This window comes from Arenimonas terrae (assembly GCF_006265115.1).
GTDB lineage: Bacteria > Pseudomonadota > Gammaproteobacteria > Xanthomonadales > Xanthomonadaceae > Arenimonas > Arenimonas terrae.
Genome location: NZ_SMDR01000001.1, coordinates 1,733,217 through 1,790,519, shown reverse-complemented (window position 1 = coordinate 1,790,519; position 57,303 = coordinate 1,733,217). Strand labels below are relative to the sequence as shown.

44 protein-coding genes (2 of these 44 running past the window's edge) are annotated in these 57,303 nt (G+C 70.1%); 20 read left to right on the top strand and 24 right to left on the bottom strand.

Annotation, left to right across the window (positions count from 1 at the left end):
* The 3 genes from dnaG to rpsU all read right to left on the bottom strand — a co-directional run.
* A protein-coding gene (dnaG, locus tag E1B00_RS08460) for a DNA primase (protein WP_139447537.1) crosses the window boundary here: on the bottom strand, positions 1-1,526 show its 5' portion. It extends 208 nt beyond the left edge of the window; only the first 1,526 of its 1,734 coding nucleotides appear in the window; its start codon is at positions 1,524-1,526; the stop codon falls past the left edge of the window.
* Between the two features lie 584 nt (positions 1,527-2,110).
* Positions 2,111-2,557, bottom strand: a complete 447-nt coding sequence (locus E1B00_RS08455) for a GatB/YqeY domain-containing protein (RefSeq protein WP_139447534.1) — start codon at positions 2,555-2,557, stop codon at positions 2,111-2,113.
* A gap of 106 nt (positions 2,558-2,663) precedes the next feature.
* Positions 2,664-2,879 carry a 30S ribosomal protein S21 gene (rpsU, locus tag E1B00_RS08450; protein WP_002808376.1) on the bottom strand — a complete coding sequence of 72 codons (216 nt, stop codon included), beginning with the start codon at positions 2,877-2,879 and terminating at the stop codon, positions 2,664-2,666.
* 136 nt (positions 2,880-3,015) lie between these two features.
* Between rpsU and tsaD the strand changes: the two genes are divergently transcribed.
* The 3 genes from tsaD to folK are packed head-to-tail and all read left to right on the top strand — an operon-like array spanning position 3,016 to position 4,880.
* Positions 3,016-4,029: a tRNA (adenosine(37)-N6)-threonylcarbamoyltransferase complex transferase subunit TsaD gene (gene tsaD / locus E1B00_RS08445; protein WP_139447532.1), complete on the top strand. Its 1,014-nt coding sequence runs from the start codon at positions 3,016-3,018 to the stop codon at positions 4,027-4,029.
* A 12-nt stretch (positions 4,030-4,041) separates the two neighbouring features.
* Positions 4,042-4,398 carry a dihydroneopterin aldolase gene (folB, locus tag E1B00_RS08440; RefSeq protein WP_139447530.1) on the top strand — a complete coding sequence of 119 codons (357 nt, stop codon included), beginning with the start codon at positions 4,042-4,044 and terminating at the stop codon, positions 4,396-4,398.
* Positions 4,395-4,880 (top strand): 2-amino-4-hydroxy-6-hydroxymethyldihydropteridine diphosphokinase, encoded by a 486-nt coding sequence (folK, locus tag E1B00_RS08435; protein WP_139447528.1) that lies wholly within the window; start codon positions 4,395-4,397, stop codon positions 4,878-4,880. The genes folB and folK overlap by 4 nt, the downstream gene beginning before the upstream one ends.
* Here the strand turns inward: folK and E1B00_RS08430 are convergent.
* The gene (locus E1B00_RS08430) at positions 4,851-6,554 is read right to left on the bottom strand and encodes a hypothetical protein (protein ID WP_139447526.1); all 1,704 of its coding nucleotides are present in this window, start codon (positions 6,552-6,554) and stop codon (positions 4,851-4,853) included. The two genes, folK and E1B00_RS08430, sit on opposite strands and share 30 nt — an antisense overlap.
* 116 nt (positions 6,555-6,670) lie before the next feature.
* Between E1B00_RS08430 and E1B00_RS08425 the strand changes: the two genes are divergently transcribed.
* Positions 6,671-7,504 (top strand): DUF6159 family protein, encoded by an 834-nt coding sequence (locus tag E1B00_RS08425; RefSeq protein ID WP_139447524.1) that lies wholly within the window; start codon positions 6,671-6,673, stop codon positions 7,502-7,504.
* Positions 7,505-7,548: 44 nt separating this feature from the next.
* Here the strand turns inward: E1B00_RS08425 and E1B00_RS08420 are convergent, their stop codons facing one another.
* The gene (locus tag E1B00_RS08420) at positions 7,549-8,337 is read right to left on the bottom strand and encodes a L,D-transpeptidase family protein (protein WP_176693169.1); all 789 of its coding nucleotides are present in this window, start codon (positions 8,335-8,337) and stop codon (positions 7,549-7,551) included.
* The gene (locus tag E1B00_RS08415; RefSeq protein WP_139447523.1) at positions 8,334-9,068 is read right to left on the bottom strand and encodes a pteridine reductase; all 735 of its coding nucleotides are present in this window, start codon (positions 9,066-9,068) and stop codon (positions 8,334-8,336) included. The genes E1B00_RS08420 and E1B00_RS08415 overlap by 4 nt, the downstream gene beginning before the upstream one ends.
* A 55-nt stretch (positions 9,069-9,123) precedes the next feature.
* Between E1B00_RS08415 and E1B00_RS08410 the strand changes: the two genes are divergently transcribed.
* The 3 genes from E1B00_RS08410 (at position 9,124) to E1B00_RS08400 (ending at position 18,841) form a co-directional block, all read left to right on the top strand.
* A complete protein-coding gene (locus E1B00_RS08410; RefSeq protein WP_139447521.1) occupies positions 9,124-10,308 on the top strand; it encodes a class I SAM-dependent methyltransferase in 1,185 nt (394 codons plus the stop codon).
* Complete coding sequence (locus E1B00_RS08405; protein WP_139447519.1) at positions 10,308-10,691, top strand: VanZ family protein; 384 nt, start codon at positions 10,308-10,310, stop codon at positions 10,689-10,691. The genes E1B00_RS08410 and E1B00_RS08405 overlap by 1 nt, the downstream gene beginning before the upstream one ends.
* 302 nt (positions 10,692-10,993) lie before the next feature.
* Positions 10,994-18,841, top strand: coding sequence for an RHS repeat-associated core domain-containing protein (locus E1B00_RS08400; RefSeq protein ID WP_176693168.1), 7,848 nt, complete (start codon positions 10,994-10,996; stop codon positions 18,839-18,841).
* A gap of 87 nt (positions 18,842-18,928) precedes the next feature.
* Here E1B00_RS08400 and E1B00_RS08395 read toward each other — a convergent pair whose 3' ends face one another.
* The 3 genes from E1B00_RS08395 to E1B00_RS08385 are packed head-to-tail and all read right to left on the bottom strand — an operon-like array spanning position 18,929 to position 23,073.
* Positions 18,929-20,152 carry a multifunctional CCA addition/repair protein gene (locus E1B00_RS08395; RefSeq protein WP_139447514.1) on the bottom strand — a complete coding sequence of 408 codons (1,224 nt, stop codon included), beginning with the start codon at positions 20,150-20,152 and terminating at the stop codon, positions 18,929-18,931.
* Between the two features lie 3 nt (positions 20,153-20,155).
* Positions 20,156-21,100, bottom strand: a complete 945-nt coding sequence (locus E1B00_RS08390; protein ID WP_139447512.1) for a complex I NDUFA9 subunit family protein — start codon at positions 21,098-21,100, stop codon at positions 20,156-20,158.
* Positions 21,097-23,073 carry a transglycosylase SLT domain-containing protein gene (locus E1B00_RS08385; RefSeq protein ID WP_139447510.1) on the bottom strand — a complete coding sequence of 659 codons (1,977 nt, stop codon included), beginning with the start codon at positions 23,071-23,073 and terminating at the stop codon, positions 21,097-21,099. The genes E1B00_RS08390 and E1B00_RS08385 overlap by 4 nt, the downstream gene beginning before the upstream one ends.
* A gap of 54 nt (positions 23,074-23,127) precedes the next feature.
* Between E1B00_RS08385 and E1B00_RS08380 the strand changes: the two genes are divergently transcribed.
* Positions 23,128-23,931, top strand: a complete 804-nt coding sequence (locus tag E1B00_RS08380) for a sulfite exporter TauE/SafE family protein (RefSeq protein ID WP_139447508.1) — start codon at positions 23,128-23,130, stop codon at positions 23,929-23,931.
* A gap of 132 nt (positions 23,932-24,063) precedes the next feature.
* On the top strand, positions 24,064-26,937 hold the full coding sequence (locus E1B00_RS08375; protein WP_139447506.1) for a TonB-dependent receptor domain-containing protein: 2,874 nt from the start codon (positions 24,064-24,066) through the stop codon (positions 26,935-26,937).
* Positions 26,938-27,577: 640 nt separating this feature from the next.
* Here E1B00_RS08375 and E1B00_RS08370 read toward each other — a convergent pair.
* The 3 genes from E1B00_RS08370 to E1B00_RS08360 all read right to left on the bottom strand — a co-directional run bounded on the left by E1B00_RS08370 (position 27,578) and on the right by E1B00_RS08360 (position 30,209).
* Positions 27,578-28,294 (bottom strand): endonuclease/exonuclease/phosphatase family protein, encoded by a 717-nt coding sequence (locus E1B00_RS08370; RefSeq protein ID WP_246048617.1) that lies wholly within the window; start codon positions 28,292-28,294, stop codon positions 27,578-27,580.
* Between the two features lie 120 nt (positions 28,295-28,414).
* The gene (locus E1B00_RS08365; protein ID WP_139447502.1) at positions 28,415-29,254 is read right to left on the bottom strand and encodes a thiol:disulfide interchange protein DsbA/DsbL; all 840 of its coding nucleotides are present in this window, start codon (positions 29,252-29,254) and stop codon (positions 28,415-28,417) included.
* Between the two features lie 97 nt (positions 29,255-29,351).
* The gene (locus tag E1B00_RS08360) at positions 29,352-30,209 is read right to left on the bottom strand and encodes a c-type cytochrome (protein WP_139447500.1); all 858 of its coding nucleotides are present in this window, start codon (positions 30,207-30,209) and stop codon (positions 29,352-29,354) included.
* Positions 30,210-30,392: 183 nt separating this feature from the next.
* On the opposite strand from E1B00_RS08360, the gene yihA reads away from it, so the two are divergent.
* Positions 30,393-30,980 (top strand): ribosome biogenesis GTP-binding protein YihA/YsxC, encoded by a 588-nt coding sequence (gene yihA / locus E1B00_RS08355; protein ID WP_139447498.1) that lies wholly within the window; start codon positions 30,393-30,395, stop codon positions 30,978-30,980.
* A 108-nt stretch (positions 30,981-31,088) separates the two neighbouring features.
* On the opposite strand, the gene E1B00_RS08350 is transcribed toward yihA, so the two are convergent.
* Positions 31,089-32,006 (bottom strand): ABC transporter permease, encoded by a 918-nt coding sequence (locus E1B00_RS08350; RefSeq protein WP_139447496.1) that lies wholly within the window; start codon positions 32,004-32,006, stop codon positions 31,089-31,091.
* Positions 32,003-33,565 (bottom strand): peptide ABC transporter substrate-binding protein, encoded by a 1,563-nt coding sequence (locus E1B00_RS08345; RefSeq protein ID WP_139447494.1) that lies wholly within the window; start codon positions 33,563-33,565, stop codon positions 32,003-32,005. Before E1B00_RS08345 ends, E1B00_RS08350 begins: the two co-directional genes overlap by 4 nt.
* An 81-nt stretch (positions 33,566-33,646) precedes the next feature.
* Between E1B00_RS08345 and E1B00_RS08340 the strand changes: the two genes are divergently transcribed.
* The 3 genes from E1B00_RS08340 (at position 33,647) to ppc (ending at position 39,112) form a co-directional block, all read left to right on the top strand.
* Entirely contained in the window at positions 33,647-35,011 is a 1,365-nt protein-coding gene (locus tag E1B00_RS08340; protein ID WP_139447490.1) for a glutamate--cysteine ligase, read from the top strand.
* A 1-nt stretch (position 35,012) separates the two neighbouring features.
* A complete protein-coding gene (locus tag E1B00_RS08335) occupies positions 35,013-35,735 on the top strand; it encodes a UPF0149 family protein (protein ID WP_139447805.1) in 723 nt (240 codons plus the stop codon).
* A 644-nt stretch (positions 35,736-36,379) separates the two neighbouring features.
* Positions 36,380-39,112, top strand: a complete 2,733-nt coding sequence (gene ppc / locus E1B00_RS08330; RefSeq protein ID WP_139447487.1) for a phosphoenolpyruvate carboxylase — start codon at positions 36,380-36,382, stop codon at positions 39,110-39,112.
* A gap of 15 nt (positions 39,113-39,127) precedes the next feature.
* Here ppc and E1B00_RS08325 read toward each other — a convergent pair whose 3' ends face one another.
* The 3 genes from E1B00_RS08325 to E1B00_RS08315 form a co-directional block, all read right to left on the bottom strand.
* Entirely contained in the window at positions 39,128-39,871 is a 744-nt protein-coding gene (locus E1B00_RS08325) for a tetratricopeptide repeat protein (protein WP_139447485.1), read from the bottom strand.
* A 60-nt stretch (positions 39,872-39,931) separates the two neighbouring features.
* Entirely contained in the window at positions 39,932-40,282 is a 351-nt protein-coding gene (locus E1B00_RS08320; RefSeq protein ID WP_425456462.1) for a hypothetical protein, read from the bottom strand.
* A gap of 140 nt (positions 40,283-40,422) precedes the next feature.
* Positions 40,423-43,656, bottom strand: coding sequence for an amidohydrolase family protein (locus E1B00_RS08315; protein WP_246048532.1), 3,234 nt, complete (start codon positions 43,654-43,656; stop codon positions 40,423-40,425).
* A 163-nt stretch (positions 43,657-43,819) separates the two neighbouring features.
* On the opposite strand from E1B00_RS08315, the gene E1B00_RS08310 reads away from it, so the two are divergent.
* Both E1B00_RS08310 and E1B00_RS08305 read left to right on the top strand, forming a co-directional pair.
* The gene (locus tag E1B00_RS08310; RefSeq protein WP_139447478.1) at positions 43,820-44,734 is read left to right on the top strand and encodes a GGDEF domain-containing protein; all 915 of its coding nucleotides are present in this window, start codon (positions 43,820-43,822) and stop codon (positions 44,732-44,734) included.
* Between the two features lie 22 nt (positions 44,735-44,756).
* On the top strand, positions 44,757-45,230 hold the full coding sequence (locus tag E1B00_RS08305) for a DUF421 domain-containing protein (RefSeq protein WP_139447476.1): 474 nt from the start codon (positions 44,757-44,759) through the stop codon (positions 45,228-45,230).
* A gap of 10 nt (positions 45,231-45,240) precedes the next feature.
* On the opposite strand, the gene E1B00_RS08300 is transcribed toward E1B00_RS08305, so the two are convergent.
* From E1B00_RS08300 to E1B00_RS08290, 3 genes are all read right to left on the bottom strand, one after another.
* Complete coding sequence (locus tag E1B00_RS08300; RefSeq protein ID WP_139447474.1) at positions 45,241-45,870, bottom strand: 2-hydroxychromene-2-carboxylate isomerase; 630 nt, start codon at positions 45,868-45,870, stop codon at positions 45,241-45,243.
* A gap of 107 nt (positions 45,871-45,977) precedes the next feature.
* Entirely contained in the window at positions 45,978-47,246 is a 1,269-nt protein-coding gene (locus E1B00_RS08295; RefSeq protein ID WP_139447473.1) for an amidohydrolase family protein, read from the bottom strand.
* Positions 47,243-48,610: an amidohydrolase gene (locus tag E1B00_RS08290; RefSeq protein ID WP_139447471.1), complete on the bottom strand. Its 1,368-nt coding sequence runs from the start codon at positions 48,608-48,610 to the stop codon at positions 47,243-47,245. The genes E1B00_RS08295 and E1B00_RS08290 overlap by 4 nt, the downstream gene beginning before the upstream one ends.
* 138 nt (positions 48,611-48,748) lie before the next feature.
* Here E1B00_RS08290 and E1B00_RS08285 point away from each other — a divergent pair, with 138 nt between their 5' ends.
* The 5 genes from E1B00_RS08285 to E1B00_RS08265 all read left to right on the top strand — a co-directional run bounded on the left by E1B00_RS08285 (position 48,749) and on the right by E1B00_RS08265 (position 53,696).
* Positions 48,749-49,525, top strand: a complete 777-nt coding sequence (locus E1B00_RS08285; RefSeq protein ID WP_139447469.1) for an AMP nucleosidase — start codon at positions 48,749-48,751, stop codon at positions 49,523-49,525.
* 83 nt (positions 49,526-49,608) lie between these two features.
* The gene (locus E1B00_RS08280) at positions 49,609-50,190 is read left to right on the top strand and encodes a hypothetical protein (RefSeq protein ID WP_139447467.1); all 582 of its coding nucleotides are present in this window, start codon (positions 49,609-49,611) and stop codon (positions 50,188-50,190) included.
* A gap of 13 nt (positions 50,191-50,203) precedes the next feature.
* Positions 50,204-50,887, top strand: coding sequence for a response regulator transcription factor (locus E1B00_RS08275; RefSeq protein ID WP_139447465.1), 684 nt, complete (start codon positions 50,204-50,206; stop codon positions 50,885-50,887).
* Positions 50,884-52,095, top strand: coding sequence for a histidine kinase dimerization/phospho-acceptor domain-containing protein (locus E1B00_RS08270; protein WP_139447464.1), 1,212 nt, complete (start codon positions 50,884-50,886; stop codon positions 52,093-52,095). The genes E1B00_RS08275 and E1B00_RS08270 overlap by 4 nt, the downstream gene beginning before the upstream one ends.
* A gap of 86 nt (positions 52,096-52,181) precedes the next feature.
* Positions 52,182-53,696 carry an ArnT family glycosyltransferase gene (locus E1B00_RS08265; protein ID WP_139447462.1) on the top strand — a complete coding sequence of 505 codons (1,515 nt, stop codon included), beginning with the start codon at positions 52,182-52,184 and terminating at the stop codon, positions 53,694-53,696.
* 17 nt (positions 53,697-53,713) lie between these two features.
* Here the strand turns inward: E1B00_RS08265 and E1B00_RS08260 are convergent, their stop codons facing one another.
* The 4 genes from E1B00_RS08260 to E1B00_RS08245 all read right to left on the bottom strand — a co-directional run.
* The gene (locus E1B00_RS08260) at positions 53,714-54,694 is read right to left on the bottom strand and encodes a cation diffusion facilitator family transporter (protein WP_139447460.1); all 981 of its coding nucleotides are present in this window, start codon (positions 54,692-54,694) and stop codon (positions 53,714-53,716) included.
* Positions 54,695-54,822: 128 nt separating this feature from the next.
* The gene (locus E1B00_RS08255) at positions 54,823-55,149 is read right to left on the bottom strand and encodes a hypothetical protein (RefSeq protein WP_139447458.1); all 327 of its coding nucleotides are present in this window, start codon (positions 55,147-55,149) and stop codon (positions 54,823-54,825) included.
* Positions 55,150-55,282: 133 nt separating this feature from the next.
* Positions 55,283-56,212: a Grx4 family monothiol glutaredoxin gene (gene grxD / locus E1B00_RS08250; protein WP_139447456.1), complete on the bottom strand. Its 930-nt coding sequence runs from the start codon at positions 56,210-56,212 to the stop codon at positions 55,283-55,285.
* Positions 56,213-56,770: 558 nt separating this feature from the next.
* On the bottom strand, positions 56,771-57,303 hold the 3' portion of the coding sequence (locus tag E1B00_RS08245) for an SGNH/GDSL hydrolase family protein (RefSeq protein WP_139447454.1). 76 nt of this gene lie beyond the right edge of the window; only the last 533 of its 609 coding nucleotides appear in the window; its start codon lies off the right edge, out of view — the gene reads right to left on this strand; it ends in the stop codon at positions 56,771-56,773.

The window sequence follows — 57,303 nt, the reverse complement described above, 5'->3', positions numbered from 1 at the left end:
CCTTCCTCGCGTTCGGCGAAATGTTCCAGCACCGCGCCGGTGGTGATGCCCGGCCGCGCGCGCGCCAGTTCGATCAGCTCCATCAGCAGCGCAATGCCCGGCTGGCGCAGCACGCCGAACTGATAGGGCGGCTCGATGGCATCGGCCAGCGCCGGCTGCTGCAGCAGCAGCGCGATCGCCGTGCGCACCAGGCTGCGCTTGGGCGCGGGCGCGCCGCTGCGGCCGCCGCGCATCGACGGCGTCGCTGCCGCCGCGGGCGCAGCTTCGGCGCGCTGTCCGACACCGGTCAGTTCGGTCAGACGCTGCTGCATCAGGTCGCGGAAGGCGCCGTCGGGAATGTTCGCCAGCAGCGGCTTCGCGCGCTCCGCCAGCCGCGCCTTGCCCTCCATGCCGGCCAGGTTCACATCCTTGGACAGCTCGTTGTAGAAGAATTCCGACAGCGGCGTGGCCTGTGCCAGGCGCGCGTCGAAGCCGCCGGCGCCTTCCTTGCGCACGATGGTGTCCGGGTCCTCGCCTTCGGGCAGGAACAGGAAAAACGCCTGGCGCCCGTCGCGCATGCGCGGCAGCACCGATTCGAGCGCCTTCCACGCGGCGCCGCGGCCTGCGCGGTCGCCGTCGAAGCAGAAGTACACGTCGGCAGCATTGCGGAACAGCAGCTCGGCATGGTCGGGCGTGGTCGCCGTGCCCAGCGTCGCGACGGCGGTGTTCACGCCGAACTGGAACAGCGCCACCACGTCCATGTAGCCCTCGACGACCACCAGCCGCGGGATCTTCGAATGCGCCTGCCGCACCTGCCACAGGCCGTAGAGCTCGCGGCCCTTGTGGAACAGCACGGTCTCGGGCGAGTTGAGGTACTTCGGCCCGTCGTCCTTCTCGAGCACGCGCCCGCCGAAAGCGATGACGCGGCCGCGGCGGTCGTGGATCGGGAACATCACCCGGTCGCGGAACTTGTCGTAGACGCGCCCGCTGTCGCTCTTGGACAGCATGCCGGTCTTGTCCAGCAGCGACAGCCGGCGCTCGTCGGTGCCCAGCGCATCCTTGAGCCCATTGAAGCCGTCCGGTGCGTAGCCGATGCCGAAACGCGCCTGGTTCTCGGCATCCACGCCGCGGCGCTCGAGGTAGGCGCGCGCCTTCTGGCTGCCCGTGAGCTGCTGCTGGAAAAACCGCGCCGCCGCCTCCAGCGCCGAATACAGTTCGCGCGATTCGCCGCTCTGGTTGCGCTGCTGGGTGTCGCGCGGCACTTCCAGGCCGCAGCGTTTGGCCAGCTCCTCGACCGCGTCGAGGAACTCGAGGCGGTCGTAGTTCATCAGGAAGCTGATGGCGGTGCCGTGCGCGCCGCAGCCGAAGCAGTGGTAGAACTGCTTGGTCGGCGACACGGTGAAGCTCGGCGAGCGTTCGTCGTGGAACGGACAGCGCGCCGAATACTCCCGTCCCTGCCGCTTGAGCGGCACGCGCGACCCCACCACCTCGACGATGTCCGTCCGGGCGAGCAGGTCGTCGATGAAGGCGTCGGGGATGCGGGCCATGGGTGTGCCTAGGATGCCATGCGGAAAGGCGCGGGCGCCTGATCGGTTCAGGCGAGCGGGTCGCCGCACGAGAGGTCGCTTTCCGGGGACGCCGTGAACCCATCCATGGGGGCTCTTCGAAAACGTCCATGTTTTCGAAGCCCCGGAAAGCGACCTCTCGCACGACGCCCCTGCCGGGAGTTCCGGAGGGGCGCCCGAAGGGCAGGGCGATCCGGAGTGTTGGTGATTTCAGCGAGAAGCGGCTTGGACAGCTGCCGAGGCTCGGGAGTGTCCCGAATGCCAGGACGCCCCACGAACGCTCAGGTCACGAGCTTTTCGCCTTTTCCTTGTCGATCACCGGCCCATAAACGTCACAGGCCGTCGCGCGAGGGGACTTTTCCGGGGTTTCGAAAACATGGACGTTTTCGAAAAGCCTACATGGACGTATTCACGGCGTCCCCGGGAAAGTCCCCTCGTGCGGCGGCCTATCGCGGCGAACGATCCTGGCACCAGACCGCGTGCGGCGGCCTATCGCCGCGAACGATCCCGGCACCAGACCGCATCCAGCGGCCTATCGCCGCAAACGATCCCGGCAAAAGAAACCCTCAGCCCGCGAGCTTCTTCTTGACGAGCTGCGACACCAGACCCATGTCGGCCTGCCCGGCGAGCCTCGGCTTGAGCACGGCCATCAGCTTGCCCATGTCCGACGGACCGGAAGCACCGGTCTCCGCCACGGCCGCATCGATGGCCGCCTGCACCGAGGCCTCGTCCATCTTGGCCGGCAGGTAGGTGTCGAGGATGCCCAGCTCGTAGCGCTCGATCGAGGCCAGGTCGTCGCGGCCCGCGGCGTCGTACTGCGTGATCGACTCCTTGCGCTGCTTGACCATCTTCTCGATCACCGCCAGCACCAGCGCATCGGTCATCTCGACCCGCTCGTCCACTTCCTTCTGCTTGATCGCCGCGTTGATCAGACGGATGACGCCCAGGCGATCCTTCTCGCCGGCCTTCATCGCGGTCTTCATGTCTTCGGTCAGCTGGGCTTTGAGGGTCATGGAATCACTCCTGGAAGGGGAACACCGGGACCGGGATCACCGGGCCCCAGAAACACGAAAAGCCGGCGACGCGCGAGCGTGCCGGCTTTCCGGAAAGCGAAGCAGCTCAGTACAGGCGCTGGCGCTTGGTTACGTCGCGCGAGCTGCGGCGCAGCTGGCGCTTCACCGCGGCGGCGGCCTTGCGCTTGCGCTCCTGGGTCGGCTTCTCGTAGAACTCGCGCTTGCGGGTCTCGGCGAGGACGCCGGCCTTTTCGCAGGTGCGCTTGAAGCGACGCAGCGCAAACTCAAACGGCTCGTTTTCGCGGACTTTGACAGACGGCATGTGGAATTCCTGGATACGTGGATTTCGTCCGGCACGGCCGGCGAGCCGCGTATGATACGCGGGCTCCCCCGGCACAGGCAAGCCTGAGCCCGGATTTTCCCTTGAATCAGGCCCTTTGGCCCCAAGAAACAAGCACATGCGCGTCCTGGGCATCGAAACCAGTTGCGATGAAACCGGCGTGGCGGTGTACGACACCGACCGCGGCCTGCTGGCGCACGCCCTCTACAGCCAGATTGCCCTGCACGCCGAATACGGCGGCGTGGTGCCCGAACTGGCCAGCCGCGACCACGTCCGCAAGCTCCTGCCCCTGGCCCGCCAGACCCTGGCCGAGGCCGGCCTGGGCGTGGCCGACCTCGACGGCGTGGCCTACACCGCCGGCCCGGGCCTGGTCGGGGCCCTGATGGTGGGCGCGGCCGCGGGCCGGGCCCTGGCCTGGGCCCTGGACGTGCCGGCGATCGGCGTGCACCACATGGAAGGCCACCTGCTGGCGCCCTTGCTCGAGGATCCGGGCCTGAAGCCGCCCTTCGTGGCCCTGCTGGTCTCCGGCGGCCATACCCAGCTGGTCGAGGTGGCCGCCATCGGCGACTACCGCCTGCTGGGCGAAACCCTGGACGACGCGGCCGGCGAGGCCTTCGACAAGACCGCCAAGCTGATGGGCCTGCCGTACCCCGGCGGCCCCGAGCTGGCCAGCCTGGCCGAGTCCGGCCGCCCCGGGCTGTTCAAGTTCTCCCGGCCCATGACCGACCGGCCCGGCCTGGACTTCAGCTTTTCGGGCCTCAAGACCCAGGTGCTGCTGGCCTGGCAGGCCTCGGACCAGACGCCGGAGACCCGGGCCGACATCGCCCGCGGTTTCGAGGACGCGGTGGTCGAGACCCTGGCGATCAAGTGCGACCGCGCCCTGCAGCAGACCGGCGCCCGCACCCTGGTCGTGGCCGGCGGCGTCGGTGCCAATACCCGCCTGCGCGCGCGGCTGCAGCAGCTGGCCGGCAAGCGCGGCGCCCGGGTCTGCTTCCCGCGCCCGGCCTTCTGCACCGACAACGGCGCCATGATCGCCTTCGCCGGCGCGCTGCGGCTGATGGCCGGCCAGCACGCCGACGCCACCGTCACCGTGGCGCCACGCTGGGACATGGCAAGCTTGCCGGCGGTCTGACACGGAGTTCGCATGGACAAGGTTTTCATCGAGGCGCTCGAGATCGAGTGCGTGATCGGCATCTACGACTGGGAGCGCAAGATCAGGCAGCCGGTCGTGCTCGACATCGAGATGGCGTTCGACAACCGCAAGCCCGCCGCCACCGACAACATCGAAGACACGCTGGACTACAAGGCGGTGAGCAAGCGCCTGATCCAGTTCGTGTCCGAATCGAGCTTCGGCCTGGTCGAGACCCTGGCCGAACGCTGCGCCGAAATCATCACCGGCGAGTTCGGCGTGCAGCATGTGCGCATCAGGCTGAGCAAACCCGGCGCGGTGCGCGGCTCCAGGGCCGTGGGCGTGATCATCGAGCGCACGCGCCCGGCATGAGCACGGCCTGGCTGAGTCTGGGCAGCAACGTCGAACCGGAGCGGCACCTGCGCGCCGCCGCCACCGCGCTGCGCGATCGTTTCGGCGCCGTGCGCTTTTCGCCGGTCTACCGCACGCCGGCGGTCGGGTTCGACGGTCCGGACTTCCTCAACGCCGCCGCCGCGCTCGAGACCGACCTGGACCCGTTCGCGCTCAACGACTGGCTGCACGCGCTGGAAGACGCGCAGGGCCGCGACCGCAGCGGTCCGCGTTTTTCCAGCCGCACGCTCGACCTGGACATCGTGCTGTTCGACGACCTTGTGCTCGACGGGCCCGGCCACCTGCAGCTCCCGCGCCGGGAACTGCAGCACGCCTTCGTGCTCAAGCCGCTGTACGACCTGGCCCCCGGTTTGCGGCTGCCGACCACTGGCGAGTCGCTGGCCGAACTCTGGGTCGCCCACGCCGGCGAGGGCCTACGGCTGGACGGGTTGGTCCTGGGATGAGGTGGAGCAGCGCGCCGGTGCCGGCGTGCTGCGGAAATCGTGGTTCATGCGCCGCACGGGATCCAGCAGCGGGCCGGGCCTGCCGTCGAGGTCGTAGAGGCCGCCGTACTGCACGTGGTCGAACAGCTGCACACTGCGCAGCGAGAGTTCGCCGCGCTGCAGCTGCAGCGAGAATGCGAGTCCCTGGGCGTCGGGCGCGGGCGTGATGTCGGCGCAGCGGTTCTGGCGTCCCGCGCCTTCGAAGTCCAGCGTCACGGTCGCGCCGCCCGCGCGCGCGGCCAGGCGTCCGGGCGCACGCACGTCGGCCTCGACGCAGACCCGGTCCGGCAGGGCATCGCCAGCCACCGGCAGGCGGCCGTGGCGCGGCGGCACCTGCTGGGACAGGCGGTCGCCGGGGGCGAGGCGCAGTTGGAAGTCGCCGCTGGCGAGGATCTCCAGCGCGTCTTCCGGCCGGCCGGCGGCGCGCTCCAGCGTCCAGGCGTCCAGACCGTAGCCGAAGGCGGGGTTGTGCAGCGGATTTTCGGCATAGTCGCGCGCGGTCCACAGGCCGTAGCCGGCAACGCCGCCGGCCTGCATCACGCATACCGCGCGATGCAGGAAGGCCGCGGTTTCGTGGGGGCGAAGCACGGCGTTGTGGCCGTGGCCTGGCGTGTTGTCGACGAAATTGAACTGATCGATGAAGAGGCGGCGGCCGCCGCTCTTGGCCTGTGCTTCCGCCAGCATCACGGCCAGAAGCGACAGGCTCTTCTCCGCCGGCAGCTGCTCGCCCTGGTTGAGCGCACCCCAGAACGGGGCCCAGTACACCGTCACGGGGTGGCCTTCCGGCAGGCGGAACATCCCGTCGTGCGCCAGCCACTCGGCCACGACCGGTTTGCCGTCGGGGCCGGTTTCGTAGCGCGGCTCGCGGTCGACGCGCACTTCGTAGGAAAGGTTGGGGAACTGGCCGCGCGCCGGCGCGTACAGCTTCTCGATCACCAGCCAGTCCCAGAAGCCGTGGAAACGCGCGGCATCGGACATCGGGTCGGGCAGGGCGCCGGCGGCCGGCGCCGGCGGCGCCAGCGTCGCCAGGTACTCGGCGTAGTCGGCACGCACGCTTTCGTCGAGACGGCGCAGCCACTGGTCTTCCCAGCTCATGAAGGCCATGACCACGCCCGGATGCCCGGCGATCTCGTCCGACACTCGCGTCAGGAACTGCCGGTAGGCGTCGCGATGCCCGGGGTCGTTCATCAGCAGCTGCTGGCGTTCGCCGGAGTCGCCGGCCTCCGGGTGGAAGCTCCAGGCGTAACCCAGGCGCAGCATCACCTTCAGGCCGTTGGCCTGCGCTCGGTCGAGCAGGAAACGCAGCCGCTCGAAGGCGCGCTCGTCGTAGCGGCAGCAGGGCGTGGGCACCGGCTGGAAATCGCCCCAGGACACCAGCAGCACCACGGTGTCGAAACCGTCGTCGGCAAGTCGGCGGAAATCCTCGTCCACGTGCTCGCGACGAAAGCCGGACAGGAAGTTCTTCGGCCACTGGCGGCCGAACCAGTGCGCGGCGACGCGGCCTTCCACCGCGCTGGCCGGCGGTGACGGCACTGCCGCTGCTGGCGCGGTGCTCTCCGGGGCAGGTGGCGGACGGCAACCCGCGACCACGAACAGGGCCAGCAGCACGGCGAGGGTGCGGGACGAAGGCGGCATCCGGGTTCCAGGCGGAAGTGTGGCGGCATTATAGGCGGCGCTCCCGGGGTGACGACCGGCGCTTGCGTGCCCGCGGCGCTGGCCCATAATCGCGGCAACTTCAGGGGGGCACGACCATGTTCGACCGGATTTCCCGCAGCTGGACCCTGGTGAAAGCCAGCGCCGCGGTGCTTCGCTCCGACAAGGAGCTGCTGCTGTTCCCGGTGATCTCGGCCTTCGCCACCCTGCTGGTGGCGGCGACCTTCATGGTGCCGGTGTTCGGCCTGCGCCTGTTCGAAGGCGGCGAGATCGGGCCGCTGGGTGCCGTGGTCGGTTTCCTGTTCTACCTGTGCCAGTACTTCGTCATCTTCTTCTTCAACACCGCCCTGGTCGGCGCGGCCATGATCCGGCTCGAGGGCGGCGACCCGACGGTCAGCGACGGCCTGCGCATCGCCCGCTCCAAGATCGGCGTGATCCTGGGCTACGCGGCGATCGCCGCCACCGTCGGCCTGATCCTCAAGGCGCTGGAAGAGCGCGCCGGCGCCATCGGCAAGATCGTCGTCGGCCTGGTCGGTGTCGCCTGGACCCTGGCCACCTTCCTGGTGGTGCCGGTGCTGGTGGCGCGCGACGTCGGTCCGATGGAAGCGGTGAAAGAAAGCGTCGAGCTGCTCAAGCGCACCTGGGGCGAGAACGTCGCCGGCAACGTCGGCATCGGCCTGGCCTTCGGCCTGCTGACGGCGCTGGTGGTGCTGGCGGTCGTTGCGCTGGTGGTCGGTGCCGCTTTCGTCGGCGGCGCCAAGCTGGCCATCCTGGTCGGTGTCGTCGGCGCCCTGGCCATCGCCTTCGTGGCGGTGCTGCAGGCGGCGCTGTCGGGCATCTACTCGGCGGCGCTGTACCGCTACGCGGTGGACGGCCAGGCCCCGGCGGGCTTCGGCACCGGCCAGCTGGAAAACGCCTTCCGCCCGAAATAATCGGCCGGCGCCGGTCGCCGCCCGTTCGCTCCGACCCCGACGCCTCAGCCTGCCGGCTGGGGCGTCGGCGTTTGTGTGACCACGTAACGTCGGCCGGCCACGCCGATGCGCGGCGGCCGGCCGGTGCGCTCGAAGGCATCGTGGCCTTCGCGCAGGTTCGACCAGAAGTCGCGCCAGGGGCTGGCGCGCCAGTCCGCCTCGGCGCGCTGACCGAAGCGGAACGGGAACACGTGCACCGGCACCGCGGACTGGCCCTTGGCCAGCGCCGCCGCGAGCAGGCTGTAGATCTGCTCGATGTTCGCGTCGCCCATCGCGTAGCAGCCGATCGACACGCAGCTGCCGTGCACCATCAGGTAGTCGCCGGTGCGGCCGTGGGCGCGGTCGTAGGCGTTCGGGTAACCGAGGTTGAAGGACAGGTGGTACTGGCTGTGCGGATTGAGCTGGCCGCGCGCTACCCGGTAGAAGCCTTCCGGCGCCTGGCCGTCGCCCTGGCGCTGTTTCGGGCCCAGGTCGCCGGACCAGGTGCAGATAGGCCAGGTGCGGAACAGGCGGAAACGCCGGCCGTCGTCCACCCACAGCTCCAGTTCGCTTTCGTCCTTGAAGATGCGGATGAAGACCGGCGCGCCCCAGCGCAGGCCGGCCGCGGCCAGGTCGCGCTCCAGCGCCGGGCGCACGCGCGCCGCCGCGGCCGCGGCGCGGTCGCCGCGCGGCACCACGCCGGCGGATTCGGCGCGGGCGGCCAGGGTGCGGCCGGTCACCGGCAACGCGAACAGCGCGCCGCCCAGCAGCAGGATCGGCAGGGCGGCCAGCCCCAGGCGCAGTCGCGGGCTCATTGGTTCAGGCTGCGGCCGCCGTCGACGCGGATCACCTGGCCGGTGGTGTAGCGCGCGTCCTGCAGCAGCCAGCGCACCGCCTCGGCCACGTCGTCGGGATCGCCGGCGCGCGCCAGCGCGGTCGCGGCCAGCATCGCCGCCTTCTCGTGTTCGGCCTTGCCTTCCTCGGGCCACATCACCGCTCCCGGCGCGACCGCGTTGACGCGCACCTCGGGCCCCAGCTCGCGCGCCAGCGACTGCGTCATCATGATCAGCGCGGCCTTGGCCATGCAGTAGACGGTGTGGTTCTTCAGCGGCCGCTCGCCGTAGATGTCGGCCAGGTTGACGATGCCGCCGCCGGCTGCGCGCAGCGCCGGCGCCGCGGCCTGTGCCAGGAAAAACGGCGCCCGCGCGTTGCTGGCGAACAGCGCGTCCCAGTCGGCGGGCGTCGCCCGGCCGACCGGCGTGGGGCGGAAGGCGCTGGCGTTGTTGACCAGGGCGTCGAGGCGGCCGAAACGCGCCAGGGTCGCGGAGACCAACTGCCCGGGCGCGGCATCGTCGGCCAGCTCGGCCCGCAGCACCAGGGTGCTGCCGGGGCGGACGTCCTCGAGTCCGGCCACCAGCCGGGCCATCTCGTCGGCGGAGTGGCGGTGGTGCAGGGCCAGGTCGTAACCCGCGCCGTGCAGGCGGCGGGCGATGCGCGCGCCGACACGTTTGGCGGCGCCGGTGATCAGGGCGACAGGGGCGGGCATTCGGGGCTCCGGGGATTTGCCGGTATCCTGCGCGTACGCACCTGAAGATTCCATCATGAGCCTGCAAGCCCCCGCTCCGGACGCCGACGCGCTGGCCCACAGCCAGCGCCTGCTGGCCCTGATCCGCGCCCAGATCGCCGCCGGCGGCGGCGCCATCCCGTTCTCGCGCTACATGGAGCTGGCGCTGTACGCGCCGGGCCTGGGCTACTACAGCGCGGGCGCGCTGAAGTTCGGCGCCGAGGGCGATTTTGTCACCTCGCCCGAGCTCGGCCCGACCTTCGCCGAATGCGTGGCGCACTGCGCGGTGCAGGTGATCGCCCAGCTCGGTGGCGACGCCGACTTCTTCGAGATCGGCGGCGGCAGCGGCGCCTTTGCCGAAGCCGCGCTGCGGCAGATGCAGGCCTACGGCGCCGTGCCCGCGCGCTACCGCATCCTCGAACCCAGCGCCGACCTGCGCGAGCGCCAGCGCGCGCGCCTGTCCGCCGCGCTGCCTGCCGATCTTTTCGCGCGCGTCGAGTGGCTGAACGGCCCGCCGGAAACGCCGTGGCGCGGAATGCTATTCGCCAACGAAGTGCTGGACGCCCTGCCGACGCCGCGTTTCGTGCTGCACGACGGCGAGGTGTACGAGGAGTACGTGGCACTGGCGGCCGACGGCGCCCTGATCCGCGTGGACCAGCCGGCCGACGCGCTGCTGCGCGCGGCCGTGCGCCACATCGAACACGACGTCGGCGCGCCTTTCGCCGAAGGCTATCGTTCGGAGGTGCTGCCGCAGCTGCCCTACTGGATCCAGGCGGTCGGCGGCCTGCTGCAGGACGGCGCGATGCTGTTCGTGGACTACGGCTATCCGCGCCGCGAGTTCTACCTGCCCGAGCGCAGCGACGGCACCCTGGTCTGCCACCACCGCCATACCGCGCACGGCGACCCGTTCCACCTGCCGGGCCTGCAGGACATCACCGCCTTCGTGGATTTCACCGCGGTGGCCGAAGCCGGCATCAACGCCGGCTTCGACCTGGCCGGCTACTGCGCCCAGGCCAGTTTCCTGGTCAACAACGGCCTGCCCGAACGCCTGGCCGCGATCGAGGAAATCGGCGACGGGGTCGAGCGCCACCGACGCCACAACGAGGTCAAGCGACTGACCCTGCCGGGCGAGATGGGCGAACGGTTCCAGGCGATCGGCTTCCAGCGCGGCGTGGACATCCGCCCCGCCTTCGCCCGCGGCGACCTGAGCCGCCGCCTGTGATGCGCGACTTCCACCGGCCATGGCTGTGGCTGGCGGTGTGGATCTTCGGTCTCGCGCTGTGCATCGTCCTGTCGCTGCTGCCGCCGATCGAGCTGGGTGCGCCGCACGATTCCGACAAGCTCGGGCATCTGCTGGCGTATTTCACGCTCACGGCTTGGGCGGTTTCGATCTTCCGGTCCCGGCGTGGGCAGTTCCTTGCGGCGCTCGGGCTGTTCGTCCTCGGCCTTTCCCTGGAGTTCGCGCAGGCGCAGCTGACCACCACGCGTCTGGGCGACCCGCGCGACGCGGTCGCCAACACGCTGGGCATCCTCGCCGGCCTGGCGCTGGCGTTCACGCCGGCGGCCTTGTTCCTGCAGCGCCTCGACCGCCGCCTCTCCCGCTGACTGGCCACGCGCCGACGAGGGTCGGCTGGCGCCCTGCGGACCGACGCTGAGCCCTCTCCGCGCGACCTGCCCGCGCCCGGGCCCGGCAAAAACGAAGACACGAACCGGCTGCCGGACGGCCCGTCAGGGGTTGTGGCGGGGTTCGCTGTCGAACCGCATATCCCTACCCAGAGCAAACGACATCGGACGTTCGGCCCGCACAGGCGGCCGGACCCTCCGGCTCCGTCGTGTGTTCGTCGGTGGTCGCGGGTCCGCGATGCCGGCTCAAATTCCTGAAGGAAAAGGGTGGGTGAAGGGTGAACATGATCGAATTTTTCGGGCGCGCGTTTGCCGCAGATGCCGGCAAGACTGCGTCGCGCAGCCCAGTTCTTGATGGTCCGAAGGCGCTCGGCCTCTGGACATTGCTGTTCGTGCTGTCGGCAGGGCAGGCCGCCGCCGCGTTGCCTGCGCCCACCTTGACCGCACCGGCCAACTCGACCGGGTCGTACACCGTCAGCTGGACCGGACAGTCCGGCTCCGTCGAGGACTCCTACACCCTGCAGGAAAGTTCGGACGTGTCGCCCTGGACCACGGTGGTGAACGACGATCCCGTGACGTCCAAGGCGTTCACGAAGACCACCAGCGGTGCCCGCTACTACCGGGTGAAACACTGCTTCACTTCCGATGCCGGTGAAGTGGGTGGCGGTGGCTCGACCGTCTGCTCTCCGTACAGTGCCGTCAAGACGGTGCAGGTCTACATCCAGCCCACCGGTACACCGGCGATCGGCTGCACGGGCTGCGCATCGCCGGATACCAATGGCGACCTGACCATAACCTGGACCAGGCCCTCCGGCACCGTCACGCACTACCGCGTGTTCAGCCGCCGCAATGGCGGTGCCTTCCAGCGCACCGACGTCGCCGGTGCCAACACGCTGAGCCTGGCCTTCAACGACCTGGCGGACGGAGACTGGGACTTCCAGGTCGATGCCTGCAACGCGCTGCTCGATACCGGCTGCAGTGCCGACGACTCGGCGTTCAAGTCGGTCGAGGTGCTGAAGACGCCGTCGCAACCGACCAACCTTCAGGCGCCCGCTTCCAGCACGACCGGAAGCTTCACCCTTTCCTGGAGCGCCTCGACCGGCTCGGTGGCGCATTATTCGCTTTACCGTGCCAACCGGGTCAGCGCGTCCTGCCCGAGCTCGGGCTACATCCACCTCGGCAACCAGACCGCCACCTCCAAGGTCTTCGGCGGTCACGCCGACGGCGATTTCTGTTTCAAGGTCAAGGCCTGCAACAGCGGCAGCTGCAGCACCGCCAGCACGGGCAGGGCTGTCTCGGTGCTCAAAGTGCCGACCTTGCCGGCCAACGTCACGCTGCCGGCCACCAACGAGAGCGGCGATTTCACTCTGAGCTGGGGCCCCTCCCAGGAGACCGTGGCCTACTACCAGGTCGACCGCGCCAAGGTCGGTGAGAACTGCCCGGGCACCGACTACCAGTTCTGCCAGGTCGGGCAGGTGACGAGCCCCTCGATGTCCTTCCAGGACCAGGACGACGGCACCTATTCGTTCAAGGTCAAGGCCTGCAACGCCAGTGGCTGCAGCGCCCGCACCGCCTCCGTCGCCATCGTGGTGGAGCGTTCGGCGCTGGGGCTCCCGGATGCGGAGGTGGTCGAGCTGTCGCGTCCCACCGCCCAGACGGTCGGTTCGCTTCCCGAAACCGCCGGCGTCGATGGCGGTCGCGTCAACTACCGCATCAACGTCCCGGTGCCGCCGGGCCGGCAGGGCATGGCACCGTCGGTGAGCCTGGAATACAGCAGCGGTGCGGGCGACGGCGTGGCCGGATTGGGCTGGTCCCTGTCCGCCGGGCAGGGCAGCATCTACCGGTGTTCGAGCATCGTGGCCATCGACGGCGAGACCAAGCCCTATAACGGGTCGAGCAGCGACCGGCTGTGCCTGAATGGCGAACAGCTCAAGGTGGTCCATCTCAGCTACGGCCAGGTGGGCTCGAAGTACCAGACCGAGGTCCAGTCCTTCGTGACGGTTGAGCTGCTCGGAGCGGGATCCGCGTATCCGGGAAGCCGCTTCAAGGTCACCGATCGGGCCGGAGTGGTTTCGTACTATGACGAGGCGCTGCTGCCGGCCCGCGCGGACGGCACGGTCAGCAGCTATCCGACCCGCTGGCTGCTGACGCGCGTCGTCGACCTGAGCGGAAACCGGATCGACTACGTCTACACCGGCTCGGCTTCGGAGCGCCTGCTCCACCAGATCATCTACACCGGCATGGGCGCCAGCCAGGGCAACCGCAGCGTCAGCTTCCTCTACGAGGAACGACCCGACCGCGCTGTCTCCTACAATCACCAGGGCATGATGTCGGTACAGAGCCAGCGTCTGCGGCGCATCTCCACCTGGACCAACGCGACCTGGGAGAATGGCGACCTGGCGACCACGACGTCGCTGCGTTACGACACCAGCGACGTCAGCGGCCGCAGCCTGCTGGTCGGCGCACAGGTCTGCAAGGACATTGCGGGAACGACTTGTTACCCGGAGTCCCGCTACAGCTACAACGACCAGCCGCTGACCTTTTCCGGGCAGATCGCCCGTGTGGTGGGCGAGCAGTTTACGTTGCAGCCACTCGGCGACATCGACGGCGACGGCGCCGAAGACGAAATGCTGCTGGAAGAGGTGGTGAGCACCAGCGGTGCCCGCACCATGCAATTGGTCGAACTGAGGCTTTCCAGCCGCGACCAGCCGTACGGCGGCCCATTCCTTTCTCCGCAACTGCAGACTTCACTCGGCTATTCGGCAAGCTTCGGCCGGAGCCGGGCGAAACCGCGCAGCACCGATTTCGACGCCGACGGCCAGAACGACCTGGTCAGCGTGGGCGCGGACGGCCGTCTGCTCGTGGAAACCTGGAGCCGGCAACAGAGCCGCTTCGTTTCCATCCCCGTGAACCTTCAGCTCTCGAGCACCTACGCCGCCGTAGCCGGAATCCTGGACGTCGACCGTGATGGCGACCCTGACCTGGTGGCCACCGAACGGGTGGGGGACGGCTACGTCAACAGGATCCATCTCAACTGCTCCGTCCAGCAGTCCGGGCAGCTCAGCTTCTGCGGCTCCGTCGACGTGCCGCAGGCTCCGTCGGCCGGCAGCCAGCAGCTGGGCCTGGGCAGCGTCGGCGACGTCGACGGCGACCAGATCGCCGACGCGACGTTCTCGGGCAGCTATGCGGACGGAACGCCGGTCCAGCCTTACGTCCAGCTCGGAAAATGGGTTGGTGGCCGGTTCCAGTTCCAGGCGTCCGCCGTGCCCCTGAGCAGCCTCGGCGTACCCGACCCGATGTCCGGCAGCGGCGTCCAGTACACCGTGGACGTCAACGGCGACGGCCAGGGCGACATCTTCCGCCGTTACGACAACGGCAGCACCCAGCTGTGGCTGCATACCGGCCGGCATGACGGCCCGATGTACGTGGCGGTGAGCGTTACGGGCAACATCGACATCGACCGGAACCTGGCGGGCGGCATGTTCGTCATGGACTACAACCACGATGGCCGGACCGACCTCATGGTGCCGACGGTCGTCACGCAGAACTACTGCTACCTGTGGCGCCCCAACCCCTCGGGCGAGGCCCAGGACATCTGCAGTGAGGCGACGCTTGCCCCGTACCGCTTCGAGAACAGCGACATTCCGCATCTGAACCGCGGCGTCTACCGGTACGACGTCGTCCGCTTCGTGCAACAGGGCAACGGGTCCTACCAGATCCAGCGAACCGCCACGCCGGTCGAAGGCACTCTCTTCGCCACCGGTGAGTGCGATCCCAACGGCGACGGCCTGTCGGATGTCTGCTACTCGATGCACAACCAGCGGGCAGCCGTGCACAGCGGTCCCGGCGGAGACAACGTGGTGGTTGGACGGTACCTGGGCAACCAGGTCCAGCTTGGCATGTTCGCCCGGTACGGCCAGCGCGACGAGAATACGTTCGGCATCGATGCGCTGCGCGAGACCATCAATGGCATGGGTGTCGTCAACCGGTGGAAGTACGGCGCACTGTCCGGTGCCGGCAACAGCAGCTGCCTCTATGGCCAGGACCGGCCGTTCTACCGGGTCGACCCCGAGCTCGCGTTCCCCGGCCATTACCACTTCAACTCGTCCATGCAGGTGGTGACGCGGCACGAATCCTCGAACGGCGTCGGTGGCATGAACGCCCAGTGCTTCCGTTTCGAGAATGCCATGTTCTCCACCGGCGGCCGCGGTTTCCAGGGCTTCAAGGCAATCGTCGTCGACGAGGACATCGACGACGGCCATGACACCAGCACCCGCACGGAGTACTACGACTACTTCCCGCTGACCGGCCAGACGATGCAGGTCCAGAAGCGGCTGCGGTCGGATTCGCCGTCGTCCGTTCCGCTCAGCGAGTCCATGCAGGAATGGTCGCACGTCACCCACGGCAACGGTGTGCGCGTGACCTACCTTTCCAGCAGGACCGACGTCACCTACAACTTTGACAGCCCCGGTCGGGAGCCGCTGAGTACGACCACCGTGGTCAACTCGCACTCGGCCGAGGACATTCGGTACGGGAACGTCGGCACCCAGACTGTCACCGTTGAGACGTTTGATGAGGGCGGCGAAACGGTCGTCTACAACTCGAGCCGAACTGACTTCGAGATCGACTACGACGTCGCGGAGTCGGGCTGGATGGACAAGCTCGACCGAAAAACGGTCACTACTTCGGCCACAGGCTACGCGGGCCTGGACGGCCCCGTCCCGGATGCGGAGGCCAACGCCGAGAAGGTCGTTACCGAGGACTATTCCTACTACGCCGACGGCAAGCGCCGGATCAGGACGAAGACGCTCCAGGCTGGCGTCCCGTACGAACAGTACGTGGAAGAATACGAATACGACGAATACGGGAACCTCGTCGCCGTGCTCGCCGAGGGCGCCGACAATCCGCAGCAGCACGTGCGCGAGACGCGCACCAGTTTCAGCGCGACAAACGGCTACTTCCCGCATCTGATCACCGACGCCGCCGGGTTCCGCACCGTGGTATCGCATTCGGAAGCGCATGGACAGTTGACGGAGGCGATGCGTGACGACGGCAAGATGCTGACGCAGGACTACGACTTCGCCGGCCGGATGATCCGCAGCCACGCGACGCCAGGAACCCAGAAGGACATCATCGAGCAGTACTGCGCCAGCGGCTGCGGCGATACCGCGGTGTACCGCACCACCGTGATGGACGGTGCACCCACGACGGTTGAGCACCTCGACCGGCTGGGGCGGACCATCAAGGTCCGCACCAGCGGATTCAACGGCGCTGCCGACACGGTGGTTACCCATACCTACGACGCACGCGGCCGTGTGCTGGCCGCGAGCGAGCCTGGCCACCAGGAAGGGACCCATCTCACCCGGTACGAGAACTACGACGCTCTGGGCCGAGCGGGCCGCAAGGTGGTCGATCGGTCGGGCCATGCGGTGCCCTCGCAGGTCTGGCAGTACCGGTACGAGGGCCTGGAGACGACCGTCATGCTGCCCGGCGGGGAGCTGTCGGCTTCGCGTCGCTACGATGCCGGTGGCCGCCTGTTGTCCACCACGGATGCAGAGGGGTCGACCACCCACCACCGTTACGACGGCCTGGGCAACCTGGTGCTCACCCAGAATTCGGTAGGCACCCAGGTGCGCCACTATTTCGACAACCTCGGCCGTGAGGTCCGTACGCACGACCCGGACGCGGGCACGCCGGTTGCCGCTGCGCAGACGCTGACCTATGACGGTTTCGGCAATCTGACCCGTACCGAGAACGCCAACGGCGACGCCATCGTCAACTACTACGACGCCATGGGCAGGATGCGCGTGCGCCGCGTCAACGGCGAGCTGGTCGGACTGTGGATCTACGGCGAAGGCGCGCAGGCGCACCAGCTGCAGACGGTCCTCGGTGGCGACGCCAACGACGACGGAAACGACGACTACCGCAAGAGCTACCACTACGACGGTTTCGGTAGGTTGGTGCGGACCGAGCTGGCGATCGAGGGCAACCCGCGCGTCCTGGTGGGCAAGCTCGCGTACGACGGCTACTACAACCGTCTGAAGGGCCGCACGTACCCCAGCGGAGAAACCGTCGGTTACAGCTACGACCGGTTCGGCACGCTGTTCGCCGCGCGTTCGGCCTGGACGGGCCCCGCCAACTCCGATGTCGACCTGTACGTGATCGAGGGCATGAATGCCCGCGGCCAGACCACCGGCATGATTTTCGGCAACGGCGTACGGGGCGATTACGACTACGCGGACTCGACCGGCGACGTCCGAGGGATAGCGTATGGTTTCGAGGGTTCGGAGCCCCTGGCCGAGCTGCTCTACCGGTACGACGACGCCTTCGGGAACCTGACGGCCCGCGAAAGCGTGACGCATGGCGTGCTCGAGTCGTTCACCTACGACGACCTGCAGCGCCTGGACACCAGCGAGAAGGTCTGGTCCGTCGGCGCGACCGCCCCGCAATCAATCGACTACGACTACGACGAGATCGGAAACCTGGTCCGCAAGTCCGATTTCGGATCGGTCTACCTCTACGGCAACGTCGACCGAAGCCTGGGCGGAAACGCCGGGCCCCACGCCGTGCGCCAGGTGCAGCTGGTCGGTGGCGGCGTGGTTGATTTCAACTACGACGCCGCCGGCAACATGATCTCCGGCCGTGGCCGCGACGTGGCCTTCGACGTGTTCAACAAGCCGGTTCGGATCCAGCAGGGCGCGGACCTCACGCTGCTGCGCTACGACCCGGACCTGGGCGTTTCGGTCCGCATCGAGAACGGCGTCACCAAGTATTTCGACGACGGTTACGAGCTCGTCGTATCCGGTGGCGCCATGGCCGAGGAGCGCACCTATGCCGCGCCGCAGGCGGTGATCGAGACCAATGCCCAGGGCCGCAAGCTGCGCTTCCAGCACCACGACCGCATGGGCTCGCTGGTGATGGTGACCGACGAGGCCGGCGCGGTGACCGAACAGCACGGGTTCGATGCCTTCGGTCTGCCGCTGGCGGGTGACTGGAAGAGCAGCGACGGTCTGCTGCATGGTGCGACCACCGGTCCGGAACGTCTTGCCGAGCAGGGCTTCACCGGTCACGAGCATCTCGACCGTCACAGGCTGGTGCACATGGGTGGCCGGATCTACGACCCGCAGCTGGGACGGTTCATGAGCGTGGACCCGCTGATCCAGAGCCGGACCAGCACGCAGAGCATGAACGCGTACTCGTACGTGATGAACAATCCGCTCAGCGGCATCGACCCGTCGGGCTACGCCTGCGTGATCGCCGGCACGTCAGGTACTGACGGCGGCTCGGCGGGCACGGCCACGCGCGCGGCGCGGGCCTGCGAGTCGGATGGTGATATCACCGGGCGCAGTCCCGAGGACCACGCGGCGATGGCCTACATCGAGGCCCAGGAGGCCAACGGGCGTGTCTTCCAGGATGCGACCGTGGTCGAGGCAGACGTCGACGAGAACGGAGCGGTGACCAACGTGACCGAGCGCGACGTCACCGGCGTCGAGCAGGCTGCGAAGCGGCTCATGTCCCTCAAGGAGCGCTACAACCTGGCCAACGCCAGCCAGGGCTTGAACGGCAGCATCAGCCACTTCACCCGCGTGAAGAATGACCCGTACTTCTTCGCCAGTGGAGACGAGATAAACGATTACCAGCGGGACTATTCGAACTCCCTCATTGCCGAGAGGGACGCGTGCTTCGAGCGCCGTGACATCGCCTGCATGGGTCGCATCGATGACGAAGTGAACATGGGACCCGGCGGCAACCTGCGTGGGGACGACAACCAGCGCTATGAGGACCCCGGTTCCGCGACTCACTTCAGCCGTAGCCGCCACCTCACGCCGCGCGAACGGGAGGGCAAGATGGCCCGGGAGGCGCTCGGCAGCGGTGCGCTGCGCGGCACCACCTTCCAGGCGGGCGCGTATTCGGTGGCGATCGCACTCGGTGGCTCGCACGAGCAGGCCATGGCCGCCGCAGGCATGACTGGCGGACTGACCGGCGTCGCGACGCGTTTGCCGGGCGTCATGCGCAACACCATGGGTAGCGCCGAGTCGGTGTCGCAGTCCGGCAAGCCGATGCACCAATCGGTCCAGGAACAGCGGCAGCTGGTCGGATCGGATAGGGCGCCGGTGGCGCCCCCCCGCTGAGGTGCGGACTGACGTTCTGGAACCCGCAAGTGGAGAGCCCGCCGCAAGGCGGGCTCTTCGCCTCCGACCTGGCTCAGAGCTTCGAGTCTAGGAGCCGCGGGCGTCGCGGATGGCGGCGATGCGGGCCTTGCGCAGCCACTCGCCTATGGCGGGGCCTTCCAGGCCGGCGGCGACCGCGTGGCCGGCGGAGACCGCGGCGGCGGCGGCGTGCAGCTTGAGCAGCAGCGGCGCGGAGGGATACTCGGTTTCCGTCAGCCCCAGCCGCCCGCGCTTGTCGGCCTCGCAGGCAAGCGCCAGCTGCGCGATGCGCTCGGGCTTGCGGAACCCGTCGCAGCGCGCGATCAGGTCGTGTACGGTTTCGGGCCGCAGTTCGGCCAGGCGGTGCACGTTGAGGTGTTCGCGGCAGACGATCTCGGCGACGGCGGCGAATTCCGCCGGCACCTTCCAGCGCCCGCAGACCGCGCGCAGCGGCCGCACGCCGCTGTGCTCGTGGCCGACGTGCTTGGGCAACTCGGCCTTCGGCGTCAGCGCTTTGCCCAGGTCGTGGGTGAGCGCGCAGAAACCGACCAGCGCGTCGCCGGGCGCCAGCCGCGCGGCCATGTCCAGCACCATCTGGGTGTGGATTCCGGTGTCGACTTCCGGGTGGTATTCGGGCCGCTGCGGCACGCCGTAGAGCGCATCCACTTCCGGCAGCAGCCTCGCAAGCGCGCCGCAGTCGCGCAGCAGCGCGATCGCGGCGGAGGGCTGCGGCATTTCCAGCGCCTTCTTCAGCTCCTGCCAGACGCGTTCGGCGACCAGGTGGTCGACCTCGCCGGCGGCGACCATGCCGCGCATTAGCGCCAGCGTCTCCGGCGCGATCGTGAAGCCCAGCGGCGCGAACCGCGCCAGGAAGCGCGCGGCGCGCAGGATACGCACCGGATCCTCGGCGAAGGCCGGCGAGACGTGGCGCAGCACCCGCGCCTCGAGGTCTCGTGCGCCGCCGAAGGGATCCACCAGCGAGCCGTCGGCGCGCTGGGCGATGGCGTTGATGGTGAAGTCGCGGCGTTCGAGGTCCTGCTCCAGCGTCACCGTCGGTTCGGCGTGGAAGACGAAACCGGTGTAACCGGGCGCGGTCTTGCGCTCGGTGCGCGCCAGCGCGTGCTCCTCGCGGGTTTGAGGATGCAGGAAGACCGGGAAGTCCTTGCCCACCGGCCGGAAGCCGGCGTGGATCATCTGCGCGGGCGTGGCGCCGACCACGACCCAGTCGCGGTCGCCCGCCGGCCGCCCCAGCAGCCGGTCGCGCACCGCGCCGCCGACCAGATAGGTTTCCATCGCTCAGCGCGCCGAGCGGTAGCGCGCGTAGCGCGTCTGGCGGTCGTCCAGGTGGCCCAGGATCTCCGGCAGGATCGCCGACACGCGGGTCGGCGTGATGCCCAGCCGGTGCAGGCCGTCGATGCCGCCGACCGAATCGGTGAGCAGCGACCGGTAGTTGTCCGACGAGAAGGGCTTGCCGGGAACGAAGTCGAAGGCGAAGGCCTGCAGGCGGCCGAGCGCGTCGGGCAGCGGCAGCACCAGGCGCTTCATGCCGCACTGTTTCGCCGTCAGGCGCACGATCTCGGCCAGCGTGAACACGTCCGGCCCGTAGAGTTCATACACCTCGCCGAAGGTCTTGCGGTTGCCCAGCGCGCGCACGAAGGCCTCGACCACATCCTGCACGTACACCGGCGCGAACTTCGCCTGCGAGCGCGCGAGCGGAAGCACCGGCCTGGCCAGCTTCAGCAGCGTGGCGAAGCGGCAGAAGAAGCCGTCGCCCTGGCCGAAGATCACCGAGGGTTCGAAGATCGTCCAGTCCAGGCCCGAGGCCTTCACCGCCGCCTCGGCTTCGCCGCGCGACTTCAGGTAGTGGCTGTGGCCGCGGCCGGCGTTGAGCGAGCTCATCTGCAGCAGGCGGCGGGTGCCGGCCAGCTGCATCGCCGCGATCACCAGCTTGGTCAGCTCGACGTGGGCCCGGCGGAAACCGCGGCCGCTGTCGCCGCGCTCGTTGAGGATGCCCACCAGGTTGATCACCGCGTCCTGGCCGGCGAAGGCCTGCTTGAGCGCGGTCGGGTCGTACACGTCCACCTCGCGCAGCACCACGCCCGGCGGCAGCAGGCGCACGGCATGCGCGGCCAGGTTGCGGCTGAGCAGGGTCACGGCATGGCCTTCGGCGGCGAGGCGGGCCAGCAGGTGGCGGCCGACGAAGCCGGTACCTCCGAGGACGACGAGCTTGAGCGGGGTCATGGCGTGGGAGCGGGTTCCGGAGTCGGGGGGCAGGTGAAGGCGCGGCGGGACGTTTTCGCGACGGTGCGGCCGAGCAGGCGCTCGCTCACCGGTACCGCGCTGCCGTCCAGGCGCCAGTCGTAGATGACGCTGAAGGCGAGCACGCGGGCCACGTAGTCGCGGGTTTCCTTGTAGGTGACGGTTTCGATCCAGAAATCCGGGTCGAAGCCGGGCCGGTCGCGGTTCCAGCGGTTCACCGGGGTCGGGCCGGCATTGTAGGCGGCGATGGCCTGGTAGGCGATGCCGCCGTGCTGGTCGAGCTCGTGCCGCAGGTGGGCGATGCCGAGCGTGAGGTTGGTGTCGGGGTCGTAGAGGCTGGCGGCGCCGGTCCAGGGCTGGCCCAGGCGGCGCGCGGTGCGTTCGGCGGTGGAGGGCAGCAGCTGCATCAGGCCCAGTGCGTTGGCATGCGAGCGCGCACGCGGCATGAAGGCGCTTTCGGCGCGGGTCTGGGCCGCGACCCAGGCCGGGTCGATGGCGTGTTTCTTGGATTCGCGGCGCAGGGTGGTTTCGTGGTGCAGCGGGAAGCGCAGCGTGTACTGGCGCAGGTCCTCGGGTTCAGTGCCGATGGTGAACACGGCCCGGTCATACCAATGCACCTGCCGGGCGAACTCGATCGCGACGTAACGTTCCTGGTCATCGAGTTCCTTCATCAGCCGCGTCCACTCCCGCGTGGCCAGGCCGACGCGGTCGATGGTGAACAGTTCCAGCGCGCGCGCCAGGCCGGGGTGGTAGGCGACGCGCTGGCGCAGCGCCGGATCCTTGGACGGTTCCAGCGGGCACAGCGTGTAGGGCGCGCCCAGGCGGTCGGCGGCGAGGAAGCCGTGGAAGGTGGCGGTGTCGGCGGAGCGCCGGTACAGCGCCTTCGCCGCGTCGGCCTGGCCGAGCCGTTCGCGCAGGCGCGCCTCGAAATACTGCCAGCGCGGGTCGTTGCGCTGCGCGGGCGGCATCTGCTCGAGCGCGCGCACGGCGCCGGCGTCGTCGCGGCGGTTCATGGCCTCGCGCACGCGCCATTCGTGCAGGCGTTCGTCGTAGGCGAGGGCGGGCACCGCATCCAGGCGCTGCTGCGAACGCGGCAGGTAGGACGCGACCGTCCACAGCGCGATCTCGTACAGCACCTTGCCGCGCTGCGCCTCGTCCAGGCCCAGCCGGGGTGCGAGCGTGGCCAGCTGCGCTTCGGCCGCATCGGGCGAACGCCGCGCCAGGCGCGCCAGGCCTTCGGCGGCGACGGCGCGGCTGCGGATGTCCTTGGGCCAGTTCGCGGCGCGCGCATGCGGCGCGTCGATGAAGTCGGCGTAATCGCGCACGCGGGCCGCCTCGGCCGCCGGCAGGCCCGGCGCGAGGTAGCGCATCAGGCCGGTCTGGCCTTCGGCAATGGCCAGGTCGATGCGCTGCCAGCGCTGTTCGGGGCCGAGCTTGCCCAGGCCTTCGAGCGATTTGAAGGGCAGGTCGCAGCCGGCGGGCAGGGCGCGCGGGCTCAGCCACAGCGCCTGGCCGTCGGCGATCCAGGCGGCGTCGGTGGCGCCGGTGGCCAGGCGCGCGGCCAGGTCGGCGCAGCGCAACTCCAGCGATTCGCCGCCGCGGTAGTCGGCGCGGAAGGTGGACCAGTCGCGGCGTTTGGCCAGTTCGAGCAGCCAGCCTTCGCGCAGCCAGTCGGCGGCCGGCTGGCCGTCGAAACGTTTCAGGACGTCGCGCACCTCGATCGTGCCGGCGGTGGAGAGCCGGCGGCGCAGGGCGCTGGCCTCGACCCAGCCGCGCAGCGGGTGGTCGGCGATGCGCGCGGTGTCCTGTAGGCTGATCGGGCCATGCTCGGCGTGGCGGAACGCCTCCAGGATCGCCGGCCGCTGCCGCGAGAGGTCCGGCGGCGAGGGATCGGCGCCGCGGGCGGGGGCTGCACAGGCCAACAGCAGGGACGTGATGAGCAGTGTTCGCAGCATGGTCGTGAGTTTAGCCCAAGGGCCTGCATCGCCCCGGTACCGGGGCGTGGCGCCATGAGCCTGGCCTGGCTGGTCTATCTCGGGCTGGGCGCGGTCGCCGGCGTGATGGCCGGGCTGCTGGGCATCGGCGGCGGCCTGATCCTGGTCGCGGCCCTGGTCTGGCTGCTGCCGGCGCAGGGCGTGCCGGCCGGGCTGGCGGTGCACATGGCGCTGGCCACGGCCCTGGCCAGCATCGTGCTCACCGGCCTGTCGTCGGCGCGCGCGCATCACCGGCGCGGCAGCGTGCTCTGGCCCACGGTCGCCTGGCTGGTGCCGGGCATGCTGCTCGGCGGCTGGCTGGGCAGCCTGCTGGCGACGCGGCTGGAGGACGAGTGGCTGCGCGGGTTCATCGCCGCGTACTGCTATCTGGCGGCCCTGCAGCTGGGGCTGGACTGGCCCAGGGCAAAACAGGAGCGTCCGGACGCGCCCAAGGGGGCGGCCTACTCGGCATCCGGTGTGTTCGTGGGTGCGATTTCGGCGCTCGTGGGCATCGGCGGAGGCAGCATGACGGTGCCCCTGCTGGTCTGGCGCGGCGTGCGGCCGGTGCGGGCGGTCGGAACCTCCAGCGCCTGCGGCGTCGCCATCGCCCTGGCCAGCGCGGCGGGCTACGCCGCCCACGGCCCGGTCAATGGCGACCTGCCGCCGGGGAGTTGGGGTTATGTCTTCGTGCCGGCCGCGGTGGCGATCGCCCTGGCCTCGGTGCTGACCGCGCCCCTGGGCACCCGCCTGGCGCACCGGCTCAGCGGAGAGGCGCTCCGGCGGGTGTTTGCGGTCTTCCTGGTGCTGGTCGGCACCAGCCTGCTCTGGGCGGGAACCTGAACCAAGGGAATGGATTCACTAACCTTGTTAGTAATGTATCCACTTGTTGCGATTTGACGAATTCTTTACAAGTGGGGGCAACCAGCGCATTGGGGGCAAGGCGCGGGTCACCATCCACCTTTGGGGAACGTCATGAAGACCATCCGTACATCCCGCCTGAGCCAGGCGGTCCGCGGTGCGTTGCTGCTGGCCATTCTCCCGGCCGCGGTCGCGGCGCAGGAGCCTGCGGCAGAAGACATCCAGACGCTCGACCGCGTCGAGGTCACCGGTACCCGCATCAAGACCTCCGAGGCCGAAGGCCTGGTCCCGGTCCAGCGCATCACGCGCGAGGACATCGACCGCAGCGGCCTGACCTCGATCGGCGACCTGATCCAGTCGATCACCGGCTCGGGTTCGGCGCTCAACACCAAGTTCAACTCCAGCGGCAACTTCGGCTTCCCGCCGGACGGCAGCGGCGTCGGCGCGGGTTCCGCGCAGGCCGACCTGCGCCACATCGGTCCCAAGCGTGTGCTGGTGCTGGTCGACGGCGTGCGCTGGGTCAACGAGGCCTCGGCCTCGGGCGTCGGCGCGGCCACCGACCTCAACACCATCCCGCTGGCGATCATCGAGCGCATCGAGGTGCTGGAAGACGGCGCGTCCTCGCTGTACGGCTCGGACGCCATCGCCGGCGTGATCAACATCATCACCCGCAAGGACTTCGACGGCATCTCGCTCAACGTGCAGTACGGCGAATACGGCGAGGGCGACGGCGCCACCAAGAGCATCGACTTCGCCTGGGGCGGCGGCAACGATCGCGTCAACTACTTCCTGGGCCTGAGCCACACCGACCAGGACGTGATCTATTCGCGCGACCGCGAACAGTCCAGCTTCCCGGTGCCGGGCACCGGCACCAACTTCGGCAGCTCGGGCACGCCGACGGGCCGCTTCATCATCACCGACCCGAACACCGGCGTGACCTACGACATCACGCCCAACACCGGCGTCTCCGACCCGGTGTTCGACCCGACCCAGACCGGCTGCGTGCGCACCGACGACTTCCACTGCTTCGCCACGCCGGCCGACCGCTTCAACTTCGCGCAGTACAACCTGCTGCTCACTCCGTCCGAGCGCAGCGGCGCCTTCGGCCAGGTGCGCTTCAACTTCAGCGACCGCGTGAGCGGTTACGCCAAGGTGCTGTACAACCGCCGCAAGTCGACCAACCAGGCCGCGCCCGAGCCGCTGTTCTTCGGCCCCGAAGCCGGCACCGGCAACCCGCAGGCCGACGGCATCTTCATCTCGGCGCTCAACCCCTTCAACCCGTTCGGCTTCGACCTTGATTCGGCCAGCAACCTGATCCTGATCGGCCGTCGCCCGGTCGAGGGCGGTCCGCGCGTGTTCGAGCAGGAAGTCGACACCTGGTACGTCGGCGCCGGCCTGGAAGGCCTGTTCGAGGCCGGCGACAGCACCCTGTTCTGGGACGTCAACGTCGCCTTCAGCGAGAACAAGGCCGAGCAGACCAACTACGGCAGCTACAACATCCGCAACATCGCGCTCGCCCTGGGCGACCCGGCGGCCTGCGCCGCGGTGGCCGGCTGCACCCCGCTGAACATCTTCGGCGGCCCGGGCACGATCACGCCGCAGATGCTGGCCTTCATCAGCCCGATCGTGCGCGACAACAGCAAGAACGAACTGGCCCTGATCACCGCCAACCTTTCCGGCGCGCTGTTCGACATGCCGGCCGGTTCGGTGGACTTCGCGACCGGTATCGAGCACCGCCGCCTGGAAGGCTCCTACCAGCCCGATCCGATCACGGTCGCGGGCGACTACAACGGCGTGCCCTCGCTGCCGACCGCGGGCGAGTACGACGTGACCGAGCTCTACTTCGAGGTCAACTTCCCGCTGCTGGCCGATTCGGCCTGGGGCAAGAAGCTCGACTTCACGGTCGCCGGCCGCTACTCCGACTACAGCACCGGCATCAGCGAAGTCACGCCCAAATACGGCCTGCGCTGGCAGGTGGTCGACGAGCTCGTGATCCGCACCAGCTACGCGGAAGGTTTCCGCGCGCCGTCGATCGGCGAGCTGTTCGGCTCCGCCAGCCGCTTCGACGCCCAGCTCGACGACCCGTGCTCGACGCCCATCGCCCCGGGGCTGACCGCCAACTGCGCGGCCCTCGGCGTTCCGGCCGGTTATGCCCAGCCGAACCCGCAGATCTCGGTCACCACGGGCGGCAACGAAGACCTGGATCCGGAATTCTCCGAGAGCTGGTCCACCGGCTTCATCTGGAGCCCGTCCTTCGCCGAGAACTCGGTCGCGGCCGACCGCGTCGACATCGAAGTGACCTACTACCAGCATGAGATCGAGGGTGCGATCCAGGCCATCGACGCCCAGACCCAGCTCGACCTGTGCGTGCAAACCCTGGACCCGCTGTACTGCGGCGGCATCACCCGCGCGCCCACCGGCGGCATCAACAGCTTCAACAACCGCCTGACCAACCTGGGCGTGATCAACACCAGCGGCTGGGACATCGACCTGTTCTGGACCTTCCCGGAATCGAAGATCGGCCAGTTCAAGGCCTCGTGGCGCAACACCTTCGTCACCGAGTACGAGGCCTTCGGCGCCGCCGGCCAGCGTCAGCCGCAGGGCCCGGGCATCGAGGTGGTCGACAGCTCGATCCCGGAGTGGACCTCGAACTTCACCACCGACTGGAGCCTCGGCGCCTGGTCGGCGGCCTGGACGATCCGCCACATCAGCGAGCTGCGCGAGGATTGCGGCCGTGCCGTCTCGTTCCCGGTCTGCAGCAATCCGGCCACCAGCACCAACATCCTCGAGGCCACGACCTACCACGACCTGCAGATCTCGTATCAGATCGCCGACTTCCACGATCTGCGCCTGACCTTCGGCGTGAACAACCTGGCCGACGAGGATCCGCCGATCTGCCTGTCCTGCTCGCTCAACGGTTACGACGCGTCCACCTACGACATCCCGGGCGGCCGCTTCTACTACCTGCGTGCCAACATGAAGTTCTAAGGGGAGCGCGTCTGCGCGACACCGGGGCCGGCGGTTATCCGCCGGCCCTTTTTTTCTGCGCGTCGTTGATCCGGCGCCGGCAGCACCGGATTTCGTGCCCGTTGATCCGGTGCTGCCGGTCCGGCGCTGCAAGGGTTTGTCACGGAAAGCGTGGAGCGATCTTCGCGGGATGCTTACGCCTGCGGCGCCTTGCTAACGCGAGTGCGATCTTTCCTGCGGTGCGGGTTTGGCTAACCCGGTCGATGCCCTGGGACCGAGCACGCCTCCCGCGGCGCGTCCCTACGGACACTTGTTGAACTGGCGGCGCGAGATTGGGTCGCAGGCGGGCATTGACATCACGGGCCTTCGTGAATGCTCCAGAGCGAAGACCGGCGAGCGCCGGGGCTGCGCATGTCCGAGCGCTTGCGAGTCTCCGAAAGTCGAATTCCCGGCCCGGATGATCCGCAGGTCGTCGTGCGTGAGGTCTCTTTCCGGGGCTTCGAAAACATGGACGTTTTCGAAGAGCCTCCATGGATGGATTCACGGCGTCCCCGGAAAGAGACCTCACGTGCGGCGGCCTGTCGCCAGAACCGATCCCGGCCGACGGATCACCAAGGCACGAGCAAGTGACCTGCTTGCGCACAAGCGCAAGCGCAGGGAATCAGGCCGGCGCGAGTTCGACCGACACCGCCATGTGGTCCGAGCCCGCGGCCGGGATCGCGTGGTAGTTCAGCGCCTTGAAGCCGCCGACCAGCACGTGGTCCAGGCAGCGCTGCGGCGCCCAGCTGGGGAAAGTGCACACCCGCTCCGGCGGCGGTGACAGCGATGTCTGCCGGTACAGCGGCCGCATCTCCGGCGCGTCCGAATCGCAGTTGAAGTCGCCCATCAGCACCAGCCGCGGGAACTCCGACAGCAGCTCGGCCAGGAAGCCGATCTGCAGCTGCCGCGACTTGGCGCCCAGCGAAAGATGCGTCACCGCCAGCGACCACGCCGACGCTCCCTTGCCGAAATGCGCCAGCAGCACCCCACGGCCGGCGATGCGGCCGGGCAGCGCGTAGTCGAGCAGCTCGGCCGGCTCGATCCGACTCAGCAGCGCGTTGCCGCTGCCGGCGATGCGCGAGATGCGGCGGTTCGGCTGGTGGCTCCAGAACGGGAAATGCGCGCGCTCGGCCAGGTAGTCGGCCTGGTTGGTGAAGCCGGAACGCAGGCTGCCGGGGTCGCTTTCCTGCAGGCCGACCACGTCGTAGGGCTGAGCCAGGGTGGCCAGCCCGTCGAGGTTCAGGCGCTTGCCGTTGGGCAGCACGTGCGACCAGCTGCGGGTGACGTATTCGCGGTAGGCGCGCGTGCTGGAGCCGGCCTGGATGTTGGCGCTGAGCAGGCGCAGGCGGTCGGGCGTCGTGGACATGCCGACATGGTGCGACCGCGAGGCGGCATCGGCAAGGCTGAAAATGAACGGGGCCACCGAAGTGGCCCCGTCGTGACGCGTGGGTGCGGGTACTTACTGCGCCGCGGGTTGCGGCGCCGCCGCGGCACGCTCGCGCGCGACCAGCCAGTCGACCGTCTGCAGCAGGCCTTCGGCACCACGCTCGCCGTTGGCGACCGCGCTGTATTTGCCGGCGATGATCATGGTCGGAGTCGAGTTCACGCCGGTGCGCATCGAGAACTGGCGCGCTCGGTTGAGCTTGGCGTTCACCGCGAAGCTGTTCATCGTCGACAGGAAGGACTCGCGGTTGGCGCCCTGGGTGGCGTACCAGTCGGCGATCTCGTCGACCGAGCCGGTCTCGAACTTGCGCTCGACCAGCACGGCCTTGAACAGCGCGTCGTGGGTCTTGTCGAGCAGGCCGGTGGCCTCGGCCGCGAAATAGCCTCGGGCGAAGTTGTCGGCGACGCCGCCGAAGGCGCCCGGCACGTAGGTGAAGCGCACGTCGGCGGGCAGCTGCGCCTTCCAGGTGTTGATCAGCGGCTGCAGGTTGGCGCAGTGGATGCAGGTGTAAGCGAACACCTCGGCCACCTCGATGCCGCCCTGGCCGTAGGTCGGCTGCGGCGTGGCCAGCACGGTGTAGTCGATGCCTTCGCGCGGCGCGTTGGCCATGTCCACGGCGGGCGCCGGGGCAGGGGTTTCCGGCGCGGCAGGCGCGGCGGGCTCGCCTTCGACCGGCGCGGCGGCCTCGACGGGCGCTTCCGCGGCCGGCGCGGCGTCGGCCGGGGCTTCAGGGGCAGGCGTGGCGGCCGGTTCCGCGGCCACCGGGGCAGGCTCGGCGGCGGCGGGGGTCTCGGCGGGCTTGTCGCCGCAGGCGGCGAGGCCGAGGACCAGCATCAGGGGGAAAAGGCGCTTCATCGGGTCCGGCTCCTGGAAAGTGTCGGCCAGCTAGACCACACCGGGCCGGAAAGGTTCAGCGGACACGGCGCGCGGACGCGCCGTGTCCGGGAAAGCATCAGCCCTGCGGGGCGGCTTCGGGCTCGGCCGGCGCGTCTTCGCTCGGCGCGGCCTCGGCCGGCGCGGCGGCGGCGGGAGCGGCGGCTTCGGCAGAGGCCACGGCCTCGGCGCTCGGCGCGTCGGCGACGTTGTGCAGGCCTTCGATGTAGGTGGCCAGGCCCTGGATCTCTTCGTCGCTGAGGTTGGCGGCGACGCCGGCCATGATGGCGTTGGCGTTGGCGTCCCTGCCCCAGACCTTGCCGTCGCGGAAGGCGGTGAGCGCGGTGGCGGTGTAGCCGGCGTGCTGGCCGCCCAGGGACGGCCAGGCCGGGCCCGGGTTGCCGGTGCCGGTCGGGCCGTGGCAGGCCTGGCAGGCCGGCACGCTGCCGTCGGACTTGCCGGCGCGGAAGAGCTTCTCGCCGACTTCGTAGAACTTGCGGCCCTGGTTCGGGCCCTCGGCGATCGCGCTGTCGTCGGCGACGCCCGGCACGACTTTCTGGGTGGCGAAGTAGGCGCCGATGTCGCGCATGTCCTGCGCGCTCAGCGTGGCGGCGAAGCCGAGCATGATCGCGTTCTCGCGCTCGCCGCTCTTGAACAGCGCCAGCTGGCGGGCGATGTAGCGCTCGTGCTGGCCGGCCAGCTTCGGGTACTGCGGGTCGGCCGAGTTGCCGTCCAGGCCGTGGCAGGCCGCGCAGGCGGCGGCCTTGCCGGCGCCGGCGGTGGCGTCGCCCCAGGTGGCGGGGGTGTTGTCGGCCTCGAGGGCCACGACCGGAGCCGGCGCCTGCTCGGGGGCGGGCGTCACGGTGGCGGCTTCCTGGGCTACGGCCGTGGCCGCGGCCAGCGCGGCGGCGACACCGAGGATGCGCGTGAACTTCATGGGCTGCTCCGGAACGCTGAAATCGAAGGGAATGGGGCCGGCGCGGCGGGCGCGCGGGAAGGCGCGGATTATCCCAGCCGGCGCCGCGGCCGGTCAATTCGAACCGGGTCCGGACCGCGCCGATGCTGGTCAGGGCGGCCCCGGCAGGCCAAGCTAGGCGCCTTTCCCGCCCCGGCCGACCCGATGTCCAACCCCCTGGCCCGCGCCAAATACACCTTTTCCGCCCACGCCCTGAAGCAGCTGCCGGCCGATACCTGCCGGGAAGTGGCCTTCGCCGGCCGCTCGAACGCCGGCAAGTCCAGCGCGCTCAACGCCATGACCAACCAGCACGGCCTGGCCCGCGTCTCCAAGACGCCGGGCCGCACCCAGGCCCTGAATTACTTCGAGGTCGCGCCCGACCGCCACCTGGTCGACCTGCCGGGTTACGGCTACGCCAAGGTGCCCGAGGAGATGCGCGAGCGCTGGAAGCAGGTGATCAACACCTACTTCCATACCCGCGAATCCCTGGTCGGCCTGGTCGTGGTGATGGACATCCGCCACCCGCTGCGCGAATACGACCTGCAGATGCTCGACTACGCGGTCGAACGCGGCCTGCCCGCGCACTGCCTGCTGACCAAGGCCGACAAGCTGGGCCGCGGCGAGCAGGGCAATACGCTGCTGAAGGTGCGCAGGGAGCTGGGCGAGCGCGCGTCTGTGCAGGTGTTTTCGGCCGACGCGAAGCTGGGCGTAGATGAGGCGCGGGGCGTCGTCGCCCGGTGGCTGCAGCTTTGAAAGCGAGGAAGTAGAGGGAAGGAAGTAGGAAGTAGAGAAAGCAACAGCGCCATCGCGCGAGCTTTTTTCTTCTCTACTTCCTACTTCCTCCCCTCTGCTTCCTGCTTTTCACGCATCCCGCAGCCGCGGATCCATCCACGCCCGCAGCGCATCCACGGCCACATTGATCAGCACGATCGCCGCGCCCACCACCAGCACGACGCCCAGCACCAGCGTGTAGTCGCGATTGAGCGCGCCCTGGACGAAGTAGCGGCCGATGCCGGGGATGCCGAACACCTGTTCGACCACGGCCGAGCCGCTGACCACATTGATCAGCGCCGGGCTCAGCCACGCCACCACCGGCAGCAGGCCGGGCCGCAGCGCGTGGAAAAACAGCAGCCGCCATTCCGACAGGCCGCGGCCGCGCGCCGCGCGCAGGTAGTCCGCGCCCAGCACCTCCAGCAATGAGGCGCGCGTGAGCCGCGCGCAGTAGGCGAGGTTGGGCAGGGCCAAAGCGATGACCGGCAGCACCGCGCTGCGCCAGCCGCCGTCCCAGCCGCCGGCCGGCAGCCACTGCAGCGTGACCGCGAACAGCAGGATCAGCAGCGGCGCCGCCACGAACTTCGGCACCGCCAGCCCCAGCCCCGCGCCGAACATCAGCAGCCGGTCGGTCCAGCGCCCGGCCCGCAGCGCCGCCCAGACGCCCAGCGGAACGCCGATGCCCAGCGCAAGCAGCAGCGCCAGGCCGCCGTTGACGAGCGAGATCGGCAGGCTCGCGGCCAGCAGCTGGTTCACCGTGTAGTCCGGGTACTGGAAGGACGGGCCGAGGTCGCCGCGCAGTACGTCGCCCAGCCAGTGGCCGTACTGCGCGGGCAGCGGCTGGTCGAGCCGGTACTGCGCGGCCAGCGCAGCCTCCACTTCCGGCGGCGCGGTTTTTTCGGCGTCGAAGGGCCCGCCCGGGGCCGCGCGGAGCAGTACGAAACACAGTGTGGCCAGCAGCCACAGCGTCAGCAGCGCTTCGAAGCCGCGTCCGAGCCAGCGTTTCATCGTTCCGGCTCCAGGCGCAGGAAGCGACTGGGGTGGCGGTCGAGCGGATTGGCTTCGAAACCTTGCACCTCCGGCCGCACCAGGTGCTTGGACGTGTAGAAGTAGATGGGCAGGATGGCGTGGGCCGAGAGCAGGCGCGCTTCGGCCTCGCGCAGTTTTTCCGAGCGCGCCGCGAGGCTGGGCGCCGCGTCCGCGGCATCCAGCAGGGCCTCGAAGCCGGGGTCGGCGTAGCCGGTCCAGTTGGCGGCGCTGTCGGTGCGGAAGTTGTCGAGGAAATTGCGCGCGTCGTCCACGTCGGCGATCCAGCCGCCGCGGAACACCTGGGTGACGACGCGCTGCCGGCGGTTGCCGACGAACACCTTCCATTCCTCATTGCGCAGCCGCACCGTCGCGCCCAGCAGCTCGCGCCACATCGCCGCCACCGCCAGCGACAGGCGCCGGTGCGGGGTGGAGGTGTTGTAACGCAGCTCGATCTCGACGGGATTGGCGGCCGAATAACCCGCTTCGGCATACCGGCGTTTGGCCAGGGCCTCGCGCTGGAACTGTTCGGCGCGGCCCCAGCCGAGGGACGCCGGCGAGTAGTCGGCCACGCCGGGCGGCACCAGGCCGAAGGCCGGCTGTTCGCCCAGCGCGGTGACGTGCCGAGTCAGGATGTCGCGGTCGATGGCCAGCGACAGCGCCTCCCGCAACTTGAGGTTGTCCTTGAACGGCGGCTTCGTGAGATTGAAGCCCAGCCAGAAGCTGCCCAGGTACGGACTGATGCGCAGCTGCCCGCCGAAACGCGCGCGCAGCTGCGGCAGCGGCTGCGGCGGCACGGTTTCGGTGATGTGCAGGCCGCCGGCCTCGAAGCGCTTGAGCTCGCTGCTGGCGTCTTCGGTGACATGGAAACGCACGCGGGGAATCGGCGCGGGCTCGCGGAAGTGCTCGTTGCGCTCGAGCGTGATCATCGCCTGCGGCAGCCAGTCGGCCAGCCGGTAGGCGCCGTTGCCCACGAGCCTGCCGGGCCGGATGTGCTGGGCGCCGTGTTCGGCGATCGCGGGCAGGTAGATCGGGTAGGCCGTGGGCAGGGTCAGCAGACGCGGCAGGTCGACGCGACGGGTAACGCGGAAGACGACGGTGCGCGCATCGGGCGCGGACACCCCGAGCTGCGCGGGCGGGCGTTCGCCGCGCTGCACCGCGCCGGCGTGTTCGATCGCGTCGAAGTGGCCGGCGAAGGGCGCCGCCGTCGCGGGCGCGAAGGCGCGCCGGAAACTGGCGACGATCTGAGCCGCGTCGAGGGCTTCGCCGTTGGACCAACGCAGGACCGGCCGCAGCACGAAGGTCCAGGTCGTCCCGTCCTCCGATACCGACCACCGCTCGGCCGTGCCCGGTATCAGCCCGCCCCGGGCGTCTTCCGCCACCAGCCCCTCGTACAGGTCGCGCAGCACGTTGGCGCAGGCCACTTCCGGGCAGCGGTGGGCGTCGAGGGTCGAGGGCTCCGGGCCGTTGCCGCGCTCCAGGACCTGGGCGCCGGCCAGGCCGGAACAGAGCAGCCCTGCCAGCAGGACGCCGATCCTCACGGGGCAGGGGCTAAGATTCGCATCCTTGTGATCTTAAGCCAGCGGCCGCAGATCGCAGACATCCCCTCTCAAGGCGCGCCCGTGTCCGGACCCAGCAACGTCAAGGAAAGCCCGATCCACGATCGGCACGAACTGGTCCAGTACCTGGCCTCGGGCGCGCGCCCGGAAGCCGAATGGACCATCGGCACCGAGCACGAGAAGTTCGGCTTCCGCCTCGACGACCTGCGCCCGCCCACCTGGGACGGCCCGCAGGGCATCGAGGCCATGCTGCGCGGCCTGACCCGTTTCGGCTGGGAGCCGTTCGAGGAGAAGGGAAAACTCATCGCCCTGACCAAGGCCGGCGCCTCGGTGACGCTCGAACCCGCCGGCCAGCTGGAACTCTCCGGCGCCATGCTCGAGAACATCCACCAGACCTGCTGCGAGACCAACCAGCACCTGAAGGAGGTGAAGGCGGTCAGCGAAGAGCTCGGCCTGGGTTTCCTCGGCATGGGCTTCCAGCCCAAGTGGCGCCGCGATCAGATGCCGTGGATGCCCAAGGGCCGCTACAAGATCATGCGCGAGTACATGCCCAAGCGCGGCAACCTGGGCCTGGACATGATGACTCGCACCTGCACGGTGCAGGTGAACCTGGATTTCTCCAGCGAAGCCGACATGGTGAAGAAGTTCCGCGTCTCGCTGGCGCTGCAGCCGATCGCCACCGCGCTGTTCGCCGACTCGCCCTTCACCGAAGGCAAACCCAACGGGTACCTGTCGTACCGCTCGCACATCTGGACCGACACCGACCCCGACCGCACCGGCATGCTCGACTTCGTGTTCGAGGACGGCTTCGGCTTCGAGCGCTACGTCGACTACCTGCTCGACGTGCCGATGTACTTCAGCTACCGCGGCGGCGAATACCTGGACCTGAGCGGCCGCAGCTTCCGGAAATTCCTGCGCGGCGAACTGGCCGAACTGCCGGGCGAGAAGCCGACCATGAAGGACTGGGCCGACCACATGACCACGGCCTTCCCGGAAGTGCGCCTGAAGAAATACCTGGAGATGCGCGGCGCCGACGGCGGCCCCTGGAACCGCCTGTGCGCGCTGCCGGCGTTCTGGGTCGGCCTGCTCTACGACAGCACCGCGCTCGACGCCGCCTGGGACCTGGTGAAGGACTTCACCATGGAAGAGCGCCACGCGCTGCGCGACGGCGTGCCCAAACATGCGCTCAAGCTGCCGTTCCGCAACGGCACCGTGCGCGAGCTCGCGCTCGAGGCGCTGAAGATCGCCGGCCAGGGCCTGGCCCGCCGCAACCGCCTCAACGCCACCGGCGCCAGTGAAGCGGTGTTCCTGGAGCCGCTGGTCGAATCCGCGCTCGCCAACCAGACCCCGGCCGAGCGCAAGCTCGAGCTCTTCCACGGCGCGTGGAAGGGCAGCGTGGATCCGGTCTTCAAGGAGTTCGCGTACTGACATGGGCACGATCAAGACCGACTGGTTCAAGACCGACGACCCGCGCATCGACGCGCTCGACCAGCTGCTCGAACAGCGCGCCGTGCCTTTCGGCGGCCTCGGCCTGGAGCCGCTCGACGGTTACCTGACCGCGCTGGTGCTCAGCCCCGGCGACACGGTCGAGGCGGACGCCTGGTGGCCGCGCGTCTGGGGCAAGGCTCCACCGCGCTGGGAGAACGCCGCCGACGAAGCGGCCGCGCGCGAGCTGCTGATGCTGGCCTGGCACACCGCCGCGCGCCGCGTGCGCTTCGACAGCGACGAACTGACCACCGACGGCGCGCTGTTCTGGTGGCTGCCGGACGATCCGGAGGCCGAGCACGGCGACGACGTCGACATCGGCGCGGCCTGGGCCGGCGGTTTCCTCGAGGGCATGGACCTGCGTAGCGACGCCTGGGACGCGTGGATCGCCAAGGACGACTGGATCGGCGAGGTCGAGGCCTACGTCGAGGCGTTGGCCGTGGGCAGCTACCCGCCCGAAGAGGAGGGCGGCGCGCCCGTCCCGCTCAGCTACCGCGAGCGGCTGGAAATCCACGCCGGCCTGCCCGACATGCTGCACGACCTGCACATCCACCGCATCGAATCGCTGACGCCGCGCGAGCCGGTACGCCGCGCCGCCGCGCCCGAGCGCAACGATCCCTGTCCCTGCGGCTCCGGCCGCAAATACAAGAAGTGCTGCGGCGCCTGAACCGCGCTTGCTGTCGCAAGTAAAGCGCTTGCTGGTGGTCGCTCTGATGAGCCGGGATCGCTCGCGGCGACACGCCGTGACGTCTTGGTGCCGGGATCGTTCTCGGCGATAGGCCGCCGTACGTGAGGGCTCTTTCCGCGGACGCCGTGAATCCATCCATGGGGGCTCTTCGAAAACGTCCATGTTTTCGAAGCCGCGGAAAGAGCCCTCACGCACGACGGCCTGCGGACCCTCCGGGCCGGGCTATCGAATCTGAGAAGCTCGCTTCGGCGACGCCTTCGGCACTTCTGCCTTTACCTGCGGCTTGCCCGAGTCCCGCCTTTAGGCCAGTTCCATCCACCTTGCGAGCTTCCGTGCCTTCTGGGGGCACGCGCTTATCCCAACGGCTCGCGAAGTTGAGCCGTGGCGACGGCCTGCACACCTAGGGTCCCCTGAAGCGAAGGCAGGATGCCGTAGCGGCCGCGAATCACTGGGCAGGACGCCGCTGTGATTGAGCGGGCAGGGGACCCTAGGTGTGCGGGACGGCGCACGCCAGATCACCCGAACACGAGCAAGTGACCTACTTGCGCAGCAAGGGCAAGGATGTCCCGGAGGACACCGGGATCACCGTCGCGGGAAGCGTTGGCACGCGCTAGGCTTGGACCATGACCACGACGCCCCTCGACACCGAGCCCCTGCGCGACATCGACCTGCCGCCGACCGACACCCTCCTGCGCGAAGACGTCAAACGCCTCGGCGCCCTGGTCGGCGAGATCCTGGCCGAACAGGTCGGCCCCGAGTTCCTGCGCGAAGTCGAAACCCTGCGCGTGGCCGCCATCCGCCGCCGCGAAGCCGGCGCACCGATCGACGAACTGTCCCGCCGCCTCGACGGCCTGCCCCTGGACCGCGCCGAACTGCTGGTGCGCGCCTTCGCCGCCTACTTCCAGGCCGTGAACCTGGCCGAACGCGTGCACCGCATCCGCCGCCGCCGCGACTACCAGCGCCTGGCCGAAGCGCCGCAGCCAGGCGGACTCGAGGATTCCCTGCGCCAACTGCGCGAGGCCGGCGTGGACGCGGCGACCGTCGCGGCCCTGGTGCAGCGCCTGCGCATCGAACCCGTGTTCACCGCCCATCCCACCGAGGCCGTGCGCCGCGCCCTGCTGGAGAAGGAAAGCGAAGTGGTGCGCTGCCTGGTCGAGGACATCGACCGCGGCCTGACGCCGCAGGAGCGCCGCGCCGACATCGAACGCATGCGCCTGGCGCTGACCGCGAGCTGGCAGACCGACGAGACGCCGCCGGAAAAACCCAGCGTCGCCGACGAGTTCGAACACGTGGCGTTTTATCTTTCCGACGTGCTCTACCGCGTGCTGCCGGTTTTCCACGAAGTGTTCGAGGACGCGCTGCGGGCCGTGTACGGCGACCAGGCGCCGGCGCTGCCGCCGGTGCTGGGCTTCGGGTCCTGGGTCGGCGGCGACATGGACGGCAATCCCAACGTCGGCGCCGCGACGATCTCCGCCACCCTGGCCGGGCAGCGCGCCCTGGCGCTGGCGAACTACCGGCGCGACCTGGCACGGCTGGGCGAGGTGCTCAGCCAGTCCTCGGGCCGCGTGCCCGTGGCGGCCGAACTGCTGCGCCGCACCGACGACTACGCGCGCCGCCTGCCCAAGGCCGCCGAAAAGATCAAGGCGCGCCACGCCGACATGCCGTACCGGCGCTTCACCACGATGGTGTCGGCGCGCCTCGCCGCCACCGCCCAGGACAAGCGCGAGGGTTACGGCGACGCCGCCGAGTTCGTCGCCGACCTGCGCCTGGTCGAAGCCAGCCTGGCCGCGAACCGCGGCGAACATGCCGGCGGTTTCGCCGTGCGGCGCCTGCGCCGACGCGCCGAGGCCTTCGGTTTCCACCTCGCCACCCTGGACCTGCGCCAGGAATCGAGCCGGCACGACGCCGCGCTCGCCGCCCTGCTGCAGGACGAGGCCTGGCCGTCGCGGCCCTGGGCCGAACGCGCGGACCGCCTGCGCGACCTGATCTCCGGCGCCGAGCCGGTGGCCGAGCCGCAGGCGCCGGACGCCGCCCCGGTGCTGGAAGTGTTCCGCACCGTCGCCACCTCGCTGCCGCTGTACGGCGCGCGCGCCTTCGGGCCCTACATCATCAGCATGAGCCGCAGCGCCGCCGATGCATTGGCGGTGCTGGCGCTGGCGCGCTTCGCCGGCTGCATCGACGGCCGCGGCGCCGTGCCGCTGGACGTGGCGCCGCTGTTCGAGACCGTGGACGACCTGCAGGCGGCGGCCGACACGCTGCGCTCGCTGTTCGCCGACCCGGTCTACCGCGAGCACCTGCGCGAGCGCGGCGACCGCCAGGTGGTGATGCTGGGCTACTCCGACAGCGCCAAGGACGGCGGCCTGGCTGCCTCGCGCTGGGCGCTGCAGCAGACCCAGGTGCAGCTCACCGCGCTGGCGGCCGAGGCCGGCGTGCGCATCGCCTTCTTCCACGGCCGCGGCGGCTCGCTGTCGCGCGGCGGCGGCAAGACCGAACGCGCCGTCATCGCCGCGCCGCGCGGTTCCGTCGACGGTTCGCTGCGCCTGACCGAACAGGGCGAGGTGATCCACCGCAAGTACGGCATCCGCGCCATCGCCCTGCGCAACCTCGAGCAGATGACCGGCGCCGTGCTGCGCGCCAGCCTGCGGCCGCGGCCGCCGGAGCCGCGCGAGGCGGCCTGGCGCGAGATGGCGGCCTTCATCGCCGCCACCGCGCGCGGCCATTACCGCGGCCTGGTCTACGACACGCCGGGTTTCGTCGACTACTTCCGCGCCGCCACGCCGATCGACGTGATCGAGCGCCTGCGCATCGGCTCGCGGCCGAGCAAGCGCGGCAATGCCGGCGGCGTGTCCTCGCTGCGCGCCATTCCCTGGGTGTTCGCCTGGTCGCAGAACCGCTGCGGCCTGACCGCCTGGCTGGGCGTCGGCACCGGCCTGGCCGCGGGCGTGCAGAAATACGGCCACGCGGCGGTGGCGGAGATGGCGCGGGACTGGCCGTTTTTCGCCACCCTGGTGGACGACGTGGAGATGGTGCTGGCCAAGTCGGACCTGGGCATCTTCGAGCGCTATTCGCAGCTCGCGGGCCCGGCGCATGCGGCGTTCTTCCCGGGCATCGCCGGCGAGTTCGTCCGCACCCGCGACGCCATCCTCGCGCTCAAGGGCACCGACGCCCTGCTGGCCAACGACTTCCGGCTGCGCCAGTCGATCCGGCTGCGCAATCCCTACGTCGACCCGATCAGCCTGCTGCAGGTGGATCTGCTGACCCGCTGGCGCGCCGCTGGCCGGCCGGAGGACGCGCTGTTCCATGCGCTGGTGACGACGGTCAACGGCATCGCCGCGGGCATCCAGAATACCGGTTGAACCGCCGCGGGCTGCTCAGCCGCGGTCGACCTTCTGCAGCAGCGCGATCCACTCGCGCTCGTTGCCGCGGGTATGCGCCGGCAGGCGCTCGGAACTGCGCAGCGATTCGGCCGCCAGCTTCTGCGCAGCTTCGGTGTCGCCCCATTCCTTCAGCAATGCCGCGTAGCGGGCGCGGGCTTCCAGGCCCGGGTAATAGCCGGTCAGCACGCCGTATTCCTCGTGCGCCTTCTCGCGGTCGCCGCAGGCGGCCACCGCGCGGGCATAGGTCAGGTGCGCCGGGGGCGACCGGAACTTCGGGTTCTCGGCGATCACGCGGTCGAGCAGGTCGCGCGCATCGGCGGGGCGGCCGCTTTCCAGCAGGGCCTTGGCCAGGCGCGACTGGATGTCCGGGTCGCCCGCATACAGGCCCTGCAGGGCGAGCTGGTAGTGGGCCACCGCCTCGCCGGCGCGGCCGCCTTCGAGCAGGGCTTCGGCCAGGCGCAGCTGGTTGCCGACCGAGGGCGAGAGCTCGTTGGCTTCGGTCGCCTCGCGCAGCTCGCGGCCCGGGTCGAGCAGCTGCTTGACCTTGTCGCCGGCGCGGCGCACGCCGCGGTGGGCGCGCATTTCCGGCAGCCACACGGCCACGCCGTAGACGATGCTGCCCAGCAGCGGGAAGAAGAACAGGATGAACAGCCAGTACAGCGGCTGGTTGTTGCGCACGGCATGGATCGCGAACAGGACCGCGACCAGGACATGAAGTCCGATTCCGAACATGGGCATGGGGCGGCTCCCGGGGATGCCGGGATTATCGCCAAAGCCGCCGCCGCCGGGAATCGCGGCTCAGGCGCCCTTGATGTCGTGCAGTTGCCAGTGGCTGCCGGCCAGCCAGCGCATGCGCTGCTTGAACACGCCGCCGGGGATGGCCGTGGTGGCGACCAGCAGCACGTCTAGGTCGCTCTGCTCGCCGGTCACGACGGCAGCGGGGTCGGTGGCGCCCAGCGAGGGGTCGACCGCGTCCGGATCTTCCTGCAGGGCCTTCCAGCGTTCGAACAGCGCCGGGCTGCGCAGCGCCGCCTGCAGCTCCTCGGCGAAGCCTTCGGCGCTCTGCGAATGGAAGCTCAGGCTCGGTTCGCTGCCGCGGGCCAGTGCGGGGTCGGGCAGGCGCAGGTAGTAGCGGGTGGCCATGGTCATTCCTTCGCGGGGGACGTGGCCCGAGCATAGCCCCGCGAAGATGAAGCCTGCATGGCTTGCGGGCGTTTCGCCGCCCGCCCGCCGGGAACGCGTGTTTTCCGCAACCCTCCCCCGCTCCGCAGGGGAGGGTGCCGACGCCCTCAGTGCGAGTGCGGCGTGGACTTCGGGCAGTGGCAGGGCGCGGTCGGGCCGTATTCGACGCCCATCTGCACGCCGTTGCCGCCGCGCTGCCAGAAGAACACCGGCGCCGGGCGGTTCAGGCCGCCGATCTCGGCCATGGTGTTGGCGTCGAACAGGCGCCCGTTGACCATCACCAGCGCGGTGTTGTCGCTGTCGCGGATGTCGGCCAGCGGGTTGCCGTCCACCACCACCAGGTCGGCGCGCTTGCCGGCCTCGAGCGAACCGAGCTCCTTCGACAGGCCCAGATAGTCGGCGCCGTCGATGGTTGCGGCGCGCAGCGCTTCCCACGCCGAGAACCCGCCCTGGGTCAGCGACCAGATCTCCCAGTGCGGGGCCAGGCCCTGCAGCTGGCCGTGGCCGCCGACCTGGATGCGCGTGCCCTGGTCGCGCAGCTTCTTGGCCGCCTTGGCCACCTGCACGTGGTAGTAGTCCCACTCCGGCGCGGCGTCGCGGCGGATCGTGCGGCCGTCGAGCGAGTTCTTCGGGAAGAAGCGCAGCAGGCGCTCGTTCTCCCAGACGTTGTCCTTGGCGTACCAGTAGTACTCGCCGTTGAGGCCGCCGTAGTTCACCACAAGGGTCGGCGTGTTGCGCACGTCGGTCTGGCGCCACAGCTCCATCACGTCGCGGTACAGCGGCGCGACCGGGATGTTGTGCTCCACGCCGGTCACGCCGTCCACGATCATGGTCAGGTTGTGCTGAAAGGTGCTGCCGCCTTCCTCGACCACCAGCATGCCGAGCTCGCGCGCGGCCTGGTTGATCTGCTGGCGCTGGTCGCGCCGCGGCTGGTTGTAGGACTTGACCGAGAACGCGCCGTTGGCCCGCATGCGGCGCAGGTGGCCGCGGGCGTCGTCGATCGAGTTCACCGTCGCCTTGAAGTCGCCGTCGGCGCCATAGAGGATGGTGCCGGTCGAGAACACGCGCGGGCCGACCATGCGCCCGGCCTTCACCAGCTCGGCCTGCGAGAACACGAATTCGGTGGTCGCCGACGGGTCGTGCATCGTGGTGATGCCGAAGGCCAGATTGGCGTGGTAGACCCAGTTCTGCTGCGGGACCACGCCCTGGCCGAAGTGCGAGCCGTGCGCGTGCGCGTCGACGATGCCGGGGAACACGGTCTTGCCGGCCACGTCGATCTCGCGCGCGCCGGCCGGGATGGCCACGTCGCCGCGCCTGCCGACCGCGACGATGCGCTCGCCCCGCACCAGCACCACGCCGTCCTCGATCACTTCCTGCGCGGCCTCGGCATCACGCATGGTCACCACGCGGCCGCCGACCAGGGCGAAGCTGTCGGCCGGGCGGTCGGTGGGCAGGCGCAGGCCGACCGGCACGCCGGCGTCGGCCTTGGCCGCGCCCAGCGCGCGGCTGTGGTAGCGGTCGCCGACCATCCAGTGCAGCGACTTCGAATCGGCGCCCCAGTGCAGGTAGCTGCCCATGTCGGTGCCCAGCGCCGTCACCGGCACCGCCTTGGTGTCCTTGCTCAGCTCGATCGACGCGCCGGTGACCGGCAGCGGCGCCACGTAGCCGTTGAACAGCTCGGTGAAGGCGACCGACCGGCCGTCCGGGCTCACCGACACGTGGTCCACGTACTTGAGGTTGAAGACTTCACGCGGGCGTTCGCCGTTGAGGCCGACGCTCATCAGCTTCTTCTCCAGCCCGCCGCCGGTGAGATAGAACACGCGCTGGCCGTCGGCCGAGAACTGCGGCTCGGCGCCGTTGTTTGCCACCTGCACCGGCTCGCCGCCCGCGGCCGGCATCACGAACACGCCGCGCGTGCCGCTCCACAGGCTGCCGGTGAGGCCGCTGCCGCCCTGGCGCGCGTACACCACGCGCTTGCCGTCGGGCGAATAGCGCGGGCCGTAGTAGAAGCCCGGCTGCGTGGTCAGCGCACGCGACTGGCCGCTGGCGAGGTCGAGCTCGCGGATGGCGCCCATTTTTTCGTCCGACCACACGGTGTAGAGCAGCTTGCGGCCATCGGGGCTGAAGCTGGGCTGGTATTCGGAGTTCGCGGCGTCGGCGGTCAGGCGGCGCGGCTCGCCGCCGGGCAGGGCGCGCGTCCAGAGCTGTCCGACGGCGTGGAAGACCAGGGTCTTGCCGTCGGGGCTGGTGGCGACATCGCGGATCATCTTCGGCGCGAAGCTGTCGCCTTCCAGCGTCTGGGTGAAACGCAGCGCCGGCAGCACGGTCTGCGAGACCTCGGCGGTGAAGGGAATGTTGCTGGGCGTGCCGCTGGCGATGTCGACGTTCCAGAGCTTGCCCTGGGCCCAGATCACCACCGCCTTGGAATCCGGCGTCCAGTCGAAGTTCGGATAGGGTCCGAAGATGGCCCAGGCCTCCTGCTGGTCGTGCGACAGGCCGTCCCAGACCGGGCGCACGTGGCCCGAGGCCAGGTCGAGCACGTGCAGCACCGACTTGTCGCGCACGCGCTTGACGAAGGCCAGCGACTTGCCGTCCGGCGAGGGCTGCGGCCGCACCGCGCCGCCGGCGCTGGAGACGATGGTCTCGAGTTCGCCGGTCTCGCGGTCGAGCCGGCGGATCGCGTAGATCAGCCCGTGCACGTTGCGGTTGTAGTCGAAGGCGCCGCCCGGGCTCATGTCCTCGGAGAAGTACACGTAGCGGCCGTCGGGCGACACCGCCGGTTCGCCCTGGTCCTGCTGGTCGTTCTTGCGCTTGGTCAGCTGCAGGCCGGCGCCGCCGCTGCGGTGGTACATCCACAGCTCGCCGGCGCCCAGCGAACGGCCCGAGGTGAAGTGCTTGCGGCCGATCAGGTACTGGCCGTCCGGCGTCCAGGCCGGATTGTTGAGCAGGCGGAAGTCTTCCTTGCTCACCGCGGCCGCGCCGCTGCCGTCGGCCTTCATGCGCCAGAGGTTGTTGCCGCCGCCGCCGTCGGAGGTGAAGGCGATCTCGCTGCCGTCTGGCGAGAAGCGCGGCTGCACGTCCCAGGCCGTGCCGCTGCGCAGGCGCCGCGCCTGGCCGCCTTCGACCGGAAGCAGGTACAAGTCGCCGAGCATCGAGAACACGATCTGCCGGCCGTCCGGGCTCAGGTCCAGGTCGAGCCAGGTGCCCTCGTCGGTGCTGAAGCGCACCGTCTTGCCCTTGGCATGCGCGCCGTTGACGTCCCATTTCGGGGCGGGGTCCGCGGCGCTGGCGCCGGTGCTCAGGGTGAGGGCGAGGGCGAGCGCGATCGGGCGGGGCGTCATGGGCATTCCAGGGAAAGGGACCGACGGATGCTAGGTCAATCGCCTTCCGGACCCTCTAGGCCGAAGGTCATGGAAAGGTGAAAGCGTGAGCCGCTTGGCGTATTGCAAAAGCCAATCAGGACAATCGCTTGCGGCCGCGCCCCGGGTGCCCGAGAGTAGGGGCATGCCGCCGCTCCGTCCGCGCACCCTGTCCCGCCTCCTGGCCCTGGCCGGGGCGACCGCGGCTGCGCCTGCCTCGGCGGTGGGTCACGACCTGGTGCACGGCGCGCTCTGGTTCACCCTGGGCGCCGCGGTGTCGGTCGCGCTGGTGATGATGCTTTCCTCGCGCGTGCTGCGCGAACGGGTGGCCCCGCGTTCGGCCTGGATACCCTTCGCCGGCGTCGCCCTGGTCGTGCTGCTGGTCGGCAGCGCGCTGGCCTGGTACGCGCCCTGGCTGGGCCTCGCAATCGCCCTGCCGGTGGCGGGCTGGGGCCTGTGGCTGGTCGACCGCATGGCCCGGCGCATGCGCAGCCTGCTGGACGAGCGCGACCGCGCCCGCGCCGAAGCCAAACGCGCCAAGCAGGATTCCGAGCGCGACCCGCTGACCGGCGCGCTCAACCGCGGCGCCTGGCACAAGCGCCTGGAGCAGCTGACCGAGAACCACCGCGAGGACAACGGCCAGGCCAAGCCGCTGTCGGTGCTGTTCTTCGACATCGACCTGTTCAAGCTGATCAACGACAGCCTGGGCCACGGCGTCGGCGACGACTGCCTGAGGGCCGTGGCCCGCACCGTCGGCGAAGAGCTGCGCGGCGGCGACGTCATGGGCCGGGTCGGCGGCGAGGAGTTCGCGGTGGTGCTGCCCGGCGCACGCCGCATCCACGCCATCGCGGTGGCCGAGCGCATCCGCACTGCCGTGCAGTCGCGCTGCCACACGGTGGGCGAGGAAGTGGTCGAGCTGACCGTCAGCATTGGCGCCGCCGAATACCTGGGCGCCGACGAAAGCCTGGAGGCGCTGGTCGAACGCGCCGACCGGGCGATGTACCTGGCCAAGGACTCCGGCCGTAACATGGTGGTCGCGGACGCCGGCACGCCTTCCTGACCGGCACGGCCGGAGGTGGGTGATGGAAGAGTTCTGGCAGCTTTCGATGCCCTGGTGGCAGTTCGTGCTGCGCGCCTTCGCGGTCTACCTGGCCCTGCTGGTGTTCGTGCGGCTGTCGGGAAAACGGGCGCTGGGCCAGTTCACGCCCTTCGACATGGTGCTGCTGGTGCTGCTGGGAACGGCGGTGCAGAACTCGCTGATCGGCGACGACATCTCGCTGCTCGGCGGCCTGATCCTGGCGGCGACGCTGATCGCGCTCAATGCCGGCGTCGGTTTTGTCGCCGCGCGCTGGCCCGGATTCCAGCGCCTGGTCGAGGGCGAGGCGGCGCAGGTGATCGAGGACGGCAAGCTCGACGACCGCCGGCTGCAGCGCGAGGGCGTCAGCCGCGCCGACCTGGACGAGGCGCTGCGCCGCGCCGGGCTCGAACGCGTGGCGCAGGTGCGCCGCGGCTGGGTCGAAACCGACGGCCGCATCACCCTGATCCCGCGCGACTGACGCCGCCGGCTCAGATCCGCTGCGCGGCCACCGGCAGGGTCGAGACGCGGCGCATCTCGTCGTCGTCCAGCAGCGTCGGGTCGGCCAGGCGGGCGAGCGCGAAGTCGAAGGCGTCGTCGCCCCAGAACAGGTCGCCGTCGATCACCAGGGTCGGCACGCCGAACACCTGCGCGGCCAGCGCCGCCTCGAAGTTGGCCTTGAGCTGCTGCTTCACCGCCGGCGCCGCGACCGCCGCGGCGATATCGGCCACGCCCAGCGTGCGCGCCAGCGGCGCCAGGGCCTCGACGCTGTCGCCGGCGCGGCCCTGCGCCCAGATCCAGTCGAAGATCGCGCCGGTCGCGTCCGGGCGCGCATCCAGCGCGACGCACAGGCGCAGCGCCGCCAGCGGGTTGAACGGATGCGCGGGCGGAAACCGCATCGGCAGCCCGCGCTGGCGCGCCCGCCACAGCACGTGCCGGTAGGTGAACACACGCTTGGCGGGGATCTCCGCCGGGCCCTTCTGGCCGATGTGGTCGAGCACGCCGGCGAACAGCACCGGCCGCAGCTCGACCGGATGCCGCGTCGCGAGCTCGCGCACCCTCGGCCACTGCAGGTAGGCGAAGGGCGAGATGAAGTCGAAGTACCAGTGGATCGTGGCCATGGACCGACGATAGCGGCTGCGGCGGGCGTCGGCGAGGGTGGAATCCGCCGCCCGGGGGCCGGTTCCCCTCTCCCCGTGCGGGAGAGGGGTTGGGAGCGGGGTGCTCTTCAGCGCCCCACGTAAGCCCGCGGCAGCGCGCCTTCCGGCACGAGATAGCGCTCGAGCAGCTCGGTCTGGCGCGAGCGCATGGACGCCGGCTTGCCCGCGAACCACACCTGCTCGGCGTAGGTGTTCACTTCCAGCGGATCGCCGCTCCACAGCACCAGGTCGGCGGCCTGGCCGACCTCGATGCGGCCGCGCTGGCCGGACAGGCCGAACACCTGCGCCGGTACCGCCGTCAGCCCGGCCAGGCCGGCCTCCCAGGGCAGGCCGTTGGCCACCGCGTTGCCAGCGACCTGGCGGATCTTGCGGGCGTTGTGGGTGGCGTCGCCGTTCTGCGAGAAGCCGACACTGACGCCGGCGCGGTGCAGGCGCGCGGCGTTTTCCAGCGTCGAACCCAGCGCGTCGAAGCTCGAGGGCAGGTTGGCCAGCGTGTCCAGCAGCACCGGCGCATTCGCCGCCTTCAGCTCGGCGGCCACACGCCAGGCTTCCGCGCCGCCGACGATCACCGGCCGCATGCCGTGCCGCTTGGCGAAGGCCAGGGCCTGGCGGATGTCGGCCGCGCGGTCGACGTGGAAGACGACGCGGCCGCCGGCGAGGTAAGCCGACAGCGCCGAACGGCCGGCGCGGGTGAGCAGCTCGCCGCTGCCGGCGCGCGCCTCCGCCACCGCCTGTTCCAGCAGCATCCACTGGCCGGCGCGGCTGCCGCCCGACAGCGGCGACGAACCGCCGCCCAGGTTCACGAACAGGCTGCGGCTGCCGGGCAGGGCGGCGTCGTAGCGGCCGTCGAGCAGCACCGCGCTGCCCTGGCCGGCGACGAAGCTGCCGCCGGGCAGGCTGCCGGGCGAGAGCACGGTGTGGGTGATGCCCTCGACGCGGCTGACGCCGATCGCCGCCGAGTGCGGATTGAAGGCCACGTCCACGTCGAACTCCGGACGCCAGACCACGTGGTCGTCGGCCGGCACCATCGCGCCGAGCGCGAGGTTGGCGTCGACGGTCGCGGCTTCGCCCGACACTTCCTCGATGCCCAGGCCGGTGAGGCCGCCGAACAGGCCCGGCGTCAGCGGCCGGCCCTTGGCCTCGACCACGGTGGCGCCGGCGGGCGCGGCGATGTCCGGCGCGATGGCGCGCACCACGCCGCCCTGCACGAGCACGTCGTGGTCCTTGAGCGTGCCGCGGGCGCCGACGGTGTGCACGGTGGCGTTGCGGATCAGCAGGTCCTGCGCGGCGGCCGGCACGGCGGCGGCGAGGGTGAGGGCGATGAGCAGGCGCTTCACGGCGACACCTCCTGGCCGAGCATGAAGTCGGTGACCGGCTGCCTCGCCTTGTCGCCGCGGTCGTAGAGCAGGGCGCCGTCGACCCAGACCTTCTCGGCCTGCGCATAGACGCTGAAGGGATTGCCGTTCCACAGCACCAGGTCGGCGCGCTTGCCGTCCTCCAGCGATCCGGTCTGGTCGGCGATGCCGATGGCCTTCGCGGCGTTCGTCGTCAGCCAGCGGATGGCGCGTTCGGGCGGCAGCGACAGGCCGGCGCGTTCACCGCGCGCCATCACCTTGGCGGCTTCCTGGTTCAGGCGCTGGATGCCTTCGGAAGAATCGGAGTGCACGATCGCGCAGCCGTTCTCCGGCCGGTCCACCAGGGCGATGTTCTCCTGGATGCCGTCGTAGGCCTCCATCTTGAAGCCCCACCAGTCGGCCCAGAGCGCGCCGCAGACGCCTTCCCGGGCCAGCCGGTCGGCCAGCTTGTAGGCTTCGACGCCGTGGTGGAAGGCGGCGATCTTGAAGCCGAACTCCTCGGCCAGGTCGAGCATCAGCGCCATTTCGTCGGCGCGGTAGCAGTGGATCTGCACGGTGATCTCGCCGCGCAGCACGCCGGCCAGGGTGTCCAGGCGCAGGTCGCGCGCGGGCGGTTCGCCGCCGCCCTTGCGGTCGCCCTTGCCGGCTTCGTACTTGTCCCAGGCGGCGCGGTATTTCTGCGCCTCGGCGAAGGCGGCGCGGTAACCGGCCAGGTTGCCCATGCGGGTCATCGGCGCCTGGCCGCGGCCGCCGTACACGCGCTTGGGGTTTTCGCCGCAGGCCATCTTCAGGCCGTGCGGGGCGTCGGGGAACTTCATCGCCTGCATGGTCGTGGCCGGGACGTTGCGCAGCACCACGCCACGGCCGCCGATCAGGTTGGCCGAGCCGGGCAGGATCATCATCGTGGTGACGCCGCCGGCCAGGGCGGCGCCGAAGCCAGGGTCCTGCGGCCAGACGCCGTGTTCGGCCCAGACCTGGGCGGTGACCGGCGCGGTGATCTCGTTGCCGTCGTTGTGGGCGCTGGCGCCCGGGCTCGGATAAACGCCCAGGTGGGAGTGCACGTCAATCAGGCCGGGCGTCACCCATTTGCCGGTGCCGTCCACGACGGTGGCGCCGTCGGTCGACAGGCCGGTGCCGACCGCGGCGATGCGGCCCCCGCGCATCAGCACGTCGGCGCCCTCCAGGCGCTGGCCGGTGCCGGTGAGGACGGTGGCGTTGCGCACCAGTACCGGGCCGGAGGCGACCGGCGTGTAGGTGCTGGGGTAGGCCGTCTCGGCCGCCAGCGCCACGGCCGGCAGGACGAGCAGGGCGGTGGCCAGCAGCCTGGCCTTCACATGCTTGGACATTTCGGACTCCCCTGGGGACGGGCCACCCTAGCCGTGGGCGGCCGCGCTTGCCAAGTGGGCGGGGGCACGGTTCACGGGCCGCGTGGCAGAATGGCCGGGCAAGGCTGAGAAAAACAAAAACAAAGGAAAAACATAACGATGAAAGACAAGAACGAGATCGTCAGCAACTGGCTGCCCCGCTACACCGGCGTGCCCCTGGAAGCTTTCGGCGAGCATGTGCTGCTCACCAACTTCGGCGGCTACCTCAACACTTTCTCCCGCCTCACCGGCGCGCCCGTGGTCGGCCTGGACCGGCCCATGCCCAGTGCCACCGCCGACGGCATCACCCTGATCAACTTCGGCATGGGCAGCGCCAACGCCGCCACCGTGATGGACCTGCTCTCGGCCATCGGCCCCAAGGCGGTGCTGTTCCTGGGCAAGTGCGGCGGCCTGAAGAAGAAGAACCAGCTCGGCGACCTGGTGCTGCCGATCGCCGCGATCCGCGGCGAGGGCACGTCCAACGACTACCTGCTGCCCGAGGTCCCGGCCCTGCCGGCCTTCGCCCTGCAGCGTGCGGTGTCCACCATGATCCGCGACCTCGGCCACGACTACTGGACCGGCACGGTGTACACCACCAACCGCCGCGTCTGGGAACACGACGAGGCCTTCAAGGACTACCTGCGCAAGCTGCGCTGCATGGCCATCGACATGGAGACGGCGACGGTGTTCGCGGCCGGCTTCGCCAACTCGATCCCGTCCGGCGCGCTGCTGCTGGTGTCCGACCAGCCGATGATCCCGGAAGGCATCAAGACCGAGGCGTCCGACAAACGCGTCTCGGAGAACTTCGTCGAGCGCCACATCCAGATCGGCATCGAGGCCCTGCGCCTGATCCGCCGGCACGGCAAGTCGGTCAAGCACCTGCGCTTCGACGAGTGAGCCGGTCGCGCCGGCGCCCGGCTTAACGGACGCCTCAGACCGCGCTCATCCGGATTTACGTCCGCGGGCGGCAGCATGAGGCCATGCCGCCGCCCTTTTCCGTTCCACATCCGCCGTCCCTGACCCTGCTGCTGCTCCTCGACGCTCAGCCCGATCGGGCCTGGGGCGAGGCGCTGCAGGCGCTTTCCGCGGGCCTGCCCGACGCCGAGCCCCTGGTGCTGGGCCACGGCCCGCCCGATCGCCTGGCGCCGGCCCTGCGCGCGCTCGCCGCGGGGCCGGCGCGGTCGCGGGTCGAACTGGGCACGCAGGCGCAGGGCCGGACCGCGGCCCTGGTCGCCGGCGTGCGCGCGGCGCGTTCGCCCTGGGTGCTGTGGCTGCCGCGGCCCGAGGCGGGTGCGGCGGAGCGTGCACGGGACCTGATGCGACGCGCCGAAGCCCCCGGCGCCGGCGTGTACTTCCGCGACGACAGCGGCGCCTGCCTGTTCCGCCGCGACACCCTGCTGCAGCTGCCGCGCATTCCCGGCATGCATGGGCTGCTGCCCGAGCTGTTCGCCCGCCACGTCGCCGCGCCGGCCGCGCCGGGCCTGGGCCGGCTGCGTCGCGCCTACGTCGCGGCCGCGTGCACAATGGGCCTGGGCTGGGCGCCGGCGCGGCGCATCGCCTGAACGCCGGAGCGTCATGGAACCCGCCCTCAGCCTCCTGATCGTCGAAGACCAGGCCGACCTGGCCGCGAACCTGTGGGACTACTTCTCCCGCCGCGGGCACCTGGTGGACCACGCCGCGGATGGCGAGGCAGGCCTGCGCATGGCCCTGGCCGGCGACCACGACATCATCGTGCTCGACCTGGGCCTGCCGCGCCTGGACGGCCTGCTGCTGTGCCGCCGCCTGCGCGAGGCCGGCCGCGGTGTTCCTGTGATCATGCTCACCGCGCGCGACACCCTGGATGACAAGCTCAGGGGCTTCGCCGAGGGCGCGGACGACTATCTGGTGAAACCCTTCGCGATGAAGGAACTCGAGGCGCGCATCCGCGTGCTCGCGCGCCGCGGCCGTCCGCCCGGCGGCGAGCCGATCGAGGCCTGCGGTCTGCGCTTCGACCCGGCCGCACTGCTGGTGCGGCGCGAGGGCCGGCAGATCGTGCTCACGCGTGCGCAGGCGCGCATCCTGGAGTGCCTGATGCGGGCCTCGCCCGGCGTCGTCGACCAGTCCCGACTGATGCGCGCGGTGTGGGGGCCGGAAGGTGGCGACCCGGCGGGCCTGCATACGCACATCTACGGCCTGCGCCAGCTGGTGGACCGGCCGTTCCCATCGCCGCTGCTGCATACCGTGCACGGTATCGGCTACCGCTTCGGCGCGCTGGCATGAAGCGGCAGCTGCCGCTGCGCAAGCGCGTCGCCCTGGCCTACGGCCTGGTCGGCATGGTGCTCAGCCTGTGTTTCGGCGTGGCCACCGGCTTCATCGTCGCCGACTACGAAGTTTTCATGCTCGAAGCGATGCTCGAAGGCCAGTCGCGACACTTCATCGAAGAACTCGAGCGCAATCCCGACGCCGAACTGCCGAGGTCGCCGGCATTTTCGGTGTACCGCGAAGCCGAGGCCCCGGAAGGCCTGCGCAACCTGCCCGAGGGCGTATTCGACCTCGAAGACCAGAAGGACATGCACGTGGCCGCCTATGGCCCGCCCGGCCAGCGGGTGGTGCTGATGATCGACATCGGCCGCGTCGAACGGCTCGAGGAATATCTGCTGCAGCTGTTCCTGCTGATCCTTGCCGTTGGCGTGGTCGTGTCGGCGTGGCTGGGCTGGGTCCTGTCCGGCCGCACCGTGGCGCCTGTGCTGCAGCTGGCCGACGCCGTGGATGCGCTGCCGGTGACGCCGGTGCAGACCCGCCTGGCCGAAACCATGAGCCGGGACGAAATCGGCCGGCTGGCCGGCGCGATCGACCGTTACCAGGCCCGGCTGGCCGATGCGGACGCAAGTGAGCGGGCATTTTTCGCCGACGCCAGCCACGAGCTGCGCACGCCGATCGCCGTCATCCAGGGCGCGGTCGAAGTGATGCGCGACGACACCGAGGCCAGCGCCGCGCAGCGGGCGCGCCTGGCGCGCATGGAGCGCGGGCTGGCCGAACTGGGCGGCCTGCTCGAAGCCCTGCTGCTGTCGGCACGCGGCCTGCCGCCGCAGCGCGACAGCATCCACTTGGCCGAGGACTGCCGGCGCGCGCTGCAGCGTCTGGACATCCCGGGGCTGGACGCGCCGCGCCGCATCCGGCTCGAGGGCGAGGGCCCGACAGCCCTGGCCGCGCCGCAGCGCTGGGTGGACGGCATCCTCCTTGTGCTGTTCCAGCGGCTGCTGGTGTCGTCGGCGCAGACCGAATGGCTGGGCCAGCTCGACGCCGACGGCCTGCTGCTGCGGCCCGCCCAGGCGACAGCCGCGGGCTCGGGCTCGGGCGCGCGCAGCGATCTCGGCCTGGGCCTGGTTTTCGTCGAGCGGCTTTGCCGCGCGCTCGGTTGGCGGCTTGAGCGCGGCGAGGGCGATGCCGGGCTGCAGGTGCGCCTGCGGATTCCGCCGGGGGCTTAACGCGCGCCTGAGTTCCGACTGAGCCGGCGTTACGGCCGCGCGCGCCAGAGTGTCCGCCACCGACGCAACCCCGCTGGCGAGGCGCGATGACTTCTTCCCGATCCCTGATTTCCGATGCGGACTTCGGACGGCCCGCCGTGGCCGGCGCCGCCGGCGGACACCGCGACGAACTCGGCGCGGCGACCTGGTGGTGGCTGGTGGTGGCCGGCAGCCTCGGCCTGGGCCTGCTGTCGCTATGGCTGCGGCCGCTGCTGCCGGTCGACGAGACGCGTTACCTCACCGTCGCCTGGGAGATGTGGGAACGCGGCAGTTTCCTGTTGCCCTCGCTCAACGGCGAACTGTATGAGCACAAGCCGCCGCTGCTGTTCTGGCTCATCCATGCCGGCTGGGCGGTGGCGGGCGTCGGCGAGACCTGGCCGCGGCTGATCGGCCCGCTGTGCACGCTCGCCAGCGCCTGGCTGCTGTCGCGCCTGGGCGCGCGGCTGTGGCCGCAGTCGCCGCAGGTGGGGCGCTTGGGCGGGTTGCTGTTCCTGGGCAGCGTCTTCGTCGCCTTCTACGGCACGGCGCTGATGTTCGATCTGCCGCTGCTGGTTTTCGTCTGCCTGGGCTGGCTCGCCCTGCACGATGCCGGCACGCACGGCCGCTGGCGCGACTGGCTCGGCTACGGCCTGGCCTTCGCCGCCGCGATGCTGACCAAGGGGCCGGTCGCGATGGTCTACCTGCTCCCGCCGCTGCTGGCCTGGCGGCTGTGGGCACGGCTGCCGTTCGGCTCGCGCGCTGCCTGGCGGGTGACGGTGGCGCTGGCGATCGCGATCGCCCTGCCGCTGGCCTGGCTGCTGCTGGCCGACCGGCAGTCGCAGGGCGAGCTGCTGCGGCGCGTGCTGTTCGAGCAGACGCTCGGACGCGTGCAGGGCGACCTCGGGCATCCGCGGCCGCTGTACTGGTATCTGCCCTTCCTGCCGCTGATGGCGCTGCCGTGGACGCTCTGGCCGCGGGCCTGGCGCGCGCTGGGCGGACTGTGGCGGCAGCGCGACGACCGCGGGCTGCGCCTGGTCGCGACGACCGTGGTGACCGGCTTCGTGCTGCTGTCTGCGGTCGGCGGAAAACAGGTGCACTACCTGCTGCCGCTGCTGGCCCTGGGTCTGCTGGCGCTGGCGCGCGGCCTGCACGGCGCGGTCGCACCGCGGCAGCTGTTGCGGCGTGCGCAGTCCGGTCTGGCCGCGATCGCCCTGGTGATGGTGGCTGGCTTCGCGCTGCTGGCGCCGCGTTACGACCTCGCCGCCGCCGGCCGCCATGTCGGCGACGAGCAGCGCGCCGGGCGCGAGACGGTGTATGTCGGCAACTACCAGGGCGAGTTCGGCTACTACGGGCGATTGCATGCGCCGGTACGCGAGCTGACGCCGGCGCAGGCCCGGGACTGGGTGCGCACGTCTCCCGACGGCCTGGTGATCGCGCGGCGCAAGCGGCTGGTGCTGCACGGCGCACCGCAGCCGGAATACCGGCAGCGCTACAAGACCGACGAGCTGCTGATGTTCCGCGCCGGCGACCTGGTCGCCAGCGGCAGCAGTTTTCGCGAGCCGGGGCGGGATTCCGGGCCGTAGGATCGCCTGCGTGCGGCTCAGCGGTGCAGCCGGCTGGCGTCGTGCCCGGGCTCGTGATCGTGATCGTGATCGTGATCGTGATCGTGATCGTGCGCGGCGGCGGGGGCCGCGCCGCAGCCGGGCGTCGCGCAGGGCGCGGCCTCCATCTGCAGGGTCGAATGGTGGATGCCGAAACGTGCCGCCAGCGCCGCTGCCACGCGCCGGCGCACCGCGTCGGCGTCATCGCCGGCGGCCAAGATCAGGTGCGCGCTGAGCAGCGGCTGCTGGCTGCTGACCGACCACAGGTGCAGGTCGTGCACCGAGGCCACGCCGGGCTCGGCTTCGATCGCCGACCGCACCTGATCTACGTCCAGTCCACGCGGCACGCCTTCGAGCAACAGATGCACCGCTTCGCGCAGCAGGCGCACGGTGCGCGGCAGCACCCACAGGCCCAGGCCGATCGCCAGCAGCGGATCGATCCAGGTCCAGCGCGTGGCCCAGATCAGCGCACCGCCGGCCAGCACCGCAACCGAACCGAGCATGTCGGCCCAGACCTCGAGGTAGGCGCCCTTCATGTTGAGGTTCTCGCCGCTGCCGGCCTTGAGCAGGCGCATCGCCACCAGGTTCACGGCCAGGCCCAGCGCGGCAACGGCCATCATGGTCAGGCTGGCGACCTCGTGCGGCTGGCGCAGGCGCTGCACCGCCTCGTAGAGGATCCAGGCGGCCAGCGCGAACAGCAGGGCGCCATTGACCAGCGCACCCAGCGCTTCGAGCCGCGCGTAACCGTAGGTGCGGCGTGCATCCGGCGGGCGCCGCGACAGATGCACGGCGGCGAGCGCGATGGCCAGCGCGAACGCGTCGGTGGCCATGTGCGCCGCGTCCGAGAGCAGGGACAGGCTGTTGCTTAGCCAGGCGCCGGCCAGTTCGACCGCGAGGAACCCGGCCGTCAGCCCCAGCGCCCAGCGCAGCGGCCGTTCGTGCCGGATCGTGTCCAGGCCGTGGTCGTGGTCGTGGCCCATGGGCGGAGCGCCGTCGGGAAAGTCGCGGCCAGCCTATCGGGGCGCGTCGGCGATACACAATTGCAGCGGCGCGCCCTTGCCGCGTCGGCGCCGCAAACGAAGCGGGCGGCCCAGGGCCGCCCGCGGTGTCACCAGTTGAAGACGAAGCCGACCACGTCGGGTGCGGGCTTTCCGTCACTGAAGCGCACCGTGCATTCGACGATCTGCTTCACCTCGGACGTCAGGCCGGGTTCGATCACGATCGGTGCGGAGAGGAACTTCTCGCCGTTGGGCGCGTCCTTCATGCTGGCCGACAGCGCGGCCAGGTCGAGTTCGTAGAGTTTGCCTTCCAGGCGCGATTCCGCGGCGACCTTGCAGGCCTCCGCCGCCAGGTCGCCCGGGCTGCCGCCGCCACCGCTGCCGCCACCGCAGGCCGTCAGCGCCACGGTCATCGTCACTACAAGCCAGCTGCGCATTCCACCCCTCCTCGGTCACGGCTGGGCCCGAGCGGTAGGGGGTCATCCGGCCGGGCGGCCTTGGATGGCGCCAAATTAGCGTAATTGCTCTATCGGCGCCAATGGCGGTTTACACCCGGCATTGGGTAGGGGTTCAGTAACGCGGCACCGAGGCATCGATTTCGACCGACCAGGCGTCGATGCCGCCCTCGACGTTGTACAGGTCGTGGAAACCCAGGCCCCGGAAGTACTCGGCCGCCTGCCGGCTGGAGTTGCCGTGGTGGCAGAGGAAGGCCAGCGGCAGGTCCTTGGGCAGGGCCTCCAGGCGCTCGCGGCTCTCTTCGTCCAGCACTTCGTGCGGGTGGGGGAACGGGGCCAGGGCGCGGGCGTGGGCCGGGCGCACGTCCACCACGTCGATGGTGCCGGCGATGATGTGGTCGTGAAGCTGCTGCACGCTCATCGGCTTCACCACGGCCGGGGCGTTCGGGTTGTGGATGGCCAGGCCGGCGCCGCGGGCGTCCTCGACCCAGTCGATGCGCAGGCCGCGGGCGCGCGGCACGCTGGCCAGATCGAGGTGGATGCGGATGCCGGCCGCTTCGGCCACCACTTCCTGGCCGCTGGCCGGCTTGAGCTCGAAGCGGGCGTTGAAGCGCGGGTCCACGCCCAGGTGCAGCACGTAACCGTCCTCGGCGTTGTCCAGGGCGTTGTTGATGGCCTGGGCGGCACGTTCGCTGATCTCGATCGCCGGGGGGGTGCGGTCCGGCGCGGGCAGGCCCAGGGCCTCGTGCAGTTCGCCGCTGTTGAGCATCTGTTCGATGATGTCGCTGCCGCCCAGCAATTCGCCGCCGACATACAGCTGGGGGATGGTCGGCCACTGGCCGTACACCTTGATGCCTTCGCGGATCTCGGGATCCGCCAGCACATCCACATGGCCGAAGCCCGGGGCCAGGCCGTTGAGGATGCCGGCCGCCTTGGCGGAGAAGCCGCACTGGGGGGCGTCCGGGCTGCCCTTCATGAACAGGACGACTTTGTGGGCGCCAAGGATCTGTTCGATGCGGGTGCGGGTATCGGGGCTGAGGGACATGGGCGGCTCCTGGGGGATGGCGGCATTTTACTCCCCCGCGCTGGCGCCTGACCGTCCCCTCGCTGAAGTGGCTTGCTGCGCAAGTAGGGCGTGAGGGTCCGGTGGCCGGGATCGTTCTTGGCGATAGGCCGCCGTACGAGGGGACTTTCCCGGACACGCCGTGAATCCATCCATGGAGGCTCTTCAGCGACGTCCATGTCGCTGAAGGTCCGGAAAAGTCCCCTCGCACGACGGCCTGTGTTCGATCAGGGCCGGATCGTCGAATTCGAAACCTAGCGGGCCCCCGGATTCCTCGCTCTCGGGCGCAGCCCAGGGCTGGTGCCGATCTTTGGCCAACACAGGGAGCAGCGCGCGCTGTGTCCCAAACCGGCATCCCGGCCCGGACGGTCCGCAGGCCGTCGTGCGTGAGGGCTCTTTCCGGGGCTTCGAAAACATGGACGTTTTCGAAGAGCCTCCATGGATGGATTCACGGCGTCCCCGGAAAGAGCCCTCACGTACGTCGGACTATCGCCAAGAACGAGCCCGGTGCAACGCACCAGGCGCCGCGAAGACCTGGATCTACTTGCGGAGCAAGCGTTCTGCGACGGGAAGGGCGAGGGCGGTCCAGTCGGCGTAGGCGAGCGGCGAGGGGTGCAGGCCGTCGTCGGCGATGCGGTCGGGCAGCGCGCCGAGCGAACGGCTGACCGGCGTGATGTCGACGAAGGCGATGCCGCGCGCCGCGCATTCCTCCGCTGCGGTGGCGTTGTAGGCATCGAGCTCGCGCGCGACCTGCGCCGTGTCGCGGCCGCTGCCCTGGCCGAAGGGCGTCACCCCCCAGTCGGGGATCGACAGCACCAGCACGCGGTCCGCGCGCTCGCCCGCCAGCGCGATGCAGCGATCGAGCAGGGCGGCGAATTCGCCGCGGTAGTTTTCCACGTCGCGGCCGCGGTACTGGTTGTTGACGCCGATCAGCAGCGACACCAGACCGTAAGCGCCCAGCGGCTCGGCCGCGTCCATCGCCGCCGACAGCTCGTCCGTGGTCCAGCCGGTGGTGGCGATGATGCGCGGGTCGGCGATGCGGACACCGCGGGCGCGCAGCGCGTCGGCCAGCT

Coding starts and splice junctions, on each gene's coding strand:
- E1B00_RS08390 (WP_139447512.1), bottom strand. CDS start 21,100: ATGACCCCGCTCAAGCTCGTCGTCCTCGGAGGTACCGGCTTCGTCGGC.
- E1B00_RS08280 (WP_139447467.1), top strand. CDS start 49,609: ATGCCGCCGCCCTTTTCCGTTCCACATCCGCCGTCCCTGACCCTGCTG.
- E1B00_RS08415 (WP_139447523.1), bottom strand. CDS start 9,068: ATGCCCGCCCCTGTCGCCCTGATCACCGGCGCCGCCAAACGTGTCGGC.
- E1B00_RS08300 (WP_139447474.1), bottom strand. CDS start 45,870: ATGGCCACGATCCACTGGTACTTCGACTTCATCTCGCCCTTCGCCTAC.
- E1B00_RS08395 (WP_139447514.1), bottom strand. CDS start 20,152: ATGGAAACCTATCTGGTCGGCGGCGCGGTGCGCGACCGGCTGCTGGGG.
- E1B00_RS08420 (WP_176693169.1), bottom strand. CDS start 8,337: ATGAGCCCGCGACTGCGCCTGGGGCTGGCCGCCCTGCCGATCCTGCTG.
- E1B00_RS08310 (WP_139447478.1), top strand. CDS start 43,820: ATGCCGCCGCTCCGTCCGCGCACCCTGTCCCGCCTCCTGGCCCTGGCC.
- rpsU (WP_002808376.1), bottom strand. CDS start 2,879: ATGCCGTCTGTCAAAGTCCGCGAAAACGAGCCGTTTGAGTTTGCGCTG.
- E1B00_RS08305 (WP_139447476.1), top strand. CDS start 44,757: ATGGAAGAGTTCTGGCAGCTTTCGATGCCCTGGTGGCAGTTCGTGCTG.
- E1B00_RS08325 (WP_139447485.1), bottom strand. CDS start 39,871: ATGCCCATGTTCGGAATCGGACTTCATGTCCTGGTCGCGGTCCTGTTC.
- E1B00_RS08315 (WP_246048532.1), bottom strand. CDS start 43,656: ATGACGCCCCGCCCGATCGCGCTCGCCCTCGCCCTCACCCTGAGCACC.
- ppc (WP_139447487.1), top strand. CDS start 36,380: ATGACCACGACGCCCCTCGACACCGAGCCCCTGCGCGACATCGACCTG.
- E1B00_RS08335 (WP_139447805.1), top strand. CDS start 35,013: ATGGGCACGATCAAGACCGACTGGTTCAAGACCGACGACCCGCGCATC.
- E1B00_RS08350 (WP_139447496.1), bottom strand. CDS start 32,006: ATGAAACGCTGGCTCGGACGCGGCTTCGAAGCGCTGCTGACGCTGTGG.
- E1B00_RS08270 (WP_139447464.1), top strand. CDS start 50,884: ATGAAGCGGCAGCTGCCGCTGCGCAAGCGCGTCGCCCTGGCCTACGGC.
- folB (WP_139447530.1), top strand. CDS start 4,042: ATGGACAAGGTTTTCATCGAGGCGCTCGAGATCGAGTGCGTGATCGGC.
- yihA (WP_139447498.1), top strand. CDS start 30,393: ATGTCCAACCCCCTGGCCCGCGCCAAATACACCTTTTCCGCCCACGCC.
- E1B00_RS08265 (WP_139447462.1), top strand. CDS start 52,182: ATGACTTCTTCCCGATCCCTGATTTCCGATGCGGACTTCGGACGGCCC.
- E1B00_RS08285 (WP_139447469.1), top strand. CDS start 48,749: ATGAAAGACAAGAACGAGATCGTCAGCAACTGGCTGCCCCGCTACACC.
- tsaD (WP_139447532.1), top strand. CDS start 3,016: ATGCGCGTCCTGGGCATCGAAACCAGTTGCGATGAAACCGGCGTGGCG.
- E1B00_RS08455 (WP_139447534.1), bottom strand. CDS start 2,557: ATGACCCTCAAAGCCCAGCTGACCGAAGACATGAAGACCGCGATGAAG.
- E1B00_RS08400 (WP_176693168.1), top strand. CDS start 10,994: ATGATCGAATTTTTCGGGCGCGCGTTTGCCGCAGATGCCGGCAAGACT.
- E1B00_RS08320 (WP_425456462.1), bottom strand. CDS start 40,282: ATGACCATGGCCACCCGCTACTACCTGCGCCTGCCCGACCCCGCACTG.
- E1B00_RS08425 (WP_139447524.1), top strand. CDS start 6,671: ATGTTCGACCGGATTTCCCGCAGCTGGACCCTGGTGAAAGCCAGCGCC.
- E1B00_RS08255 (WP_139447458.1), bottom strand. CDS start 55,149: ATGCGCAGCTGGCTTGTAGTGACGATGACCGTGGCGCTGACGGCCTGC.
- E1B00_RS08375 (WP_139447506.1), top strand. CDS start 24,064: ATGAAGACCATCCGTACATCCCGCCTGAGCCAGGCGGTCCGCGGTGCG.
- folK (WP_139447528.1), top strand. CDS start 4,395: ATGAGCACGGCCTGGCTGAGTCTGGGCAGCAACGTCGAACCGGAGCGG.
- E1B00_RS08405 (WP_139447519.1), top strand. CDS start 10,308: ATGCGCGACTTCCACCGGCCATGGCTGTGGCTGGCGGTGTGGATCTTC.
- E1B00_RS08360 (WP_139447500.1), bottom strand. CDS start 30,209: ATGAAGTTCACGCGCATCCTCGGTGTCGCCGCCGCGCTGGCCGCGGCC.
- E1B00_RS08365 (WP_139447502.1), bottom strand. CDS start 29,254: ATGAAGCGCCTTTTCCCCCTGATGCTGGTCCTCGGCCTCGCCGCCTGC.
- E1B00_RS08430 (WP_139447526.1), bottom strand. CDS start 6,554: ATGCCGCCTTCGTCCCGCACCCTCGCCGTGCTGCTGGCCCTGTTCGTG.
- E1B00_RS08260 (WP_139447460.1), bottom strand. CDS start 54,694: ATGGGCCACGACCACGACCACGGCCTGGACACGATCCGGCACGAACGG.
- E1B00_RS08275 (WP_139447465.1), top strand. CDS start 50,204: ATGGAACCCGCCCTCAGCCTCCTGATCGTCGAAGACCAGGCCGACCTG.
- E1B00_RS08290 (WP_139447471.1), bottom strand. CDS start 48,610: ATGTCCAAGCATGTGAAGGCCAGGCTGCTGGCCACCGCCCTGCTCGTC.
- E1B00_RS08385 (WP_139447510.1), bottom strand. CDS start 23,073: ATGCTGCGAACACTGCTCATCACGTCCCTGCTGTTGGCCTGTGCAGCC.
- E1B00_RS08380 (WP_139447508.1), top strand. CDS start 23,128: ATGAGCCTGGCCTGGCTGGTCTATCTCGGGCTGGGCGCGGTCGCCGGC.
- E1B00_RS08410 (WP_139447521.1), top strand. CDS start 9,124: ATGAGCCTGCAAGCCCCCGCTCCGGACGCCGACGCGCTGGCCCACAGC.
- grxD (WP_139447456.1), bottom strand. CDS start 56,212: ATGTCCCTCAGCCCCGATACCCGCACCCGCATCGAACAGATCCTTGGC.